Origin of the sequence: Dyella mobilis, from assembly GCF_016904945.1 — a bacterium.
GTDB classification, from domain to species: Bacteria; Pseudomonadota; Gammaproteobacteria; order Xanthomonadales; family Rhodanobacteraceae; genus Dyella_B; species Dyella_B mobilis.
Genome location: NZ_JADIKF010000040.1, coordinates 619,511 through 677,181, shown reverse-complemented (window position 1 = coordinate 677,181; position 57,671 = coordinate 619,511). Strand labels below are relative to the sequence as shown.

43 protein-coding genes, 1 tRNA gene and 2 riboswitches (2 of these 46 running past the window's edge) are annotated in these 57,671 nt (G+C 62.7%); of the genes, 18 read left to right on the top strand and 26 right to left on the bottom strand.

The window, feature by feature from the left end; translation table 11 throughout:
• Nucleotides 1-285 carry the 3' end of a hypothetical protein gene (locus ISS99_RS19320; RefSeq protein ID WP_204633239.1) on the top strand. It extends 453 nt beyond the left edge of the window, so 285 of the gene's 738 nt are visible here — the last part of the coding sequence; its start codon lies off the left edge, out of view; the stop codon is at nucleotides 283-285.
• A gap of 131 nt (nucleotides 286-416) precedes the next feature.
• A complete protein-coding gene (locus ISS99_RS19315) occupies nucleotides 417-3,065 on the top strand; it encodes a M1 family metallopeptidase (RefSeq protein ID WP_204633238.1) in 2,649 nt (882 codons plus the stop codon).
• Nucleotides 3,066-3,225: 160 nt separating this feature from the next.
• Here the strand turns inward: ISS99_RS19315 and gcvP are convergent, their stop codons facing one another.
• The gene (gene gcvP / locus ISS99_RS19310; RefSeq protein ID WP_204633237.1) at nucleotides 3,226-6,096 is read right to left on the bottom strand and encodes an aminomethyl-transferring glycine dehydrogenase; all 2,871 of its coding nucleotides are present in this window, start codon (nucleotides 6,094-6,096) and stop codon (nucleotides 3,226-3,228) included.
• Between the two features lie 38 nt (nucleotides 6,097-6,134).
• A riboswitch (glycine riboswitch) is annotated at nucleotides 6,135-6,235 on the bottom strand.
• A gap of 206 nt (nucleotides 6,236-6,441) precedes the next feature.
• On the opposite strand from gcvP, the gene ISS99_RS19305 reads away from it, so the two are divergent.
• Both ISS99_RS19305 and ISS99_RS19300 read left to right on the top strand, forming a co-directional pair.
• Nucleotides 6,442-6,861, top strand: coding sequence for a VOC family protein (locus tag ISS99_RS19305; RefSeq protein WP_204633236.1), 420 nt, complete (start codon nucleotides 6,442-6,444; stop codon nucleotides 6,859-6,861).
• Between the two features lie 549 nt (nucleotides 6,862-7,410).
• Complete coding sequence (locus ISS99_RS19300; RefSeq protein WP_204633235.1) at nucleotides 7,411-8,397, top strand: hypothetical protein; 987 nt, start codon at nucleotides 7,411-7,413, stop codon at nucleotides 8,395-8,397.
• Between the two features lie 38 nt (nucleotides 8,398-8,435).
• Here ISS99_RS19300 and ISS99_RS19295 read toward each other — a convergent pair whose 3' ends face one another.
• Nucleotides 8,436-11,549 (bottom strand): WD40/YVTN/BNR-like repeat-containing protein, encoded by a 3,114-nt coding sequence (locus ISS99_RS19295; RefSeq protein WP_284343684.1) that lies wholly within the window; start codon nucleotides 11,547-11,549, stop codon nucleotides 8,436-8,438.
• A 285-nt stretch (nucleotides 11,550-11,834) separates the two neighbouring features.
• On the opposite strand from ISS99_RS19295, the gene ISS99_RS19290 reads away from it, so the two are divergent.
• The 8 genes from ISS99_RS19290 (at nucleotide 11,835) to ISS99_RS19255 (ending at nucleotide 25,311) form a co-directional block, all read left to right on the top strand.
• Nucleotides 11,835-14,021, top strand: a complete 2,187-nt coding sequence (locus tag ISS99_RS19290) for a TonB-dependent receptor family protein (protein ID WP_204633233.1) — start codon at nucleotides 11,835-11,837, stop codon at nucleotides 14,019-14,021.
• Nucleotides 14,022-14,180: 159 nt separating this feature from the next.
• The gene (locus ISS99_RS19285) at nucleotides 14,181-17,327 is read left to right on the top strand and encodes a hypothetical protein (protein WP_204633232.1); all 3,147 of its coding nucleotides are present in this window, start codon (nucleotides 14,181-14,183) and stop codon (nucleotides 17,325-17,327) included.
• 231 nt (nucleotides 17,328-17,558) lie between these two features.
• Nucleotides 17,559-19,202, top strand: a complete 1,644-nt coding sequence (locus ISS99_RS19280; RefSeq protein WP_204633231.1) for an OFA family MFS transporter — start codon at nucleotides 17,559-17,561, stop codon at nucleotides 19,200-19,202.
• Between the two features lie 14 nt (nucleotides 19,203-19,216).
• Complete coding sequence (locus ISS99_RS19275; protein WP_204633230.1) at nucleotides 19,217-19,717, top strand: formate dehydrogenase subunit gamma; 501 nt, start codon at nucleotides 19,217-19,219, stop codon at nucleotides 19,715-19,717.
• On the top strand, nucleotides 19,714-21,273 hold the full coding sequence (locus tag ISS99_RS19270; RefSeq protein WP_204633229.1) for a formate dehydrogenase beta subunit: 1,560 nt from the start codon (nucleotides 19,714-19,716) through the stop codon (nucleotides 21,271-21,273). Before ISS99_RS19275 ends, ISS99_RS19270 begins: the two co-directional genes overlap by 4 nt.
• A 93-nt stretch (nucleotides 21,274-21,366) precedes the next feature.
• Nucleotides 21,367-24,246, top strand: a complete 2,880-nt coding sequence (gene fdhF, locus ISS99_RS19265) for a formate dehydrogenase subunit alpha (RefSeq protein WP_204633228.1) — start codon at nucleotides 21,367-21,369, stop codon at nucleotides 24,244-24,246.
• A 28-nt stretch (nucleotides 24,247-24,274) separates the two neighbouring features.
• Complete coding sequence (gene fdhD, locus ISS99_RS19260; protein WP_239538197.1) at nucleotides 24,275-25,078, top strand: formate dehydrogenase accessory sulfurtransferase FdhD; 804 nt, start codon at nucleotides 24,275-24,277, stop codon at nucleotides 25,076-25,078.
• The gene (locus ISS99_RS19255) at nucleotides 25,075-25,311 is read left to right on the top strand and encodes a formate dehydrogenase subunit delta (protein ID WP_204633226.1); all 237 of its coding nucleotides are present in this window, start codon (nucleotides 25,075-25,077) and stop codon (nucleotides 25,309-25,311) included. Before fdhD ends, ISS99_RS19255 begins: the two co-directional genes overlap by 4 nt.
• Before the next feature lie 3 nt (nucleotides 25,312-25,314).
• On the opposite strand, the gene ISS99_RS19250 is transcribed toward ISS99_RS19255, so the two are convergent.
• The 11 genes from ISS99_RS19250 to yccS all read right to left on the bottom strand — a co-directional run bounded on the left by ISS99_RS19250 (nucleotide 25,315) and on the right by yccS (nucleotide 35,426).
• Nucleotides 25,315-26,298: an ABC transporter ATP-binding protein gene (locus tag ISS99_RS19250; protein WP_204633225.1), complete on the bottom strand. Its 984-nt coding sequence runs from the start codon at nucleotides 26,296-26,298 to the stop codon at nucleotides 25,315-25,317.
• Nucleotides 26,298-27,071, bottom strand: coding sequence for an ABC transporter permease subunit (locus ISS99_RS19245; protein ID WP_204633224.1), 774 nt, complete (start codon nucleotides 27,069-27,071; stop codon nucleotides 26,298-26,300). The genes ISS99_RS19250 and ISS99_RS19245 overlap by 1 nt, the downstream gene beginning before the upstream one ends.
• A gap of 97 nt (nucleotides 27,072-27,168) precedes the next feature.
• Nucleotides 27,169-28,074 (bottom strand): extracellular solute-binding protein, encoded by a 906-nt coding sequence (locus ISS99_RS19240; protein WP_204633223.1) that lies wholly within the window; start codon nucleotides 28,072-28,074, stop codon nucleotides 27,169-27,171.
• Nucleotides 28,071-28,424 carry a hypothetical protein gene (locus ISS99_RS19235; protein WP_204633222.1) on the bottom strand — a complete coding sequence of 118 codons (354 nt, stop codon included), beginning with the start codon at nucleotides 28,422-28,424 and terminating at the stop codon, nucleotides 28,071-28,073. The genes ISS99_RS19240 and ISS99_RS19235 overlap by 4 nt, the downstream gene beginning before the upstream one ends.
• Nucleotides 28,421-28,969, bottom strand: coding sequence for a molybdenum cofactor guanylyltransferase (mobA, locus tag ISS99_RS19230; RefSeq protein WP_204633221.1), 549 nt, complete (start codon nucleotides 28,967-28,969; stop codon nucleotides 28,421-28,423). Before mobA ends, ISS99_RS19235 begins: the two co-directional genes overlap by 4 nt.
• A 4-nt stretch (nucleotides 28,970-28,973) precedes the next feature.
• Nucleotides 28,974-29,483: a molybdenum cofactor biosynthesis protein MoaE gene (locus ISS99_RS19225; RefSeq protein ID WP_204633220.1), complete on the bottom strand. Its 510-nt coding sequence runs from the start codon at nucleotides 29,481-29,483 to the stop codon at nucleotides 28,974-28,976.
• Between the two features lie 2 nt (nucleotides 29,484-29,485).
• Nucleotides 29,486-29,746 (bottom strand): MoaD/ThiS family protein, encoded by a 261-nt coding sequence (locus ISS99_RS19220; protein ID WP_204633219.1) that lies wholly within the window; start codon nucleotides 29,744-29,746, stop codon nucleotides 29,486-29,488.
• Nucleotides 29,743-30,990, bottom strand: coding sequence for a molybdopterin molybdotransferase MoeA (locus ISS99_RS19215; protein WP_204633218.1), 1,248 nt, complete (start codon nucleotides 30,988-30,990; stop codon nucleotides 29,743-29,745). Before ISS99_RS19215 ends, ISS99_RS19220 begins: the two co-directional genes overlap by 4 nt.
• Nucleotides 30,987-31,979 (bottom strand): bifunctional molybdenum cofactor biosynthesis protein MoaC/MoaB, encoded by a 993-nt coding sequence (gene moaCB, locus ISS99_RS19210; RefSeq protein ID WP_204633217.1) that lies wholly within the window; start codon nucleotides 31,977-31,979, stop codon nucleotides 30,987-30,989. Before moaCB ends, ISS99_RS19215 begins: the two co-directional genes overlap by 4 nt.
• Nucleotides 31,980-31,982: 3 nt before the next feature.
• Nucleotides 31,983-32,966 carry a GTP 3',8-cyclase MoaA gene (gene moaA / locus ISS99_RS19205; RefSeq protein WP_204633216.1) on the bottom strand — a complete coding sequence of 328 codons (984 nt, stop codon included), beginning with the start codon at nucleotides 32,964-32,966 and terminating at the stop codon, nucleotides 31,983-31,985.
• Nucleotides 32,959-33,099: riboswitch (molybdenum cofactor riboswitch) on the bottom strand. It overlaps the preceding gene by 8 nt.
• 164 nt (nucleotides 33,100-33,263) lie before the next feature.
• Nucleotides 33,264-35,426, bottom strand: a complete 2,163-nt coding sequence (gene yccS, locus ISS99_RS19200; protein WP_204633215.1) for a YccS family putative transporter — start codon at nucleotides 35,424-35,426, stop codon at nucleotides 33,264-33,266.
• Between the two features lie 119 nt (nucleotides 35,427-35,545).
• Here yccS and ISS99_RS19195 point away from each other — a divergent pair, with 119 nt between their 5' ends.
• On the top strand, nucleotides 35,546-36,310 hold the full coding sequence (locus ISS99_RS19195) for an ATP-binding cassette domain-containing protein (protein WP_239538188.1): 765 nt from the start codon (nucleotides 35,546-35,548) through the stop codon (nucleotides 36,308-36,310).
• On the top strand, nucleotides 36,307-37,788 hold the full coding sequence (locus ISS99_RS19190) for an ABC transporter permease/substrate-binding protein (RefSeq protein WP_204633213.1): 1,482 nt from the start codon (nucleotides 36,307-36,309) through the stop codon (nucleotides 37,786-37,788). The genes ISS99_RS19195 and ISS99_RS19190 overlap by 4 nt, the downstream gene beginning before the upstream one ends.
• 29 nt (nucleotides 37,789-37,817) lie before the next feature.
• Here ISS99_RS19190 and ISS99_RS19185 read toward each other — a convergent pair whose 3' ends face one another.
• The 3 genes from ISS99_RS19185 to ISS99_RS19175 form a co-directional block, all read right to left on the bottom strand.
• A complete protein-coding gene (locus tag ISS99_RS19185) occupies nucleotides 37,818-38,018 on the bottom strand; it encodes a hypothetical protein (protein ID WP_204633212.1) in 201 nt (66 codons plus the stop codon).
• A 278-nt stretch (nucleotides 38,019-38,296) separates the two neighbouring features.
• Nucleotides 38,297-38,707 carry a response regulator gene (locus ISS99_RS19180; protein ID WP_204633211.1) on the bottom strand — a complete coding sequence of 137 codons (411 nt, stop codon included), beginning with the start codon at nucleotides 38,705-38,707 and terminating at the stop codon, nucleotides 38,297-38,299.
• Between the two features lie 506 nt (nucleotides 38,708-39,213).
• Nucleotides 39,214-39,396, bottom strand: a complete 183-nt coding sequence (locus ISS99_RS19175; RefSeq protein ID WP_204633210.1) for a hypothetical protein — start codon at nucleotides 39,394-39,396, stop codon at nucleotides 39,214-39,216.
• 173 nt (nucleotides 39,397-39,569) lie between these two features.
• Between ISS99_RS19175 and ISS99_RS19170 the strand changes: the two genes are divergently transcribed.
• Nucleotides 39,570-39,935: a response regulator gene (locus tag ISS99_RS19170; protein ID WP_204633209.1), complete on the top strand. Its 366-nt coding sequence runs from the start codon at nucleotides 39,570-39,572 to the stop codon at nucleotides 39,933-39,935.
• A 45-nt stretch (nucleotides 39,936-39,980) separates the two neighbouring features.
• On the opposite strand, the gene ISS99_RS19165 is transcribed toward ISS99_RS19170, so the two are convergent.
• Together ISS99_RS19165 and ISS99_RS19160 are read right to left on the bottom strand one after the other, a co-directional pair.
• Entirely contained in the window at nucleotides 39,981-40,526 is a 546-nt protein-coding gene (locus ISS99_RS19165) for a hypothetical protein (RefSeq protein WP_204633208.1), read from the bottom strand.
• A gap of 144 nt (nucleotides 40,527-40,670) precedes the next feature.
• Nucleotides 40,671-40,745 (bottom strand) — tRNA-Val (locus tag ISS99_RS19160).
• A gap of 241 nt (nucleotides 40,746-40,986) precedes the next feature.
• Between ISS99_RS19160 and ISS99_RS19155 the strand changes: the two genes are divergently transcribed.
• Nucleotides 40,987-41,325 carry a lipid-A-disaccharide synthase N-terminal domain-containing protein gene (locus tag ISS99_RS19155; RefSeq protein ID WP_204633207.1) on the top strand — a complete coding sequence of 113 codons (339 nt, stop codon included), beginning with the start codon at nucleotides 40,987-40,989 and terminating at the stop codon, nucleotides 41,323-41,325.
• 74 nt (nucleotides 41,326-41,399) lie between these two features.
• Here ISS99_RS19155 and ISS99_RS23575 read toward each other — a convergent pair whose 3' ends face one another.
• From ISS99_RS23575 to ISS99_RS19125, 6 genes are all read right to left on the bottom strand, one after another.
• Complete coding sequence (locus ISS99_RS23575; protein ID WP_204633206.1) at nucleotides 41,400-43,028, bottom strand: methyl-accepting chemotaxis protein; 1,629 nt, start codon at nucleotides 43,026-43,028, stop codon at nucleotides 41,400-41,402.
• Between the two features lie 75 nt (nucleotides 43,029-43,103).
• A complete protein-coding gene (locus ISS99_RS19145; protein WP_204633205.1) occupies nucleotides 43,104-43,532 on the bottom strand; it encodes a phosphate ABC transporter substrate-binding protein in 429 nt (142 codons plus the stop codon).
• Nucleotides 43,533-43,543: 11 nt separating this feature from the next.
• Nucleotides 43,544-44,755, bottom strand: a complete 1,212-nt coding sequence (locus tag ISS99_RS19140) for a hypothetical protein (RefSeq protein ID WP_204633204.1) — start codon at nucleotides 44,753-44,755, stop codon at nucleotides 43,544-43,546.
• A gap of 186 nt (nucleotides 44,756-44,941) precedes the next feature.
• On the bottom strand, nucleotides 44,942-47,632 hold the full coding sequence (gene metH, locus ISS99_RS19135; protein ID WP_204633203.1) for a methionine synthase: 2,691 nt from the start codon (nucleotides 47,630-47,632) through the stop codon (nucleotides 44,942-44,944).
• A gap of 93 nt (nucleotides 47,633-47,725) precedes the next feature.
• Nucleotides 47,726-48,805, bottom strand: a complete 1,080-nt coding sequence (locus tag ISS99_RS19130) for a homocysteine S-methyltransferase family protein (RefSeq protein WP_204633202.1) — start codon at nucleotides 48,803-48,805, stop codon at nucleotides 47,726-47,728.
• Nucleotides 48,806-48,817: 12 nt separating this feature from the next.
• Nucleotides 48,818-49,744, bottom strand: a complete 927-nt coding sequence (locus tag ISS99_RS19125; protein WP_204633201.1) for an ArsR/SmtB family transcription factor — start codon at nucleotides 49,742-49,744, stop codon at nucleotides 48,818-48,820.
• Nucleotides 49,745-50,025: 281 nt separating this feature from the next.
• Here ISS99_RS19125 and ISS99_RS19120 point away from each other — a divergent pair, with 281 nt between their 5' ends.
• Nucleotides 50,026-51,186, top strand: a complete 1,161-nt coding sequence (locus ISS99_RS19120; protein ID WP_204633200.1) for an acyl-CoA dehydrogenase family protein — start codon at nucleotides 50,026-50,028, stop codon at nucleotides 51,184-51,186.
• Between the two features lie 113 nt (nucleotides 51,187-51,299).
• Here the strand turns inward: ISS99_RS19120 and ISS99_RS19115 are convergent, their stop codons facing one another.
• Together ISS99_RS19115 and ISS99_RS19110 are read right to left on the bottom strand one after the other, a co-directional pair.
• Complete coding sequence (locus tag ISS99_RS19115; RefSeq protein WP_204633199.1) at nucleotides 51,300-54,479, bottom strand: multidrug efflux RND transporter permease subunit; 3,180 nt, start codon at nucleotides 54,477-54,479, stop codon at nucleotides 51,300-51,302.
• 11 nt (nucleotides 54,480-54,490) lie between these two features.
• Nucleotides 54,491-55,681 (bottom strand): efflux RND transporter periplasmic adaptor subunit, encoded by a 1,191-nt coding sequence (locus ISS99_RS19110; RefSeq protein ID WP_204633198.1) that lies wholly within the window; start codon nucleotides 55,679-55,681, stop codon nucleotides 54,491-54,493.
• 511 nt (nucleotides 55,682-56,192) lie between these two features.
• On the opposite strand from ISS99_RS19110, the gene ISS99_RS19105 reads away from it, so the two are divergent.
• Nucleotides 56,193-57,671, top strand: partial view of an NAD-glutamate dehydrogenase gene (locus ISS99_RS19105; protein WP_204633197.1) — the 5' portion only. Its footprint extends 3,444 nt past the window's final position; only the first 1,479 of its 4,923 coding nucleotides appear in the window; it begins with the start codon at nucleotides 56,193-56,195; its stop codon lies off the right edge, out of view.

Below are 57,671 nucleotides of genomic sequence, written 5' to 3'. Positions count from 1 at the left end.
GAGCTGCTGGCGAAAATGCGTCCTGTCTATGCCGACGCCACTGCGGCCGTGCGCGCCCAGCAGCGTTATACGGACGGCATGAAATTCCTGGCGGCGATGAAAAAAGGCAGCAATCGCTATTGCATGGAAGGGATGTCCACCATCGATCATCCCAACACGGATCCGTCGACGTGCCAGTCGGTGCAGCAAGTGGCGACCGTGGTTGATAAAAAAGCGGCAGAGGTGTTCGAAGGTTGGGGTGGGCACGTATCGGTGGGGCCGCTGCAGCAAGTGCCGTCGCCGTGACAGCAAATCCCAGCCCGCGGCGGCGGGCGCTACCATTCGATTGCCCTGCCGCGCCAGCATGACTTCTGGCGCTGTCTAAAGCTTCTCGTGAGGCAGCAGTATCCAAGGCTTGTCTTGGATAGGGGAGCGCCATGCGCCGTCTTTTGTTTTCCGCCATCGCCGTAGCCTTGGCTGGAGTCGCTTTCACCCAGCCGGTGCTGGCCCAGTCGGCGATGCCGGCCGAAGTCATCGGCACTACGCAGTTGCCGCGCAGCGTGCGGCCCTCGCACTACGATGTTTCGGTCACTCCCCACGTCGACAAGCTCAGCTTCGACGGCAAGGTCAAGGTGACACTGGATGTATTGAAGCCCACGGCCAGCATCACGCTCAACGCGATCGATCTGACGTTCTCGTCGGTCAGCCTGAGTCCGCTTTCGGGCAAGGCAAGCTTCGGTACGCCGAAGGTGTCGGTGGATGCGAATGCACAAACGGCCACGTTTACCTTTGCCAAGCCGCTGCCGGTCGGCAGTTATGAGCTGAGCATGGACTACACCGGCAAGATCGACACGCAAGCCAACGGCTTGTTCGTGATCGACTACGACACCAAGGCCGGCAAGAAGCATGCGCTCTATACGCAGTTCGAGAACTCCGATGCGCGCCGTTTCATCCCGTCCTGGGACGAGCCGGCCTACAAAGCCACCTTCACGTTGACCGTCACGGTGCCTACCGGCCAGATGGCAGTGAACAATATGCCAGTGGCGCAGAAGACCGATCTGGGCAACGGCCTGACCCGCGTGCAGTTCCAGCAGTCGCCGAAGATGTCCACCTATCTGCTGTTCTTCGGCGCCGGCGATTTCGATCGCGTCACCACCAGCTCCGACGGCACCGAAATCGGCGTGATCACGCAGAAGGGCCTGACTTCGCAGGCGGGCTTTGCGCTGGATTCGGCCAAAGCGGTCCTGCACGAATACAACGATTATTTCGGCACGCCGTATCCGCTGCCCAAACTGGACAACATTGCTTCGCCGGGCAGCAGCCAGTTCTTCAGCGCGATGGAAAACTGGGGCGCCATCTTCACGTTCGAGTACGCCATGCTGCTCGATCCCTCGATCTCCACCCAGGCCGACAAGGAACAGGTGTTCGGCGACGAAGCACACGAGATGGCGCACCAGTGGTTCGGCGACCTGGTGACCATGCGCTGGTGGGACGACTTGTGGCTCAACGAAGGCTTTGCTTCGTGGATGGCCACGCGCACCACCGAAAAGCTGCATCCGGAATGGCATGCCGAGCTCGACACAGTGGATATCCGCGAATCGGCCATGGGTCTGGACGCCGTTTCCACGTCGCACCCGATCATCCAGCACGTGGAAACAGTGGAGCAGGCCAGCCAGGCGTTCGATGCCATCACCTATTCGAAGGGCGAGTCGGTCATCCGCATGCTGGAGCAATACGTGGGTCCCGATACGTGGCGCGATGGCGTGCGCCGCTACATCAAGGATCACGCCTACGGCAACACGGTTTCCGACGATTTGTGGAAGGCGATGGAAACCGTCACCAACAAGCCGGTCACCACGGTCGCGCACGATTTCACGCTGCAACCCGGTGTGCCGCTGATTCGCGTGGCATCGGAGACCTGCAAGGACGGCAACACCACACTCCAGCTTACCCAGGGTCAATTCAGCAAAGGCGCGTCCAACCGCATGATGCGTCACTGGCACGTGCCGGTGATCGCACAGACGGTGGGTGGCAAGGCGGTCAGCACGCTGGTGAACGGCGAAGCGTCGTTGGTCGTGCCCGGTTGCGGACCGGTCGTGGTCAATGCGGGACAGAGCGGCTACTACCGCACGCAATACAGTCCGCAGGCTTTTGCCGCACTCAGCAGCGATTACGCCAAGCTTGCACCGATCGACCAGCTCGGCTTGTTGGATGACACCTCGGCCCTCGGGCTGGCCGGCCTGGAACCGGCGTCGTCCATGCTGGACCTGGTCAAGGCCGCTCCCAACGATGCCAGTCCGGTGTTGTGGGAAAACATCGCCGGCGTGTTGGCCAGTCTCGATAGTTACTATCGAGATGGCGAACCGGGCCAGGCTGCGTTCCGTGCGTTTGCCATTGCCAAACTGGAGCCCGTGTTCAAGCAAGTGGGTTGGGAGACCAAGCCGGGCGAGCAGGCACCGGTGGCGATTCTCCGCAATGAGCTGATTGGAACACTCGCCGGTCTCGGCGACCAGAGCGTGATCGATGAAGCGCGTCGTCGCTACGCAGCCCAAGCCACCGATCCGTCGGCCGTGCCGGGGCCGCTGCGCAAGGTCATCACCGAAGTGGTGGCCTATCAAGCCGATGCGGCCACCTGGGACAAGCTGCATGCGCAAGCCCAGGCGGAAAAAACGCCGCTGGTGAAGGACGCGCTTTACGCGATGCTGGCCAGCACGAAGGACGAGGCACTGGCCAAGCGTGCACTGGACCTGGCCTTGACTTCGGAGCCGGGTGCCACCAACAGCGCCGACATGATTGGCGTGGTGGCGCACAAACATGCCGAACTGGCATTCGATTTTGCCGTGGCGCATCGCGCGCAGGTGGACAAGCTGCTCGATCCCGGTTCGCTGAGCAGGTTCTATCCGCGCCTGGCCTACCGCTCGCTGGATCCGGCCATGATCGGTAAGTTGCAGGCGTTCGCGCAGGCCCACATCGCAGCTACGTCGCGGCACGATGCCGATACCGTCATTGCGAACCTGCAGTACCGCATCGGCGTGCACAAAGACCGCATGCCGCAGATTGATGCATGGGTGAAGAAGAACGGGTGATGGCGTGAAGAAAAGCCTCGCCCATGCGGGGCTTTTCTTTATCGCGTCATTCGCCAGAAAGGCGAAGCGGTTCATGCCGGTCAAGCGGCCCAATGACAGTTTGGTGCACAAAAAAAGACCCCGCTTCGAGCGGGGTCTTTTTTTGCAATGGCGCTACCGCTTACACCTCTTCTTCTTCCTTGTACGCATCCACCGGAATGCACGCGCACATCACGTTCTTGTCGCCGTAGACGTTGTCCACGCGAGCTACCGGCGACCAGTATTTCTGCAGCTTCAGGCTGGGCAGCGGGAAAGCCGCCAGTTCGCGCGGATAAGCATGCGTCCACTCGGTGCCGGTCACCATGGTGGCGGTGTGCGGTGCGTTCTTGAGCGGGTTGTCTTCGCGATCCAGGCGGCCGTCTTCGATGGCGCGGATTTCGTCGCGGATCTGGATCATCGCGTCGATGAAGCGATCCAGTTCGTGCATCGATTCGCTTTCGGTCGGCTCGACCATCAAGGTACCGGGCACCGGGAAGCTCAGCGTGGGGGCGTGGAAGCCGAAGTCGATCAGGCGCTTGGCCACGTCTTCGGCGCTGATGCCGGTGCTGTCCTTGAGCGGACGCAGGTCGAGGATGCATTCGTGCGCGACCAGGCCGTTACGGCCGGTGTACAGCGTTTCGTAGTGCGGAGCGAGGCGCTTGGCGATGTAGTTGGCGTTGAGCAATGCCACCTGGGTGGCCTTGCGCAGGCCTTCCTGGCCCATCAGCGTGATGTACATCCAGCTGATCGGCAGGATGCTGGCGCTGCCGAAGCTGGCCGCGCTGACCATGCCGACCTTGCCTTCACCGCCCAGCGTGCGGGGGAGGAAGGGAGCGAGATGCGACTTCACCGCGCAAGGGCCCACGCCCGGACCGCCGCCGCCGTGCGGAATGCAGAAGGTCTTGTGCAGGTTGAGGTGAGAGACGTCCGAGCCCCACTTGCCCGGCTTGGCCACACCGACCAGCGCATTCATGTTGGCGCCGTCGGTGTACACCTGGCCGCCGTGCTGGTGCACGATCTCGCAGATGCGCACCACGTCTTCCTCGAACACGCCGTGGGTGGAGGGGTAGGTGATCATCAGCGCGGCGAGGCGATCGGAATACTTCTCGGCCTTGGCGCGGATGTCTTCGACGTCGACGTTGCCGTTGCTGTCGCACTTGGTCACGACTACGGTCATGCCGCACATCTGCGCGGAGGCCGGGTTGGTGCCGTGGGCGGATTCGGGAATCAGGCAGATGTCGCGTTGATCGTCGCCACGCGAACGGTGATATGCGCGGATGGCGAGCAGGCCGGCGTATTCACCCTGCGCACCGGAGTTCGGCTGCAGGCTGACCGCGTCGTAGCCGGTGCATTCCACCAGCATGGCTTCCAGCTCGTCGATCAGCTGCTTGTAGCCCTGGGTCTGATCGGCCGGCGCCAGCGGATGGATCTGGCCGAACTCCGGCCACGTCACCGGGATCATCTCGGCGGTGGCGTTGAGCTTCATGGTGCAGCTGCCCAGCGGGATCATGGTGCGATCCATCGCCAGGTCCTTGTCGGCCAGCGAGCGCATGTAGCGCAGCAGTTCGTGTTCGCTGTGGTGCGTGTTGAACACTGGATGCTGCAGGAACGGCGCGTTGCGCTGCAGAGCGGTGGGCAGGGCGTCCGCCGTGCTGGCGTCGACTTCGTCGATGTCGCCCAGCTCCGCGCCGAACAGCTCGGCCAGCACGGCGAGGTCGGCGCGCGTGGTGGTTTCGTCGAGGCTGATGCCGACGGCCTGGCCGTGGATCTGGCGCAGGTTGATGCCCTTGCTCACGGCCTTGGCATGGATGGCGTCGGCATCGACGTTGGTGATGTGCAGCGTGTCGAAGAAGCCGCCGCCGACCGTCAGGCCTGCGTTACGCAGCGCGGCAGCCAGGATGGCGGTGAGGCGATGCGTGCGGCGGGCGATGCGCTGCAGTCCTTCCGGACCGTGATACACGGCGTACATGCTGGCCATCACCGCCAGCAGCACCTGCGCGGTACAGATGTTCGAAGTGGCTTTTTCGCGGCGGATGTGCTGCTCGCGCGTCTGCAGGGTCAGGCGGTAGGCCGGCTTGCCTTCCGTGTCCACCGACACACCGATCAGGCGGCCCGGCATCGAGCGCTTGTAGGCGTCGCGGCAGGCGAGGTAAGCGGCATGTGGGCCGCCGAAACCGAACGGCACCCCAAAGCGCTGGCTGTTGCCGATGACGATGTCGGCGCCCCACGAACCGGGCGAAGCGATCAACGTCAGCGCAAGCAGGTCGGTTGCCACGGCGACGATGCCGCCGCGCGCGTGCACGGCTTCCGCCACGGCGGCGTAGTCGTGGATCTGGCCATAGGTGTTGGGGTACTGCAGCAGCACGCCGAAGCTGTCGACGCTGGAAACTTCCGAAGCGTCGCCAATGTGCAATTCGATGCCCACGCCGTCGGCGCGGGTGTGCAGCACTTCGAGCGTCTGCGGATGCACGTCGTTGGCGACGAAGAACACATTCGACTTCGACTTGGCCGAACGCTTGGCCAGGGTCATCGCTTCGCCGGCGGCAGTGGCTTCATCCAGCAGCGAGGCGTTGGAGATATCCATGCCGGTGAGGTCGGCCACCATGGTCTGGAAGTTGATCAGCGCTTCCATGCGGCCCTGCGAGATTTCCGCCTGGTACGGCGTGTATGCGGTGTACCAGGCCGGGTTCTCGAGGATATTGCGCAGGATGACGTTCGGCGTGAGCGTGCCGGAATAACCCTGGCCGATGAAATTGCGGAACACCTTGTTCTTGCGCGCGATAGTGCGGATCTTCGCCAGCGCTTCTTCTTCCGTCATGCTGCGCGGCAGCGCCAGCGGCTGCTGCGATTTGATCTGGCCCGGCACAATGGCATCGGTCATCGCTTCCAGCGAGCCGTGACCGATCACTTGCAGCATCTGCGCGATTTCGGCGTCGTTGGGGCCGATGTGGCGTTCGATGAAGGCGTGATGGTGCTCGAGTTCGCGCAGCGAGGGAGTGTGGTTCTGGCTCATGGCAAGGGCGTCCGAAAAACGCGTGCAGGCCGCACGCGGGGCGCCCCTCTGTCCTTTTGCCTGAGAGTTTGGAAGCGGGGAAGATCCGCTTCGTGCCCCTTCGGCGCCGGATTCAACCGGTCTCTCCAGAGTCTTGGGTAAATGGCGGTATGGGGCCTGAGCGATTACGGGCGTTGCGCCTTCGGCAGCGGTTCTTGACCGCTTCTCCCACCATGTACGTCAAGCTGCCAATTATACCCTGTACGGGCCTTTGCGCACTGCCGATTGCGATGTGCGAGGAGTAGCCTCTGAGCCCCCAAAGCCGGCCCGCCACCTTGGCGGCAAAAGGCTCGAGAGTCCCCGCCCATGAACAAACCGCCTTTTCGCATCGAGCAGCTCGACCACATCGTGCTGCGTGTCTATGACCTGCCCACCATGCAGGCGTTCTATTGCGACGTACTGGGCTGCACCCTGGAGCGTCGGCAGGATGAGATCGGCCTGGTGCAGTTGCGCGCCGGCCAGTCCCTGATCGACCTGGTCAGCATCGACGGCAAATTGGGCCGCCACGGCGGCGCCGGCCCCGGCACGGAGGGGCATAACGTAGACCATCTGTGCCTCAGCCTGGATGGCTACGACGAGGGCACTATCGTGACGTACCTCAAGGCGCATGGGGTGCACGTTGGCGACATCGGCAGCCGCTACGGTGCCAAAGGCGAGGGGCCTTCGATTTATCTATTTGATCCACAAGGAAACATGGTGGAGCTCAAAGGGCCGCCGGCGCCTTGATGTCGTGCCTTAGGCCCGCTTTCGGGGCAAACGCTTCAAACCGCTGTTCGAAAAAAGCATGTGTCATAGGTCATGAATTTAACTTTTGTGACTGGCGGCTCGCTATAATGGGCGTTCCCCAGGGCACCTGAGTGCGGATCGCCGGGTAGGCGAACTAGACACTCAGGTGTGCGCAGCTCCACGAACGATTCCCCCTCGGCATTCGTGTTCGGTTGCGCTACGGTTTTTGCTTTCACGCGCGGAAGTCCCCGCACACCGTCCGGTGTGTGCCAGGCAGGTCCGGCCGTTCTGGTGCTGGTAGGAGTTTCGCGGATATACCGGTTTCCCCAACCGGCGTGTCCGATCACGGCGAAGGTATTCGCAACGTTGCCCACGGTGTGTCGGCGTTTCGCGCTGGCGCGCGTGGTTGCGTGCGGCCAAGACGACCGGGAAAGGTAGTTCCGCGCTGCCGAGCGCGCTCTCTGTGCCATGGAATTGAAGGCGATTCTTCAACGCATTGCGATCGGCAATGGATATTGCTGCGCAGGCTTGTAGTTTGAGGGTGTCGGTGTGAGTGAATCACAAGCTTCCGCACAGCCGTTCGATGGCGAACAGGCAACGGATTCCACTGCAGTATCGGATCGCGAAGTCGGCGCGTTGCTGAGCGACCTGCCGTCGGCGCATGGTGCATCGCCAACGCAGCCAGGCGTGGAGCCGGCCAGCCTAGGGTATCGCTTGCGCGCCTGGCGCCGGCGCCTGAACGATCCGGCCAAGCGCGCGCGGCGTGCAGCGCGCATTACCCGCCACATTCGCTTTGTCTATTTCGCCCACGTCGACGACGACAGTCTGTTTGGCGAATACCACCACGAACTGGTCACCGCCGAAGTGCTGCTGGACCGCGTGCTTGCCGCGCACGCCTCGGGCATGAAAGCCGTGCATCCGTTCCTGTCCGGCGATGCGGAAGAGCGCTTGTTTACGCGCCCTCAGCGCGGCAGCTTCCACCACGTGACGCCGGAATACATTCGCTGGTATGGCCGTGACGGCATGCGGCGCTCGTTGCCGATGGTACGGGAAGAACTCGCCATCGAACTGATGTACGAATACGCGTATTGCTATGCCGACGCACTCGACGTCGCGACGCGCAATTCCGGCGCACTTGCCCGCACCGACCAGGCTTGGCTGCTGGCGCGCGCCAAAGCTCCCATTACGTGTCGGCCCTTGCATGCCACGGAATTGCAGCAACTGGTCAAAGCGATCGAGGCGGCTCACGACGTGCCACACGGCGATGCGACCGTGAGCAAGGCCAATCGGGAAATCGCACGTCGTGCCGCGGCCATGCTTGGCGCCGTGCTGGACGAGTACGTGGAAACGCCCTTTGCGACACCAGAGCTGGCCCAGGCGTTTGCCGATTTCCACAGTGCGCATTTGCGCCGAGTGGCCACGGCCACCCGCCTCAACGGTTTGCTGCCGATGCCGGTGACTGGCGTACTGGGCTGGTTTTCCGCCAAGCGTGCACGTATCTATGCCGAGGTGCAGGCGCGCCTTGCCGCACGTTGAGCGGCCCCGCATCGCGATGATGCGGGGCCACTGCTGAGCTACAGCGTTATGGGCTTCTCGCCGCTCGACTTGAGCTTGTCGTTGAGCGCAGCCAGATCGTGCTGCTTCAATGCCGTCCACTCGCTGACTGTGGCACTGAGCGTTTGCGATAGCGTTGCGTAGGAAGCTTTTGCATCCTGGCTGGGATCGGCATCCGCACCATCCACCGCACCCATCAGCTTTTCCAGGTTTTCCGACAAGCCGCGCAGGCTGTCGGTGCGGCGCGGTTGCGCGCCGATCATGCCCGCCGATCCTGCGTGCTCGGGCATGCCGGAGAGATCGGAGGTCTTTGTCATCAGCGCCGCGATCTGGTCATGCAGGGCGCCGCTGGCACGTGCCTGGCGCTCGCCCAGCGCCTGCATCAGCTGCTTGGCTTCCGCGGCGGCCTTGGATACGTCGATCGACGCCGCTTCCACCTTGCGAGCCAGCTCGAATTCGCGCTGCATGGCGGCGACGGACACGGTGACGCGCGGATCGGGTTTGATGGTCAGCGGCTGCCGATAGCTGTGCCCATCCGCACTCAGTTCCACCATGTAGTTGCCGGGTGGTGCCCAGATGCCGCCTTCGAAGGGATTGCCGATACCTTCCGGCTTGGCGTAACGCAGGTCCCACACGAAGCGGTGCATGCCCGACGTCGTACGCAGTGCGCTGGGGATGGGGACCCACTCCGGTGCGAATTCAAGCTTGGTCGGATCCAGCATCGGCGCTTTGTCGGTGCTGCTGAAGCTGCGCACTTTGTTGTGCTGGGCATCGAACACAGTCAGCGTAACCGGCCCTTTCACGTGCTCAGGCAGGTTGTAGTCGATGATCGCGCCATCGGGCGGGTTGTCCGCCAGCGGCTCGTCCTTCGGCATGGGCGTGCCGGTGAACAGTGGCATGCGTACACGGATTGCTTCGGCGGGTTTGAACAGGACGGCGGATTGCGCGTTGGCGTTCTCCATCTGGCGCAAGGCGGTGACGTTATCCATGATCCAGAAGCCGCGACCGTGCGTGGCGATCACCAGGTCGTCCTGATGCACGTCGATATCGCGTATCGAGGTGGAAGGCAGGTTCTGCTGCAACGACTGCCAATGCCCACCGTTGTCGAACGACACGAACATGCCTTTTTCCGTGCCGGCATAGAGCAAGCCCTGGTGCGAGGGATCTTCGCGCACCACATTGACGAAGCTGTCCGCAGGAATGCCGTTGTCGATGCGGGTCCAGCTCTTGCCGCCATCGGCCGTGCGGTAGATGTAGGGCGCATCGTCGTCGAGGCGATGACGGTCGATGGCGAGATAAGCGACATCGGGGCTGAAATGCGATAGCTCGATACCGGTCACTTTCGACCAGGGCGTCAATGCCGCGGGCGTAACGTTGCTCCAGTGCGCGCCTTCGTCGCTGGTGCGCCAGACCAGGCCATCGTCGGTGCCGACCCACAACACTTTTGCATCCAGCGGAGACGGCGCGATGGTGTAAATCACGCCGCGTCGCTTGTCCGCGTGATTGTCGTCGGCGGCGGTGGGGGCGTCGAGATTGGCCGGCACGCCCGCATCTTCGCGGGTGAGGTCCGGGCTGATCGGCGCCCAGTGATCGCCGCCGTCCGCGGTACGGAACAGGCGCTGGTTGGCGAAATACAGCACTTTGGTGTTGCGCTTGGAAAACGCCAGCGGCAGCGTCCACGCCGCGCGATAGTGGGCAGCGGGATAGGCCAGGGTCGGGTCGATGTTGCGCACCTGCTCGTTGCGCATGTCGAGCTTGTCGACGCGACCGCCGTAGACGATGTCGTGATCGTCCGGATCGGGCGCGATCATGTCGCTTTCACCACCGGGCGTAAGTTCGTGGAACTGCGTCATAGTGATGCCGTCGCGGCTGCCGCCGCGGCTGGGCAGCGACACGGCGCCGGAATCCTGCTGTGCACCGTAGACCCAGTAGGGGAAGCGGTTGTCGGTGCTGACGTGATAGATCTGCGCAGTGGGCTGGTTGTACCAGCTGCTCCAGGTGGCGCCTCCGTTGAGGGTGATCAGCGTGCCCTGGTCCACGCCGAGAATCTGGCGGTTGGGGTTGGTCGGGTCGATCCACATTTCGTGGAAGTCGTCACCGGTAGGGTCGCCCTTCAGGGCGATGAACTGCTTGCCGCCATCGTCGGAGCGCAGCACGATGGTATTCATCACATACACGCGATCGGCATTCTTCGGATCGACGGTCAGGCGGTTGAAATACCACCCGCGTTGCCAGATGCGCTGATCGCCGGTGACGTGCTTCCAATGCTCGCCGTTGTCGTCGGAACGGTAGAGGCCGCCTTCGCCTTGCGATCCATCGACCAGTGCATAGAGGCGGTCGGGCTGGCTGGGTGCCGCTGCGAGGCCGATGCGGCCCGGGTGAGCCGGAAAGCCATTGCCCTGGATCTGCGTCCAATGCGTGCCGCCGTCATGAGAGACGTATAAGCCGCTGCCCGGTCCGTTGGAGGGCGGATACACGCTCCACGGTGGACGGCGCGTCTGCCACAGCGAGGCATAGATGGTGTTCGGATCGCCCGGCTTGAAAGTCATGTCGATGGCGCCGGTATCGTCGTTCTTGAACAACACCTTGTCCCAATGCTGGCCGCCGTCGGTGGAGCGAAACACGCCGCGTTCGGCGTTCGGGCCGTAGGCGTGGCCGAGCGCGGCCGCGAACACCACTTGCGGATTGCGCGGATCGACCAGGATGCGGCCGATCTGCCGGCTGTCCTCCAGGCCAATGTGGCTCCAGTGCGCGCCGCCGTCGGTGGATTTGTACATGCCATTGCCATGCGCGATATCCGAGCGCATGTCGGCTTCGCCGGAACCTACGTAGACGGTATCCGGCTGCGACGGTGCCAATGCCAGCGCGCCGATCGAGCCGACGTGCTCGCTGTCGAAAATGGGCTGCCAGGTACGCCCCGCATCGTTGGTCTTCCACACGCCGCCGTCGACGGCGCCGAAATAGAAATGCCGGTCATCGCCGGGAATGCCGCTGACCGCCAGTACGCGGCCGCCGCGGAACGGGCCGATCAGGCGCCAGTGCAGGGATTGGAACAGCGAAGGGTCGACAGTGGCATGCGCGGCAAAGGCGCTGCTGAGGCCCAGGGCGAACAAGACGAAACGGGACAGGCGCACGGGACGTAGCTCTTGGTAATGAGGGGCGTTCGTCTTCCTCCCATGCCGAGTGCGGGAGTCCGGGCAAAACCCATCCCCATTCGCCTCCGTAGTTGGCACGAGAGAGGCGCATTCCTTTGATGTCCCGCGCGTTGGGGGGAGGAAGTCGTCCGCGCAATGTAACGCAATCGGCTGGCCCGCTCGCGCCTGGCGTGCCGCATTGGCCGGGTAAACCGATGGCATATGGTCAAGCGAGTCTCGCTTGCGCGATAACATCCGATTAACTTGTCTCTGCCCGGAACCCGCATGTTGTCTTTTCGCCGTGCTTCCTTGCCGTTTGCTTTGCTGATGGCGCTGGTTTCCTGGTCCACCCATGCGCAGTCGGCCCAGGACACGCAGCCGGCCGGCGATCAGAACGCCGTCAAAGCCACCAAGCTGCCTGAGATCAACGTGCACGCCGATGACTGGCGAAAGTATCTCAAGGCCAAGTTGCAGTATCAGATGCCCGAGGTGGATGGCCCCAAGATCACCGTGACCAAGAAGACCACGGTGACTCATCTGGAAAACCAGCCCACCGTGATCGGCAACAACCTCAATCAGGCGCTGGCGCGTACGCCGGGCGTGCTGGTTTCCGAACAGCCAACGCCCACGCAGTTCAATTTCAGCTATCGCGGCATCGGCAACCCGCAGGAATCGGAATTCGTGCTGGTGATGCAAGACGGCATTCCGATGGAAGGCGACTGGATCGGCTTTCCCACGCTATATGCCTTTCCGATGACGCAGAGCCTGTCGGAAGTGCAACTGATCCGCGGCGGCTCGAGTCTGTTGTACGGCCCCGAACCCGCACCGGTGATCAACTTGGTGTCCAAGCGCCCCGCACCCGGCACGCCGCTGACGGTAAGCACCGAAAACGTGGTGGGAGAACACGGCCTGTTTTCCAGCTACAACGTGATCGAGCGCAACCAGGGCGCATGGGCGTTCCGTGCTGATGCGGGTTATGTGCACAGCGACGGCACGCGTGCCAACGACGGTTCGCAGAACCGCCAGGCCGATCTGTATCTGGCGTACAAGCCGGACGAGCATCAGCAATGGTGGATGGATTTCCACGCGATCAGCGCCGTCTCCGGCGATCCGGGCCGCCTGAGCTACACGCAATGGCAGCAGGATCCGCGTACCGTCACCACGCCGTACAATCGCGACTGGGTCAATCGCGATCAGCTGGTGCTCGGCCACACGCGCGAGTTCGGCGATCGCTGGTCGCTGGAAGCCAAGCTGTGGTTTACCTATCAGGATCTGGTCAGCCGGGCGGCGAAAGCATCGTTGCCAGGACAGCCGCTGCCATCGAGCACCACGCTGCAGGATGAAGCCTTCCGCACCTACGGTGCCGACGTGCGCCTGCGCAAGAACTGGGGGCAGGGCAATGCGTTGACCGTGGGCACCGTGTTGTTCCGCGGCAACGATCCGTTCCGTCAATGGAGCAGCCCCGACCTGATGGTGGCGCGCGACGATCACGACGGCACGCCGGTACTGAACCAGCGTCGCAGCTCGCAATACGAATCGCTGTTTGCGGAGAACGTGTTCCGCCTGCCGTATCGCATTCACATCGTGCCGTCGGTGCGCCTGGAGCACGAGCGCATTGCGGTGGACGAAACGGTGCGCCCGCCGTTCCTGACGCGGCCCTACATCCACGAAGCCGATGGTCGCCATTTGCCGCTATTCGGCTTGGGACTTGGCAACGATTTCGGCCATGGCAACGAAACCTATTTCAATGTGTCGCAGGGTTGGCGCCCGTTGCGTTATTTCGATATCGCTTCGCCTTTCAGCAACCTGGTGCCCGGACACGCGGCGCAGCTTTCCAAATCGTTGTCGTGGGAAGCCGGTGTGCATGGCGCGCCGGTCACCGGGCTGTATTACGACGTGAGCCTGTACTGGATCGATTTCAGGAACCGCCTGGAAACGCAATACATCAACGCCATCGATACGATCGAAGTCAATACGGGCGACACCCGCAGCCGCGGCCTGGAAGGCCAGCTCGACTACGATTTCTTCGCGCGCACGTCGCTGGCGAGCGAAGGCCAGCATCTGGAAAGCTTCGTCAATGTCAGCCTGCTCAACGCCACCTTCACGGGCAGCGCCATTCCGGGGCAGGTCGGCAAGACGCCGGCGTTCTCGCCTTCTTACCTGGTCAAGACCGGCGTGACCTGGCGCGACGAGCACGTGAAATTGAGTCTTACCGCGGTATCTTCGGCGGCGCAGTATTGGCAGGATTCCGATCAGGCCTACGGCAGCGGCCAGACTTACATGCCGGCGCGCATTCCCGCCTATACCGTGGTGGATGTCGCGTCGGACTGGCAGTTGAATCGCTCGCTGCGCCTGCTGGCGGGCATCAGCAATATCGGCAACCGGCATTATTTTGACCGCGTCTGGCAGAACGGCCTGGAGCCGGCGTTCGGCAGGACCTGGTACACGGGGTTCGCACTGAGCTACGACTGATTCGCGGCAATGTGTGGGGTGGAAGGCAGGGAAGCTCTCGCGTTACATCGTTTCCTTTGATTGTGGGGGTTTCACGTGTCGACACACTCTTACCTTCGGTCCCTCTCAGCGCTCGCCATTGCATGCCTGCTAAGCAGTGCGCTGCCTTCGTACGCGGCGATGCCTGCCGCGACAAACGGCGCAACGAGCAGCGCGCTCGAATGGCGCCTGGTCGGCCCCTTCCGTGGCGGCTGGGCCACCATGGCTGCTGGCGATCCCACGCGGCCGGATACGTTCTACATCGGTACCGCCGGTGGTGGCGTATGGAAAACCGACGATGCCGGGCGCACCTGGCAACCCGCTTTTGATAACGTGCCGGCGGCGCCGATCGGCGCCATCGCGGTGGCACCATCGGACCCGAACGTGATTTATGCCGGCTCGGGCCAGGTGGCGGCACGTTACGACGTGGCCGCAGGCAATGGCATGTATCGCTCTGGCGATGGCGGCAAAAGCTGGCAGCACATCGGCTTGACACAGAGCAAGCACATCGGTGCGGTGCTGGTAAACCCGCACGATGCCAACACGCTGTTGGTGGGTGTGCTGGGCCATTATTTCGGGCCGAACAAAGAGCGTGGCGTCTATCGTTCCACCGATGGCGGCAAGACCTGGACGCAAACCTTGTCGATCGATGCCGATACCGGCGTGGTGGATCTGAAAGCCGATCCGGCCGATCCCAATATCGTGTATGCGGCCGCCTGGCAGGTGCGCAATTATCCGTGGCTGTCGTATTTCCAGCCGAATGCCGGACCCGGCAGCGGCTTGTACAAATCCACCGACGGCGGCCTTACCTGGAAGCGGATCAGCGGCAACGGCTGGCCGACCGGCACGCTGGCGCGCATCGGCATTGCCACCGCAAGCGGCCATCGCATTTATGCGGTGGTGAATTCGGCCAAGCCACGTGGTGACAGCGGCTTGTACCGCTCCGACGATGGCGGTGCGAGCTGGCAGGCGGTAAGTCGCGAATCCTGGCTGCCCAACGACTATTTCAGCCGGATCACGGTCGATCCGCAGAATCGCGATCGCATCTATTCGGCGGGGCAATCGATCCGTCGCTCCGACGATGGCGGCAAGCATTGGGAAATCTTCAAGGGCGCGCCCGGCGGCGACGACTATCATTTCCTGTGGATCGACCCGCGCAACTCGCAGCGCATGATTGCGGCAAGCGACCAGGGCGCAGTCGTCACCGTCAACGGCGGCAACAGCTGGAGCAGTTGGTACAACCAGCCTACCGGGCAGTTCTACCACCTCGCCACTGACGATCGATTCCCCTACTGGATTTATTCCGGTCAGCAAGATTCCGGCACGGTAGGCATCGCCAGCCGCAGCGACTACGGCGCGATTTCCTATCGCGACTGGCGCCCGGTGGGTGGCGATGAGCGCGATTACGATGTGCCGTATCCAGGCAACGCCGATATCGTGTTCGGCTCCGGTCTCGGCGGGCGCGTGTCGCGCTGGGATCGCCTGACCGGCGTGGTGCAGAACGTGACGCCGTGGCCGGTCAACAGCTATGGCCAGCGTCCCACCGATTTCAAATACCACTACACCTGGATCACGCCGATTGCCTTTTCGGCCAAGGCCCCGTATGCCTTGTATCTGGGGGCGCAGGTGCTTTTCCGCACCACCGATCAGGGCCAGCACTGGGAAGTGATCAGCCCCGATCTCAGCGCGAAAAAGCCGGGAGCCACCGGTTGTGACGGCAACCCCGATGCACAGCAGGCGCGCGATTGCGGCTATGGCGTGATCTACAGCATTGCGCCGTCGCCTTTCAGCAATGACGAAATCTGGATTGGTACCGACGATGGTTCCGTCCAGCTCACCCGCGATGGCGGCAAGAACTGGCAGAACGTCACACCGAAGGATCTGCCCAAGTGGGGCATCGTCAGTTCGCTGGATCTTTCCGCGCTGCAGGCGGGGACAGCGTATGCCGCGGTAGACAATCATCGCCAGGACGATTTCCACCCGCACGTGTGGCGGACGCACGACTACGGAAAGACCTGGACGGATATTTCCGCGGGACTGCCGCAGGACGATTTCGTGAGCGTTGTGCGCGCCGATACGCAGCGCGAAGGCCTGCTGTTTGCCGGCACCGATCGCGGTGTGTTCGTGTCGCTCGACGACGGCGCGCACTGGCAATCGCTGCAGCGCAATCTGCCCACGGCATGGGTGCGCGACCTGCTGATCCACGGCGACGACCTGGTGGCCGGCACGCAGGGCAGGGCGATCTGGATCCTCGACGACATCACTCCGCTGCGCCAAGCCGGCGCTTATGCAGCCCGCAAGACCGCGTTGTATACCCCGGCCGACGCCATTCGCGTGCGCGCCAATGAAAATCGCGACACGCCACTGCCTCACGACGAACCGCTGGGCGAGAATCCTCCAGCCGGCGCCATCATCGACTATCAGCTGGCCAGCGCAGCCAAAGAACCGGTAACGCTGGATATCCTGGATGGCGACGGCAAGACCGTGCGTCATTTCTCCAGTGCAGACAAACAGGAACAACTGCCCGCCGAGCGCTATTTCCAGAAGGGTTGGCTCGGTTCGCCGCAGACGCTGGGTACGGCTGCAGGCATGCATCGCTTCGTGTGGAATCTGCGTTATCCACGCCCTGAAGCACTGCTCTACGGCTATAGCATCGCGGCCACCTGGGATTCGGATACGCCGCTTACGCCGGAAGGCCCGCTGGTATTGCCTGGCAAATACCAGGTGGTGTTGACCGTCGATGGCAAGTCGTATCGGGCGCCGCTGAACGTGGTGATGGATCCGCGTGTCACGGCCGATCAGCACGCGCTTGCCGATGGCTTGGCGTTCTCGCGCGAGGTAGGCGATGCGCTGCAGCGGATGTGGCAGGCGCATGGCGAAGTGGAAGGGGTGCGCGATCAGCTCGATGAAGCTGACAAGAAGCTCGGCAACGATGCATCGCGTGCGGCCCTGCGCGCCGACCTGGATGCCTTCCGCAAGAAGACCGATCCGCTGGTTTCCGGCGACGGCGAAGCGTCCACCAACCTGGAAGCGATGAACGATGCGCTCACCGCCATCGCCACCGACGTGGAAGGCGCCGACCGTGCACCTACCGATGGCCAGCGTCAGGCTTTTGCCGAATACCAGGCCAACCTCGACAAGGCGACGGCTTCCTGGCAGTCCTTGCGCGACAAGGATCTGCCGGCACTCAATCAGCGCCTGCGCGGTGCAGGCATGAAAGCGATCGCGGTACCGGCGGCCAACCAGATTCACGCCGATGCGCCGGTCGATTCCGACGATGTTCCCTGAGGTATCCATATTGCGCTGCACGACCTCGAAGGCGGTCGTGCACGCGCAACGAAAACGCTAACGAACACCGGCGCTGGCGTGTTTGTGACAAAGCACGGTCAGCGCCGTCATGTTGCGCAGCAGTAATCATCAGGAAAAGATCGCCCTCGGCGTTCCTGGATTTTGGGCTACAGTCGCGGCGTTGCCAACGCGATGGATTTTGTTGTCCCGATTTCACCGTGGGAGACGATCATGACTGTCGTGCCTGAGGCTGTAGCGGCGTCCGGGGGAAAGACGTCGGGATGGTTGGCGAGGGATCGCATCATCGCCGGACCGCGCTTCAATCGCTGGCTGGTGCCGCCGGCTGCGTTGGCCATCCATCTGTGCATCGGCATGGCTTACGGTTTTTCCGTGTTCTGGCTACCGATGAGCAAACTCGTACCCGGTGCGCCCAGTTGCGCAGGCATGGGCTTTTTCGGGCAGCTGTTTGCAACGTCGTGCAATTGGACGGTGCCTGCGGTCACGCACATCTTTGAAACCTTTATCGCCATGTTGGGTATTTCGGCGGCGATCTGGGGTGCCTGGCTGGAGCATGCCGGACCGCGCAAAGCGGGCTTTATCGCGGCGCTATGTTGGGGCGGCGGCCTGGTGATCGGCGGTATCGGCGTGTCGATGCACCAGTTGTGGCTGGCCTTTCTCGGTTGCGGCGTGCTTGGCGGGGTCGGGCAGGGGCTGGGCTACATCACGCCGGTGTCCACCCTGATCAAATGGTTTCCGGATCGCCGCGGCCTGGCAACCGGCTTCGCCATCATGGGTTACGGCGGCGGCGCGATGATCGGCGCGCCGATCGCGGTGGCGCTGATGGCGCGCTTTGCGAACGGCGAAGTAGCCGGTGTAGCCAGCACGCTGATGGTGATGGGCGTGTTGTATTTCGTGGCCATGTCGGCTGGTGCGTTCGGCTTCCGCGTACCGCCCAATGGCTGGACTCCGCTTGGCTGGACCGCGCCTGCCGCTGCCAGCAAGCTGATTACCGGCCGTCACGTGCACTTGAACCGCGCCTGGAAAACGCCGCAGTTCTGGATGATCTGGATCGTGCTGTGCATGAACGTCACCGCCGGTATCGGCGTGATCTCGATGGCCAGCCCGATGTTCCAGGAGGTGTTCGGCGGCCGTTTGCTCGGCCTGGATGCGGCGACGACTCTCACTACGGCGCAAAAGGCGGCAATAGCGGCTTCCGCGGCGGGACTGGTCGGCCTGATCAGCCTGTTCAACAGCCTGGGGCGGATTTTCTGGGCCTCCACTTCGGATTTTCTCGGCCGTAAACGAACGTACATCGTGTTCTTCGTGCTGGGCATCCTGCTCTATTGCAGCTTGCCGACGCTTGGGCACGCCGGGCTGGCCGGCATGTTTGTGATTGCCGTGTGCGTCATCATTTCCATGTATGGCGGCGGCTTCTCCACCGTACCGGCTTACCTGGCCGACATCTTCGGTACACAAATGGTCGGCGCCATTCACGGGCGCTTGCTTACGGCATGGTCGGTGGCGGGTATTGCGGGGCCGTTCCTGATCGCCGCGGTGCGCCAGGCGCAGCTCGACGCCGGCGTGGCCAAGAACCTGGTGTATGACCGCACGCTGTATATCCTTGCCATCTTGCTGATTGTCGGCCTGATCGCCAACTTGCTGGTCAAGCCGGTCAAGGAAGCGCACCATATGACCGATGAGGAGCTCGAGCACGAGCGCTCGCTGCAGCATGAGGCGCCTCACGTCTCGGCCAACGCCAGCCAGGCGGCACGCGGTGGTTTCGGCCTGGTAGGCATCGTCGCTTGGGCGCTGGTGGGCATTCCCTTCCTGATCGGAGTGTGGATAGCCCTGAGCAAGGCCGCAGCACTGTTCTAAGGTTGATATCGATCATGAAGCCTGCCAAGAACATCGCCCAGTTGCCGCCGATCGACGACGCACTCCGCGATGCGGTTCTGCACGTCACAGCCCGGTTGAAAGATCAGCCGGGCGCGTTGCTGCCGGTGCTGCACGGTATCCAGGAGGCGGTCGGCTACGTGCCCGAGGTGGCCGTGCCGCTGATCGCGCGCGAGATGAATCTTTCGCGTGCCGACGTACACGGCGTGGTGTCTTTCTATCATTTCTTTCGCACGCGTCCCGCCGGGCGGCGGGTTCTTTACCTGTGCCGCGCCGAATCCTGCCAGGCGATGGGCGCAGCCAAGCTCGAGCAACACGTCAAGCAGCGGCTCGGTGTGGATTTTCATCAAACCACCGCCGACGGCGCTTACACGCTGGAGCCGGTGTACTGCCTAGGCAACTGCGCGTGCTCGCCTGCGTTGATGATCGATGACGAATTGAAAGGCCGCGTGACGCCGGAGAGTTTTGACGCCTGGCTGGCGACGGAGAAGACATGACGACCACGGTCTATGTGCCTCGCGACGCCAGCGCCTCGTCCCTGGGAGCGGATGCGGTTGCCAAGGCGATCGAAACCGAAGCCGCTGCACGCAAGCTGGATGTGCAACTGGTGCGCAACGGTTCGCGCGGCTTGTACTGGCTGGAACCGATGGTGGAAGTGGATATCGGCGGGCGGCGCGTGGCTTACGGTCCCGTGCAGGCAGGCGACGTGTCGGCACTGTTCGACGCCGATTTTCTTCGCGGTGGCGAAGACGTGCTGGCGCTCGGCCCCACGGAAGACATTCCCTGGTTGAAGAGCCAGCAGCGCCTCACGTTTGCGCGCGTCGGCATCGTGGATCCGCGCAGCCTGGACGACTATCGCGCACGTGGCGGCTATCTCGGGCTGCAGGCGGCCCTCAAGATGACTTCGGCCCAGATCGTGCAGGCCGTTACCGATTCGGGTTTGCGCGGTCGTGGCGGTGCGGCGTTTCCGGCGGGCATCAAGTGGAAGACCTGCCTCGAGGCCGTGGCAGAGCAGAAATACATCGTGTGCAATGCCGACGAAGGCGATTCGGGTACGTTCGCCGACCGGATGGTGATGGAAGGCGATCCGTTCGTGCTGATCGAAGGCATGACCATCGCAGGGTTGGCCGTTGGCGCCAGCCGGGGCTATATCTATTTGCGCATCGAATACCCGCTTGCGCAGCGCGCTTTGCAGGCAGCGATCGAAGCGGCTACCGCCGCGGGCTATCTGGGTGACGACGTTTGCGGCAGCGGCAAGGCTTTTCACCTGGAAGTGCGGATGGCTGCCGGCGCCTATATCTGCGGCGAAGAAACCTCGTTGCTGGAAAGCCTGGAGGGCAAGCGCGGGCAGGTCCGTTTCAAGCCGCCGCTACCGGCGATCCAAGGGTTGTTCGGCAAACCTACGGTGATCAACAACGTCGTTACCTTGGCGACGGTGCCAATTATTCTCGAGCGCGGTGCGACGTTCTACCGCGACTACGGCAGTGGCCGTTCGCGCGGCACCATTCCGTTGCAATTGGCGGGCAACGTGAAGCGCCCGGGGTTGGTCGAGCGGGCTTTCGGTCTGACGTTGCGCGAACTGGTCGAAGACTGCGGAGGCGGCACGGCAAGCGGGCGCCCGGTGCGCGCGGTGCAGGTTGGTGGACCGTTGGGTGCTTACATCCCGGCCTCGCAACTGGATACGCCGATCGACTACGAAGCCTTCGCGGCCATCGGCGGCATGGTCGGGCATGGCGGCGTGGTGGTCTTCGACGATAGCGTCGACATGGCTGCACAAGCGCGTTTTGCGATGGAGTTCTGCGCGATCGAATCGTGCGGCAAATGCACCCCGTGCCGGATCGGCTCCACCCGCGGGGTGGAAGTGATCGATCGCATGCTGGCTGGCGATGCGGACCAGCGCGAGCGCGACGAGGTGCTGCTGCGCGACCTGTGTCAGACGATGGTGGCCGGATCGCTGTGTGCTCTGGGTGGCATGGCGCCGTTTCCCGTATTGAGCGCGCTGGATCATTTTCACGAAGATTTTGAGGGCGAAGCGCGGCGGATTGCGCAGTGACGGTGCAATCGTGACGTTTTTGCCATCATCCCCGCAAAAATCGAATCGCGCTTTTCACGTTAACGACGCGATGGATTGAGGAGGTAGTGGATCATGCTGTCCATCGTCGACATCGACCGCGGCACACCCGAGATCAAATCCGAAACGCTGGTGACGTTGGACATCGATGGCCGCAGCATCAGGGTGCCTGAAGGCACGTCGGTCATGCGCGCCGCTGCCCAGGCCGGCATCGCCATTCCCAAGCTGTGCGCCACCGACATGCTGGAAGCCTTCGGTTCCTGCCGCCTGTGCCTGGTCGAGATCGAAGGGCGCAAAGGGTATCCGGCGTCGTGCACCACGCCGGTGGCCGAGGGCATGAAGGTGAGCACGCAAAGCGTCAAGTTGGCCGAAATCCGTCGTGGCGTGATGGAGCTGTACATCTCCGATCATCCGCTCGACTGCCTGACTTGTCCGGCCAATGGGCATTGCGAATTGCAGGACATGGCCGGGGTAGTGGGTTTGCGCGAAGTGCGCTATGGCTATGACGGAAAGAACCACGTTTACGCCAAGTCCGCTCAAGGCGAAGCCAATCCGCTCTTCGCGGCGAAGGACGAATCCAATCCCTATTTTGCTTTTGATCCTTCCAAATGCATCGTCTGCTCGCGCTGCGTGCGCGCTTGCGACGAAGTACAGGGTACGTTTGCGTTGACCATCCAGGGGCGCGGCTTCGAGTCGAAGGTGGCGGCCAGCCAAGACAACCGTTTTCTCGATTCCGAATGCGTGTCCTGCGGTGCTTGCGTGCAGGCCTGTCCCACGGCCACGTTGTCGGAAAAATCGCTGATCGACCGCGGCCAGGCCGAACACAGTGTCGTGACGACGTGTGCCTATTGCGGCGTAGGCTGCAGCTTCCGTGCCGAGATGAAAGGCGAGGAAATCGTGCGCATGGTGCCTAACAAGGATGGTCATGCCAATCACGGCCATTCCTGCGTCAAGGGGCGTTTTGCGATCGGCTACGCCTCTCATCCGGAGCGCATCACCACGCCCATGATCCGGCGCAAGATCAGCGACCCTTGGCGCATTGCGAGCTGGGAAGAAGCCATTGCGCACGCGGCCAGCGAGTTCAAGCGCCTGCAGGCCCAATACGGCAAATTCGCGATCGGCGGCATCACCTCTTCGCGCTGCACCAATGAAGAGACCTACCTGGTGCAGAAGCTGGTGCGCGCCGCTTTCGGCAACAATAACGTCGATACCTGCGCACGCGTCTGTCATTCGCCGACCGGTTACGGCCTCAAGTCGACCATGGGCGAATCGGCTGGCACGCAGGACTTTGATTCGGTCGAGCATACCGACGTGGTGCTGGTGATCGGCGCCAATCCCACCGATGCACACCCGGTCTTCGGTTCGCAGATGAAACAGCGGCTGCGTGCCGGCGCCAAATTGATCGTGGCCGATCCGCGCCGCATCGATCTGGTGCGTACGCCGCACATTCAGGCCGATTTCCACCTCAAGCTCAAGCCGGGCACCAATGTCGCACTGCTCAATGCGCTGGCCCACGTGATCGTGACGGAAGGCCTGGTCGATGAGGCTTTCGTCGCCGAACGCTGTGAGCCCGCGGCGTTCGAGAAGTGGCGGACCTTCGTCGCCCAGGACAAAAACAGTCCTGAAGCGATGGCGGCCGAAATCGGCGTATCCGCCGAATTGTTGCGCGGCGCGGCGCGGCTATATGCCACCGGCGGCAATGCTGCGATTTACTACGGGCTTGGCGTCACCGAGCATTCGCAAGGCTCCACCGCGGTGATGGCGATCGCCAATCTGGCGATGGCGACGGGCAACATCGGCCGCGCCGGCGTGGGCGTGAATCCGATGCGCGGCCAGAACAACGTGCAGGGTTCTTGCGACATGGGGTCGTTCCCACATGAATTTCCCGGCTATCGGCACGTTGGCGACGCCAAGGTGCGCGGCTCGTTCGAGGCCGATTGGGGCGTGCCCTTGCACGATGAACCCGGCCTGCGCATTCCCAACATGTTCGAGGCGGCCCTGGATGGCAGCTTCAAGGGGCTGTATCTGGAAGGTGAGGACATCGCGCAGTCGGATCCGAACACCCAGCACGTCACGGCTGCACTGGAAGCCATGGAATGCGTGGTGGTGCAGGATCTGTTTCTCAACGAGACGGCCAAATACGCACACGTATTCCTGCCTGGCAGCTCGTTCCTGGAAAAGGACGGCACCTTCATCAATGCGGAGCGGCGCATTTCCCGGGTACGCAAGGTGATGGCGCCGAAGGGGCGTTATGCGGATTGGGAAGTGACCCAGTTGCTGTCCAATGCCATGGGCTACCCGATGCACTACGCGCATCCCTCGCAAATCATGGACGAGATCGCACGGTTGACGCCGACCTTCCAGAGCGTGAGCTTCGACAAGATCGACCAGCTTGGCTCGATCCAGTGGCCTTGCAACGAGCAGCACCCGGAAGGAACGCCGATCATGCACGTGGGCGAGTTCGTGCGCGGCAAGGGGCGCTTCATGCTGACCGAGTACGTGCCGACCACGGAGAAGGTCAATGCCGAGCACCCGCTGATCCTTACCACCGGCCGGATTCTCAGCCAGTACAATGTCGGTGCGCAGACACGTCGCACCGCGAACGTGATGTGGCACGACGAGGACCGGCTGGAAATTCATCCGCACGATGCAGAAGAGCGCGGCATCAAGGAAGACGATTGGGTCGGCATCGAAAGCCGTGCCGGACAGACTGTGTTGCGCGCGCGGATTTCCGAGCGCATGCAGCCGGGCGTTGTCTACACCACCTTCCATTTTCCCGGCTCCGGCGCCAACGTCATTACTACCGAAAATTCCGATTGGGCCACCAACTGCCCCGAATACAAGGTCACCGCCGTGCAAGTGACGCGCGTCGACCAGCCTTCGACGTGGCAGCAGCGGTACCGGGCCTTCTCCCACGAACAGCAGGCGCTCCTGGATGCTGCCGAAATGCCCTGAACCCTCGGCCGAGGGCCGAGGTTACGTCATGCGCCGCGTCGATCGTTATCGTCACGGCGAGCTGGAACATTTGAGCGACGAAATCGCCGAAGAAGTGCCCGTTGCCATGATCTACGACGACGTGCCGTTTGCGGTGATGATGGTGACACCGCTGGATCTGGAAGACTTCGCGCTCGGTTTTTCGCTTAGCGAAGGCTTGATCAGTACGTCGGCCGAACTGACGTCGGTTGAAGTGCATCCGCGGCTGGAAGGCGTCGAACTGGCCATGCGCGTGGCATCGGACAAGCTTGCGCAGCGCATCGGCAGCAGCGGCGAGCGATTGCTGCCGGGGCGCAGCGGCTGCGGTCTGTGCGGTGCGCGCCTGCTGGAAGATGCCGTGCGTCACCCGGCGCCGGTGGGCCCCGGTCCCCGTATTGCGCCGGCCGCGTTGGCGCGGGCGCTGGAAGCGCTGGGCGCCGCGCAACCGGTCAACAGCGAAACCGGATCGGTGCATGCGGCCGCGTGGGTGCGCGTCGATGGCAGCATCGCGCTGGTTCGCGAAGATGTCGGCCGGCACAATGCCTTGGACAAGCTGATCGGTGCGATGGTCAAGGCGCAGATCGATCCCGAACGAGGCTTTCTGTTGGTGACCAGCCGCGCGAGCTACGAAATGGTGACCAAGGCGGCGAGTGCCGGTATTACCCTGATGGCGGCCATCTCGGCGCCGACGGCGCTGGCGATACACCTGGCCGAAAGCACCCGCCTGACGTTGATCGGTTTTGCCCGTGCCGGCAGCTATGTCGTGTACACGCATCCGCAGCGGTTGCTGCAGGTGACAGGAGTCAATCCGTGAACGTCGAACGTCTGGTGGCGATGGTCAACGATATCAGTCGCTACTTCAGTGCCGAATCCGATCAGGCGGCAGGTGTGGCCGGTGTCGCCGATCACCTGAAGCGCTTCTGGGAGCCCGGCATGCGCAAGCAGATCGTGGCGCATCTGGCCGGCGGCGGCGAAGGCCTGGAGCCTTTGGCGAAGATGGGGGTCGAGCGCCTGGCGGAGATTGATCGCAAGACGATCGCCGGGTAATGCTCATCGTGGCCAATAGCGAATCGCGGTGCTCGGCAACTGGATGGCGAGTGTTTCCGGCAGGTGCTGATCGGGCGGTGCCGTAACCCATAGCCGCGCCCGACCGCAGCGCAATCCGAGCTGGGTGATGCGGTCGTCGCGGTGGCGCACTTCCACCGATGCGATGATGGCATCCGGTGGCGCTTTATTCGTATCGGCGATGCGAATCGCGGAAGGGTCGATCATCCAGTCGACCTCGATGGCGCTGGGTTTCTCGGTCTCCAGCGGAAACGAAATGCCGCCTTCGGGCCAGACGAGCCGCGCTGCGTCGCCGGCCTGATCGATGCGCCCGCGATGCACGTTGCGGTATCCGAGCAGACGCGCCGCTGCGCCGCTCACCGGCGATGCATAGACGGTGTCCGGCGTGCCGATCTGGATGATGCCGCGTCCGTGCATCAGAACCAGCCGATCGGCGACCGCCGCCAAATGCGGATCGTGGCTGACTGCCAGTGTAGGAATGCCGAATTCGTGCACTTCGGCGATCAACTCCGCGATCACGTCGTCTCGCGTCACCGGATCGAGCGCAGAGGTGGGTTCGTCCAGCAGCAGCAACTGCGGCCGTCGAGCCATGGCCCGGGCCAATGCAACGCGCTGCTGCTGCCCGCCCGACAACGTGGCCGGATAACGCTCGGCGCATTCCGCTACGTGTACGCGTTCAAGCCATTGCATGGCCTGCTGGCGCCGCTGCGGACCGCGCAGCGAGAAGGCCACGTTTTGCCAGGCATTCAGGTGAGGGAACAACGCGTAGCCTTGCGGCAGATAGCCCACGGCGCGGTGCTGAGCGGCCATTCCGTCGAAGGGCTCGCCTCGTGCCGGCGCCAATCCAGCGATGGCTCGCAGCAACAGCGATTTGCCTTCGCCGCTGGCGCCAAGCAGTACGGTGAAGCCTTCGACGTCAAAGGCGGCATCGAGGGCAATCGGTTCCTGGATGTGATAGTCGATGCGCATCAGATCAGCTGCCTGCGCCGCGCGGCGAGCCCGAGCACCAGCGGTAGCGGCATTGCGACCAGGAAGAACACCCATAGCAGCGGGTAGACCGCGCTCAGGCCAATGTCCTGCAGATTCACCCACAGCTTCACCGGAATACCCTGCGGGTAATAAGCCACGATCAATACCGCGCCGAACTCGCCCAGGGCACGCACCCAGGCCAGCGCAATGCCGGCGGCAAGTCCGAGTCGCGCCAGCGGCAGGCTGACGTGCAGGAAGCTGCGCCACGGCGAATGACCCAGGGTGAGGGCGATCTGCTCCAGCTCGCGCGGCACACCCTCGAAAGCGGCGCGGGCGGCAATCACGTAATAAGGCAGCGCACTGTAGAACTGCGCCATCACGAAAGCGGATGCGGAGTTGGTCAGCACCAGTCCTGCGCGTTCAAGCAGGCTGCCGGCCGGGCCGTACGGTCCGTACATCGTCGCCAGCAGGAGACCCAGTGCGAGGGGAGGGGTCAGCAAGGCAAGCAGCAGCAGCGCGTCGATCAGCCATTTGCCGCGCATTGGGTAACGCGCCAGCCACCAGGCCAGCGGCGTGCCCAGGATGATGATCAGGATCAGCGCGGTCAGGCTGTAGACGAGCGAAATGGCCACTGCGCTGCCATCGCCATCGGCAAAGCCGAAACTGCGCCAATGCGTCGCGAGCACGAGGCCGAAAAACGGTGCCGCCAGCAGCAGCAAAGTCACGACACTCATCAGCGCGGGCGCGCGGAGTTTGCGCGATGACGTATTCACCCGATGAACATCCAGGGTTGCCGCGTGCCTTGCCCGCTCTCCCTGTGCACATGAGGCAAGGCCTGTCCATCGCAAGGTTTGAAAAGCCCGCGTCGAATCACAGCGCGTTTCCGCGCGGCGGGCTGTAACCATGATCGCGGAACAAAGCCTGTCCCTGTGCGCTTTGCAGGAGCGCTACAAAGTCGCGCGCCAGTTGCGGTTGCCGGGCATCGCCAAGCACGGCGGCGTAGAACACCAGCGGCTGCACCTTGAGGGTTTTGCCGTTGTCCAGCTTGATGGCGGCGCGGTCGTACCATGGACCCTGCATGGCAGGGTCGCCGAGATTGATCTCGTCGGGCAGGCTGATGGTCGGCAGATGATGCGATTGCGCTGCGCTGAGGTAGCTGATGGCGGCATCGATCTGGCCGGCTTCAAGTCGCGACATCAGGGACGCTTCGGTGAAAATCTGCGCGGGATTCTGCGGCGCGCCGGCGATCTTCTGCAGCAAATCGGGGCGATGGTAATAGTCGGCGGCCAGTTGCAAGGTCAGCAGTACGTTGGCGCCTTGAGGATCGACCGCCGGATCGGTGCGGCCCAGGCGCAATCCGGGCTCGCTCAGCACGTCGTACCAGTTTTTTCTGCCTTGGGCGGCCGCGCTGAAGTCGGCCGCGAAGCGGCTGTGCGGGCTGTAGCTGATCACCATCTGTGTACTGGCTACGGGTACGGCCTGGGTCACCATGCCGGCCTGTTTCAACAGCTGCATGGGCCCGGGCGTGATGGCCACGAATACGTCCGCCTGCAACTGATGGGACGCCAGCAAGCGCGCCAAGGCGTAGGAGCCCTGGCCGATGCCCTGATAGGCGGCGTGATGAGCCTGCGCAAACGACGGGCCGGCAGAGCCGTCCATGACCACCCCCATCGAGCCGGCGTAGGCCACGCGCAATACCGGGCTGTCGGCAGCCAGGGAACTGGTAAAGACAAAGGCGGCGGCCAGCAAGGTGACCAGGCGCTTGGCGATGCTCACGATGCTTCTCCCTCGGAAGATTTGTGCAAGCGCTTGCGCGCGCTGTCGCGGACGTCCACATCGAACAGCAATTGCAGCTCGTCGCCATCCGGTAACGGCAGACTGAATTGCAGGCCATCGCGTGACGGCAGGCGTACGCTCAATGCGCGTACTTCATCATCCGGCAATTGGATGTGCCAGTGATCGCCTTCGCATTGCCAGCCGAGCATGCCAAGGCGGACTTGCTGTATTTCGGTGCGACCGTCCGGCAGGCGAGTGCGGTTTTCGGCAGCGCCGCCTGCCAGCAATTGCGCCAGCTCCGCCTCATCGATGCGCAGCCGCAGTGTCTGGCCTTCCAGTTGCACTCTCATTCGCATGCCTCTTGCCAGGTTTGTTCGGTGTTGCAATCGATCAGCTGTGTTTCTTCTTCCTCGTCCAACGCGATGACCGTGGCGCCAACGCGTGCTTGCAAGGCGCGCAAAGACCGGTCGCGTGGATGATCGATGGCCTGCAGTTTGGCCAGCACGTCGCGGCACGCGGCATCCAGGCGTAGTGTCATTGGCAACACGTGGTCGATGAAATACGCGCTTCTGGCGGATGCCCCAGCGGCAAGCAGGCGCTGCAACAATGCCGGTTGCAAGCGAGGCATGTCGACCGGAATGATCAGCAATTGAGCGTTGCCGCACGCCGCCGCGATGCCTGCAATGCCGCCGACGGGACCGAGCTGGGCTATGGGGTCGGCGATGCCGTGGTAGTCGGGGCGTGCTCCGCTGACTTGCACGCTATCCACGCCCGCGGCTTGCAGTACGGCGATCTGATGTTCGATCAATGGCCGGCCGCGCCAGGGCAACAAGGCTTTGTCGCGCCCCATGCGCGAGGAAAGGCCGCCGGCCAGCACGACGCCGATACGTGGCATAGGCCTAGTGCTGGTGTCCACGTGTTTCCCCGTCGCGCTTGACGGCGGCCAGTTCGGCCTCGCGATGTTCTTCGCACAGCGAGCATCCTTCGCTCCAGGCGCTGTGGCCATCGACATAATGTTCTTGCTTCCAGATCGGTGCTTCGTGCTTGATCGCTTCAATGGCCAGCCGGCAGGCGCGAAACGCTTCGTCGCGATGCGGCGTAGCGGCGGCGATCACCACGGCCAGATCGCCGATGCGCAGGTCGCCCTTGGCATGTGCGATATACAGCTTCATCGGGCCTCCCACCTCTCGGCGGGCGCGCTCGCCGATGCTCTGGAAGATGCGTAGCGCCAGCGGTTCGAACAGGTCGTAGCTGATGCCGGTGACCGTGCGTCCTAGATTGTGCTGGCGCACGCGGCCGATAAACGTGGCGATGCCGCCGAAGCGCGGATCGGAGACGAAATCGAGCGCCGCGGGGGGATTCAGCGGCGCGTGCACGACGTCGACAACGGCGGTGTAGATGTCGGTCATTTTCAGCCTCCGCTGACCGGCGGCAGGATCGCCAGTTCGCCGTTTTCAGGTACGTGACGATGGTTGTGCAGAATTTCGTCTTCGCTGGCGAAGGCCGAGCGCTGGATCAGGCTGGGGCTGATCGCCGGCGCGTGGCGATGCACGTGGTGCTGCAGCGCTTCGCGCACCTGCGCCACCGTGCTGTGTTCGGGGACATCGAGTTCGATGAAGCCGCGCGGGTCGGCATCGCGCAAGGCTCCGAAAAGGGTAAGGCGCAATTTCATGCCTGGATCTCGCGGGGAAGAGGAAATTCGAGGTGTCCGGCGCCATAGACCTCGACGAGGCTGCCGGCTGGCAGGCTGTCGATCTCGGCGGGAACGATGGCCCAGGCGTCGGCATCGGCGAGCGGGCGGATTCGGTATGACTCCTGGCCGCCCAAGACTTCGATCGCGAGCTGACCGCGCGCATCGATGCACAGGCGGCTTTTCAGGTGGAATCGCAGGCGCGGTTTCTTTGCGTAGGCATTGAGCAGCGGTATGCGGCGCGGCGTTTCATTCGGCAGGCCGAGCATCATGCGCAAAGACGGTTCCACGAAGAAGCGCAGCCCAACCGCAACGGCGATCGGATTGCCGGGCAAGCCGAACAGAAGGGCGCCGCCAGGCAGCTTTGCAAACAGCAGCGGCTTGCCGGGGCGGATTGCCACTTTGTGGAACAGGGTTTCAGCACCGAGTTGTTGCAGCGCCTGTGGAACGAAATCGTAGCGGCCCATCGATACCGCGCCGCTGGAAATGATCACCTCGGCGCCGGCGCCAAGCGCCCGTTGCACCGCCGATGCAAAAGCCGAAGCATCGTCTCCGACGGTTTCCTGGTAAACGATTTCCGCGCCCGCCAGCGGTATGCGCGCGGCCAGGAATGGGCCGTTGGAATTGCGGATTTGACCAGGCGCGAGCGGTTGCGCCGGGTCATCGACCAATTCGCGGCCGGTGCACAGCACGGCGACTCGCGGGCGCGCAGCAACCGATATCTGTGCGATGCCGAGCGAGGCCAGCAACATCAAATGCTGTGGCGCCAATACGGTGCCTGCAGCCAACACGTTTTCGCCGCGATGTACGTCCGACCCGGCATGGCGAACGTTCTGTCCCGCGCTCACTTCGGCAAGCAGGCGAATGCGCGTGGAGCCGAGGCGTTCGGTCTGCTCCACCGGAATCACGCGATCCAGGCCGTCAGGCACGCGCGCGCCGGTCATGATCTCCCACGCACCACGGTGCGCGCGCGCCACGCCGTCGCCCGCGGCTTGCTCGCCTTCGATTTCCAGTTCGGTGTCGGCTGCAAGGTGAGCGTCGCCGCGCAACGCAAAGCCGTCCATCGCGGAATTGTCGAAAGGTGGCAGGTCCACGGTGCTGATGATCGGGGTGGCCAGTACGCGGCCGAGGCAGCGCGCGATGGGGCAGTGTTCGGCGGGCAAGGGCGTGCTTTGAGCCAGCACGATTCGCAGCGCATCGTCGTACGCAAGTGTGTCCTGGCTCATGCGTGTCCGCCGCCTGCAGCCACATTCAGTGCGTGCGCGAGGATTGGGGCGAGAATATCCATGCCTTGCGCCACGGCCTTGGCGCTGCCAGGCAAGGCGATGACCAGGGTCGTGCCGATCAGTGCAGCGTCGGCGCGGCTTAGCCAGGCCATCGACGTGTGTTGGCTGCTCTCGTAGCGAAACAGTTCGCCCAGTCCGTCCACCCGGCGGTCGGCCACCATGGCCAGCGCTTCCGGTGTACGGTCCCGCGGACCGAGACCGGTGCCGCCCGTGCATAGAATCAAGGGCACGCCCTCGGATGCTTTTTGCCGCAAATGGGCGGCCAAGGGCTCGGGCTCGTCGGCAAGTATCTCGGCGTCGCCGACATCGGCGCCAAGATCGCGCAGGCGCTTTACCAGCAGCGGTCCTGCGGTGTCGGCATAGTCGCCGCGGCTGGCGCGGTCGCTGAGCGTGATCACCGCGGCCTTGACTGCGTCGAGTCGCGCGACGGTGCGCGGTTTGTAGTGCGCGTGCTCAGCCTCGCTCATGCCTTCAGGATGCAGCCACAGCCCCTTCTTGCCGCCTTCCTTGAACAGCAGGCGCACGCCTCCAAAGGACAGCGCCGGTTCGACCGGCTTGGTGAGGTCGTACAAGGTCAGCAATGCGGCGCTGGCGCCAGCCAGTGCTTCCATCTCCACGCCGGTGCGCGCGAAGGTGGCGACTTCGCAATAGACGCGAATGGCGTGGCGCTCTGCCACGGGTTCGCAGCGCACATCGATGTATTCAAGCGGCAACGGATGGCACAGCGGCATCAGTTGCGATGCATTCTTGGCACCTTGCAGGCCGGCGATCTCGGCCATGGTCATGGCATCGCCCTTGGGCAAGCGGCGCTCGACGATCAGTGCAAATGCCGAAGCGCCTGCGCTCAATTCACCGACCGCAACGGCACGCCGCGCCGTAACGCGTTTGTGGCGCACGTCGGCCATGTGAAAGTGGACACGATCATCCATGAATCAACCTCCGGTGGATGCGAGATGAGGGGTGATGCCGGTGCGGCCATCGTGCAGGAAGTGTCCTTGTTCCTTGCGACCGATCTGGCCGCCGATGGCGCGCACCAGCTCTTCGAGCTGTTCGTCGGCTTGCAGCAGCGGTCGCAGCGGGATGCCGAATTCGCCAAACAGGCACAGGCGCAGGTCGCCTGTGGCGGTGACACGCAGGCGGTTGCAGCCGGCGCAGAAATCTTTGGAGTAGGGCGCAATGATTCCGATGCGGCCGGCGTAATCGGGATGGCGGTACTCTCTTGCCGGCCCGGCGTCCGCCGCACGCGGCAGTAGCTGCCAACCGCCTTGCGAGAGTTGTGTTTCCAGCGTTTCGGCGCGTACGTGATGGTCGCGGAAGAACGGCAGATTGTCGCCGGTCTGCATCAGTTCGATAAAGCGCAAGCCCACGCGGCGTTCGCGCAGATAGTCGAGCCAGGACGGCAGTTGTTCATCGTTGACGCCGCGCAGCAGCACGGCATTGAGCTTCACCGATGGCAAGTCCGCGGCGAGTGCCTGGTCGATGCCGCCCAGGATGTCTTCCAGCCGATCGTGGCCGGTGATGCGTGCAAAGACGGCGCGGTCGAGGCTGTCCACGCTGACATTGATGGCGTTGAGGCCGGCATCCATCCATTCGCTCAACCGGCGGGAAAGCAGGGTGCCGTTGGTGGTCATCGCCAGCTTGGTCACGCCAGGCACGGCAGCGGCCGTGCGCATAATGTCGGTAAGGTCCTGGCGTACGCTCGGTTCGCCGCCAGTGATGCGCAGCTTGTGCATGCCAAGCTCGGTGAAGCCGCGCAGCAGACGCGTGATTTCAGCCAGCGACAGCGGCTGGCTGGCATTCGGGTCGGCGTGGTAACCGTGCGGCAGGCAATAGGTGCAACGAAAATTGCACGCGGGAATCACCGACAGTCGCAAATACGGGAACCGGCGGCCGTAGCGATCAGCCAGCGGGGACATGGTCTGTGCTCCTTTCCAAGCCGGGAGGCGAGGGCGTTTCCGCCGTCACCCTGGTGATCCTTCGGATCACGGGCGCCGAGCCGTATTCCTTTCAGGGAACCGCAGGCCGGGCGTCTCGGAGTTGTGGGTTTGTCTATAGGTGTAACTATCCGAGCATCCGGGCATCGCGTCTAGGGGCGCCGGTGCGTTCGTTTCGCGTTCGTGCGGGCTAACCGATGCGTTTGTGACGACCGGCTTGCCGGGAAGCCGGTAAGGATGAGGCGAGAACCCCGCTCTGGGGATGCCGAGACTGCTCCGTCATTCGGTACGAATATCGCGGACCACGCTTGCCAGCCGATCCCGCTGCGCCAGGATCAAGGACAACTGGCCCAATACCAGCCGTGCGGTGTCGTCGCTCACCCCATCGCTGCGCGGCGTCGCGCTTTGCACCGCTTCGTCTTCTTGGCGAAGGGCAGGCACATTCGAGGCCAGCGCATCGGCCAACTGTTGGAGTTGGGTGACGGTGAGGTTGCCGGCCAGGGTGACGGCGTCGCGCGCTTGCGCACAGGCAATGGCCTGCCGGTGAGCGCCCAGTGCCGAAATGTGCCCCAGCATGGTGTGCGCAATGGTCAGGAACCGCAGTAGATCTTCATTGCCGCGCCGTTGCCGTCCCGGTTCGCGCAGCATGTTGGCGAGCACGCCGCTGAGCGCCGCGTCGGCATTGTGTGCTTCGCGCCGCGCAATGCGGTAAGGGAGATCGTCACGCTTGCCGCTGGCATATTGCGCGATGACCTGCTGCAGATAGCGCGCATCGTTGCGCAGGGTATTGGACAGCACTTGATCGAGCTGGCGTCCGTGCCAGTCGGGCAGGATCAGGTAGATCGCCAACGCGGCGATGGCGGCGCCGATCAACGTATCCAGCAGTCGCGGCCACATGACGTCGTAGCCGCTGCCGGCCTGGTTGAAGCACAGCACCACGAACACGGTGATGGAGGCTGTCGCGAGCGTATAGCGTCGCAATCGTTCGGCAAAGAAAAGTACGCCCGACAGGATGATCAGCAGCAGTTGCCAGGGCGCTTCCGGCAGCAGGCGCAACGTGGCCCAGCCCAGGATCACTCCGGCGATCGTGCCCGACACGCGTTGCAGCATGCGCACGAGCGTTGCTCCGTAACTGGGCTGGCAAACCAGCAATGTGGTCAGCAGGATCCAATAGCCGTGGAGTGGGTGAATCAAATGCAGCACGATATAACCGGCCATCAAGGCCAGGGCCAGGCGGACGGCATGCCGGAAGCGGGAGGAGCGGGCGGCGAACTGGCTGCCGATGCGTTCCCATGCTTCTCCAATGGATTGCGGTCCGGGGTTTTGCAGTGCGCTGTCCTGGCCCTCGGCAAGCGTCATGGGCGGCGTTTCGTTTTCCAGTTGCGCCTGGATCGCCGAGATATTGCGCAGCAGTGCATCGATGGAACGTAGCAGTGGTTCGGGCGGCGCTGGCCGCTCCTTGCGCAGGGCATCGATGGATGAGCGTAGATCCGATTGCGCCGCGCGCGCGTCGGTGAGCGGGGAAATGCCGACATGCAGGCGAAGCGCACCGGCATGCTGGCGGCAGCGCCTGGCTTGTAGCCGCAGCACGTGCTCGCAACGGAAAAGCACGTCGCTGTGATAAAACGCCTCGGCCAGTTCTGCATAGGGATAGTGCGAGGAGCTGATGCGCTCGTGGATGTCCTGCGCTTTGAAATAAAGTTGCAGGCGAGCCGCCGTTGCTCCGCGCGGGCGGCGCATGCCGATGCGGTCGATCAGTACCACGCGGGTATCGTTGAGCGCTTCCACGACCTGCTCGTTCTGCATGGCCAGCGTCAAGGACAAGGCTTCCCGGTCCAGGCCGTGCACCGGAGTGAAGAGTGCCGCCTTGGTCTCCACGTAATCGGCGAGCGCGTCGAACACGCGTGCGAGCGCATGCCTCACCGCGAGTTGCGGCGAAAGAGCGGCCCACGCCAGCGAAAGCACGCCGTACCAGGCTGCACCGGCGAGCATCTGCCCAGGTTGGCTTAGCCAGTGAGCCGACGGTGTCGGCGAATCGGTGCCGATCATGGTGTAAACCGCCAGGATCAGGGTGCCGCCGGCGACGGTCGCATAGCGTGTGCTGATGGCACCCAGCATCACCAGCGCGAAGGTCATCAGCGGCAGCGCCACGGCGAAGACGAGGGGATAGGGGAGCAGCCATTCCACTGCAAACGCCACCCCGGCGAAGCAGCCCAGGGTTATCAGCAGGCTCAAGAGGCGACTGCGCCAGTGGTCTTCGGTCTCGGCCAGTGCGCAGGCAATCACGCCGAGCATGAGCGACACCATGGCATCGTCTTGCCCACTCATCAGGCAATACGCAATGGCTCCGCCGAGTGCGAGCAGCACGCGCAGGCATTCGGCGAATCGGTCCGAGCCGCGCAGGCGATGCCAGCGATGGATGATGGCGGAGTGGGAAAGCATCGGTTGGTTTGATATGGTGCGTCGCACCATCATGCCACGTTCCATGCCTCTCCGCCGTGTCAAAGTGGCGGGATGCGGTAGATTCGAAATTTCCCCCAAGCCCCGACGACTGGATGGCCATGACCGGCAACGCCGCGCCCGAAGCGTTCGAACTCGACGGTGTCTGCAAGCGCTACGGCAACCTGTTGGCTCTGGACCAGGTGAATCTGGGATTTCCGGCAGGAACCACGACCGCGCTGATCGGCAGCAGCGGCTCGGGCAAATCGAGCCTGTTGCGCCTGTTGTTGGGCCTGGAGTGGCCGGACCAGGGCCGGGTGAAAGTGGATGGCCGGGTGTTGCAACCGGGCGAAGTGCTGGAGCTGCGTCGTCGCGTCGGCTATGTCATCCAGGAAGGGGGGCTGTTTCCGCATCTCACCGCGCTGGGCAACCTGGCGTTGCTCCCTCACCATCTTGGTTGGAACAAGGGCCGCATCCGGGAACGCGCCGAAGAGCTGGCGACGTTGGCCCACTTGCCGGCCAATGCATTGGAACGCTACCCGGCCGAATTGTCAGGCGGGCAGCGCCAACGCGTGGCTTTGATGCGCGGACTGATGATGAACCCCGATGCTTTGTTGCTGGATGAGCCGCTGGGTGCTCTCGATCCCATCGTCCGTCACGAGCTGCAGGATGTGTTGAAGCAGATTTTCCTGCAGTTCGGCAAGACAGTGATCGTGGTGACGCACGACATCGCCGAGGCGGCGTGGCTTGCCGATCGCATCGTGCTGATGCGCCACGGCAAGGTGGTGCAGGATGGCTGCCTGGAGGATTTGCGCCAACGGCCGGCAGATCCTTTCGTTACGCGTTTCGTCGAAGCGCAGCGGACTTTGCGGGAGCCGCAGGCATGAGGCGCTGGATGATCGCCGCGTGGATGCTGGTGCTCATCGTGCCCTCGCTGCGTGCCACGCCCATCCGCATCGGTTCCAAGCAATTCACCGAGTCGGTGATTCTGGGCGAAGTGGCTCGGCTGTCGGCGCGCGAGGCCGGTATCGACGCCGAACATCAACGCGAACTGGGCGGTACCAGCATCCTGTGGAGTGCGCTGGAGCACGGCGACATCGATGCCTATCCCGAATACACCGGTACGCTGACCCACGAATTGTTGAAGAACGTAGCGCCCGATGCGGATATCGCAAGCTTGCGCGCGGCGCTCAAGCCGCTGGGTATCGGCATTACCGACTCCCTGGGTTTCAGCGATACCTATGCCGTCGGCATGCGCGAAGACCAGGCCACGCAGCTTGGCATATCGCGTATTTCCGATCTGGTCGCGCATCCGCAATTGCGCCTAGGGTTTTCCAACGAATTCATGGATCGCACGGACGGCTGGCCGGGTTTGCGGCAACGCTACGGATTGCCGCAAACGCAGGTGCGCGGTCTCGATCACGCGCTGTCTTACCGGGCCCTGTCGAGCGGGGCGGTAGACGCCATCGATCTCTACAGCACGGACGCTGAAATTCCTTTTTATCACTTGCGAGTGCTGGACGACGACCGGCACTACTTTCCGCATTACGACGCCGTTTTTTTGTATCGCCTGCCTTTGGAGAAAACTGCGCCGGCCTTTGTGAACGTCTTGCGCAAACTCAGTGGGCGGATCAGCGAAGACGCCATGCGTCGGATGAACGCGCAAGTGAAGCTTCGTGGCGAAAAGGAAACCGCGGTGGCAGCGAGCCTGCTCGGCGTTCAATCGGACGGCGACGGCACGGGCCTGTGGTCGCGCTTGCTCCATCGCACGCTGGAGCATCTGCGGCTGGTACTGATGTCGCTGAGCGCGGCCGTATTGCTGGCTATTCCACTGGGCGTATTTTCCGCACGCACGAAGCGACTTGGGCAAGTGATCATGGCGGCCAGCGGCGTCTTGCAGACGATTCCCTCGCTGGCGATGTTCGTGTTCATGATTCCGCTATTCGGTATTGGCACTTGGCCGGCAGCGGCTGCGCTGTTCCTGTACAGCCTGTTGCCGATCGTTCGCAACACCTATGCCGGGTTGACCGGGATTCCACCCGACCTGCGCGAGTCTGCAGCGGCGCTCGGCTTGCCGCGTAGCGTGCGGCTTCGTCGCGTCGAACTGCCGATGGCGATGCGTTCCATCCTTGCCGGCATAAAAACGGCTGCCGTGATCAACGTAGGTACCGCCACGCTGGGTGCGTTGATTGGTGCAGGCGGCTATGGCCAGCCCATCGTGACGGGTATTCGGCTCGACGATATCGGCCTGATTCTCGAAGGCGCCATACCCGCTGCCTTGATGGCGCTGGCAGTACAGGGCCTGTTCGAGGGTGTGGAGCATTGGCTTACGCCGCGCGGTATGCGCATCGAAGCGCGGCAGTAAGCGCGAATGATCGGCCGTGTCGTAGAAGCCTAGACGTGATGCGTCATGGATACGGTCCCGCCTGCATCGCTGATGTGTTGATCATTCTTGATCAAATCGGCCCAGCGCACTTCAATTCCATTGCGATGGGCTTTCCTGGTTATCTTGACGCCGGTGGCGTCCAGGGTGAGCGTGAAAACTTGTCCTTCGACGTCGATTTGGCGCTTGAGGGGTTTGTCCAACGGTGTCATGAAGCTCTCCTGATGAACGTGATCGACGCAAGTCGATTGCGAACGTCACATCCTGTCGTTGAGTGAACATTTGTAGTTGCGAGACGAGCATTCGCGAAGATTACGCGCGGCATGCGCGGCATCGCTTCATGCGGCCTCGGGCGCAACCATGCAATGACGTTTGTCAAGAACTAGGCAAGGAGTTGTGATTATTGTGCGTATGAGTGCGCCATCGGCACTGCCCGTTCACGTTGAGCGCTGTCGCTAAATTACGGCTTTTTGCGTACGAAACGGCACGTTCACACCAGAAGAAGTTCTGCATCGCGATGTTTTCTTCGTGTTCGCGAAGCGGATTGATGGCGTGCGGCGCCGTGATGCACGGCACGCAGGAGATCTTCTTTGCCGTAAGGCTTGAGAAGGATGCTTACGTCGTCAGGTTGGTGCGAATGGAGTACATTCCAGTCGCCACAGGTGATGATGTAGTGGCCGTTGATGAGGCGTTGGCGCATTCTCAAGGCCATCTGCATGCCGGTAACCTGATGGTCTAGTCGCATGTCGCTGATCACTATGCCGATGTCCGGATGTTGGCTCGAAAGGCGAAGTGCGTCAGCGACATTTCGGGCTTTGCAGACTTCGTAGCCAGCTTCGTTCAATGCGTAGTGAACGAGATCCTGGGTATCCACATCGGTGTCGACAACCATTACGTGCATGACTGCATTCCATCACTGCACGGTACCCTGAAACCCCGTCGCGGATTTTTCGCCATGGTTGTGACACGGGTGTGAATCGATGATGCTTGATGCACACGCTGTTCAGTCTCTGAAAATAAACGTTGAACTAAAACATTCCTCGCCGAGCGCGTGAATGTGAACGGGTGGATCAGTCCCAAGCAAAAGCGGTGCCTCGACGAGGCTTTACCCGGCTTTGCAAGGGCTTGTTTACGTTTGCTACACGAAACGTTGCATACAACTAGGCAACAGTGAAAGTGTCATCATGATGTCAACGCGTCAGGGATGCCGGTTCAAGTGCAGGGAGATGGTGGTGGTTGCAGTTTGCGTGGCACGACGCAAGAAATACGTCGTTACTTCAGGAGAAAGCTCATGAATCGCATGGTAGTTGGCTTAGCAGTCGCTTGTATGGGATTGGCCATCGGCGGGTGCCAGAACCCGAGCAGTAACAACGGTGCGGCTCCTGCCGCGGGTGGAGAAGGAGCATCTCAACCTTCCACGCCGGCTCCAGCGCCTGCGGCTACTGCCCCGGCCACCAATGCGCCAGCCGCTTCACATAGCGCCATGACGCCTCCGGCCAGCAGCGGCACGGCAAAGGCGCCAGCCGCTTCGTCTACGGCGGGACATTGATCCCGCCGGCGTGCGCCGCTGGCGGTATGCCGGCGGCGCAAGTGGCAGTGGCCGTTTTTTACGGCCGCTGAAGTTTGTTTTGATCCCGCTTTTACATTTTGCGGCAGGATGGATCATCGCCCTTCGAATTTGGCGAGTATTCATTAACCGTTGTGTCATCCCCCCATAACGTTCAGAGCAGCGCCGGGATCGGCCTGTTTCGGGTGAGGATGGCATGAAGACTGTTCTGCTCGTCGAGGATAATCGAGATGTCCTCGTCTCCACTGCGTACATGTTGCAGGACGCGGGCTATGAGGTGGTTGCGGCCACCAACTCCGACCAGGCCAAGCAAGTGGCCGCGGTGCGCACGGACATAGGCCTGATTGTCACCGACCTGAATCTGAACGAAAGCGTTAACGGCATCGAGCTGGGTATCGCGATGCGCGAGGACGGTCTGAAATGCCGGCTGATCGTGATGTCCGGCGATGCGGAACCGCCGGAGCACAGCATGACGTCGTGGATGACCTATCTACCCAAGCCTTTCGATCGAAAGACGTTGCTTGCTGCGATCACCGGAAACCTGCAGCCGGTCGTTTCCTGACCAAGAACTCGCCGAACACCCGCTTGCGGGTTTCGGAAAAAAAGCTCAGTGGTTTTCACAGCGTGCTCCATACACCTGCATGGGTAGCTGTGCGCATTCGTGAAAAGCGCTGTCGGTAAGTTGCCAACCGCCGCGACCGCCGTCAGCGTCGAGATTCCAAAGATACGTCCACGACAAGTAAGTGTTCTTGGTCTGCGAAATGATGCTGAGGTGTTCACCCGGCTCGCCGGCGACGGGCAGGAATGCAGGCTTGTTGTCGTCCGGCAAGACGTGCGTGTGGCTGGATGAGGATGCGTTTGCGCCCGCCGTGTAAAACGCCCGCCGCAGGGTGATGATGTCCACGTCGGGCCGGATGGCTTTCGCCACGAACTGGCCATTGCGGTAGTCGTGGTAATTGGCGGTGTCTCGCGTGATCTCGTCGCGAATCCAATTGGCCCACGTCACGTAGCTTGGCGTATTGGGTGCAAGCTGCACCGTTTCCACTTTGTCGATGGCCTGTCCATCGCTGGCATTCGGCGGCGACGCAAACGCCGGCGTGGACAACGCCAGCGTGCAAAAGATCGCTATGGATAATCCTTGAACCTTTCTCATCATCACGCCCCTGTGGCTGAGTAAGGATGTTGCTCCGTTGGTGTCGTGGTGCCTGAAACGGCCGGCTATATCGAGCCCCACGGGTGCTATTGAACCACAACGAAATAGGCCACCTGCAAGGGTGGCCTAAGTCATTGAACAGGTTGGTGGGCGGTACAAGGATCGAACTTGTGACACCTGCCGTGTGAAGGCAGTGCTCTACCGCTGAGCTAACCGCCCGCCGGGAACGCGCAACTATACGGATTACGAATGGAGAGGTCAACCTCCAGGTGGTCTGCGGCGTTCGGAAGAGCTGTCCAACCTCGACGGAAACCCTGGCAATTCGCCTTTTTGGGGCTCCTTTGCGGGCCGCCTGGCTGCTGCATGCAAGGCAGGCAAGCCCGGTCCGGCGACGGGTCGCTGCAGTCTGTCGGGTTGGGCAGCTAAAATCTCCCATTACCCTGGCCAAGCAGCTCCCAACATGCACGTCGATCTCTCGCACATCCTGCATTCGCTACAGGCGTTTCATTTGACGCCGTGGAAGGTGGTCGGCTACCTGGGCACGCTGATGTTTACCGGCCGCTGGTTCGTGCAGCTGTACTACACGCGCAAATACAAGCGCGTGGTGATGCCGCTCTCGTTCTGGTGGATGTCGGTGACGGGCAGTGCCTTGCTGCTGGCCTACTTCGTGTTCGGCAAAAACGACTCGGTAGGCATCCTTTCCAATTTTTTCCCGGTGTTCGTGTCGGTCTACAACCTGGTGGTGCATTTGCGTCACCACAAAAACAACGTCACCGGCGATGAGATGAGTTCGTCCTGAGCAGGCAGGCTGTTTTCAACAGCCTGCCGCAGGATGGAGCTTGCGCCGTTCGCGACGTTGCGTGCCCAGCAGGCTCAGAACTCCTGCCAGGCGCCGCTCTCGCCAGCCATCGCGATGGCATGGGTGGCCCTCGGCGGAGCAAATTCGCGCGACGGCCGGGGTGCGGGTGCGGGCGATGCGACGTCGTCAAGAACTTCATCCAGGCGGAAGTAGGTCACCTGCTGCGCCAATTGCTGGGCTTGTTCGAGCATCGCGCGGCTGGCCGCCGCAGCTTCTTCCACCAGTGCAGCGTTCTGCTGGGTGGCGTTGTCCATCTGCACGACGGCGCGGTTGACCTGGTCGATGCCGCTGGATTGTTCCTGGCTGGCCGCGGCGATTTCGGCCACGATGTCCGTAACGCGTTTCACGCTGGCGACAATGTCCGACAAGGTGCGGCCTGAGCGGTTTACCAACTCGGTGCCGACATTTACTTTTTCGGCACTGTCGGCGATCAGCGTCTTGATTTCCTTGGCCGCCGCCGCCGAGCGCTGGGCGAGGTTGCGTACTTCCGTTGCGACCACGGCAAAGCCTCGGCCCTGCTCGCCCGCGCGTGCAGCTTCTACCGCGGCATTGAGCGCAAGCAGGTTGGTTTGAAAGGCGATCTCGTCGATCACGCCGATGATGTCCTCGATCTTGTGGCTGGCATCGCTGATGCCGTTCATTGCGGTGATGGCCTCGGCCACGACTTCGCCGCCTTTCTGCGCTTGCGTGCGTGCGCTTTGGGCCAGCTGATCGGCACGGTTGGCATTGTCGGCGTTGTGTTTGACGGTGGCGGTCATCTGCTCCATCGACGAGGCGGTTTCTTCCAGGCTGGATGCCTGTTCCTGCGTTCGCTGGTTGAGATCGTCGTTACCCTGCGAGAGCTGCTTGGCCGACGTGCCCACGGCTGCCGATGCATTGCGGATTTCCACCACGATGCCGGTCAGCTTGCCATTCATGCGCGCCAGCGTGGCCGATACGGAATGATCGTCGTCGCGCGGGGTGCTTGCGACGGAGAGGTCGCCTTCGGCAATGCGGGCCACGGACGCACGCAGCTGTTCGGGTTCTGCGCCGAGCTCCCGCGTTACTGCGCGAAGAATGAGGAAGACGCCTACGACCAGCGAGCCGAGAACAGCCAGGCCGAATGCGGTATTGATGCCGAGGCTGCTGCGAACGCCGGCGCGCGAATCCTGCAGACTTGCTTCCACGCTTTCATGCGCGGACTTCAGCTCGTGGGCCACCAGGGCATCGAGTGCCTGCTGCGAGGATTGCATTTGTGCGACGCTGGCCGCGACGTCGCCTTGTTGCTTGAGCATCGCTTTCGCCGCCGCGACGGCAGCTTGCTGGTAACGCCGATAGGTCGTGTCGAGCTGCTTTGCTGCTGCGGCTTTGTCTCGCAGCGCGGCGAGGGGCTTCAAGGTGTTTTCGGCCGCGTCGGCGACGGCATTCACGTCGTCGAGCTTCGAGGCGTCGCCTTCGGCGACCGCGCTTTGCACGGTCTGGGTGGTCTGGGTGACCTGATCCTGGAACTTGGTGAGGCCTTCCAGATACGGATAGTCCACCGTTTCCAGCGAAGTGATCAGCGAAGAGGTGGCTGCGCCTTTGTAGAAGCTGGCTGACCACCCGGCGGCAAACAGCACCAGGGTGATCGTGGGCAGCATGAGAATGCGAGTCTTGAACTTCATCGGTAAGCATCCGGGAGAGGGATACCATGAAGCGTGCGACGTCCCTGTTCGCACGCTTGAGGTAGGTGGATCGGCTCAGGGAAGGGTGAGCACGACCTTGACGCTGGAATCGACCGCGGAACTGTCGATGTATCCGATCGAGGTGCCGCCGGAGGCTACGGCCTTTTTCACTTCGGCATCGCTGCCCAGCTCTTTGGGGGGCAGGGCCTTGCCGCTGAAAATCAGTCGCGACCACACGGCCTTGACCTGGCTGGCGGATTTGCCGGAGAGCTTCTGATAGAACTGCTCGCGCACCGGATTGGATTCGGGCAGGTCGTAAAGCTTGGCCGAGCCGCCGCCGGGAAAGGCACTGCTTTTGCCCAGATACAGCTCGCTTACCTGGTCCTTGCTCATGCTCGGCGCGCTGCTGCCGGCGGCAACGACTACCGCTATGCCCGCAAAGGCCGGCATGGCGCCCGCAGCCAAAGCCAAAGCGCAAGCCCACTTGATCATCTTACTTGTCATGGCGGGCCTCCTCAGAACACGAAGTCCACGACAGCCGAATACACATTCACCGAATGGCCGTCGTAGGTGGGCGACACGTCGGCGAAATCACCGCCGTTGGCGGAAGGCGTGACGTGGTCGAGCTGCGCCTTGATGTCGATGTTCTTGTAGACGTCCCAGCGCACGCCCAGAGAGGTGGTGTGCTGATAGGTATGGCTGACCAGTGCATCGACGCCTTGCGACAGCGGCAACAGCGGCCCGAAGGCGGGAACGCCATAGCTGTTTACTTCGCTGGGCTTGTTGGTGCCGCCGTAGGTGACATACGGCGTCCAGCTGCCGAAGTGGTAACCCAGGGTGCCGTACCAGCCGTTGTTGCGGGCCAGGAAGCTGGACGAATGCAGCGCGCCGTATTCCGCCGTGGCGAGAATATTGTGCGCATCGTAGGTGCCGCCAAGGCTCACGAACGTGGCGCGCTTGTTATTGGCTTCGAGCGAATCGGCGATGGAGCCGAAACCGGCTTGCTGCAATCCGGCGAACAGCGGCGCCGTGCTGCCGGAGGTGTAGTCGATGTGCGCCGTGCTGGCGCCGCCGCGCAAATGGAAATCGCCGATGTCGTAGGTGACATAGCCGCCGTACAATTGGTGCACGCCCAGCTTGGCCGTTTGCTGCGAGGTATCGGGCAGATCCGTATCGGCACTGCCAGCCAGCACTTGCACCGACACGGTGCCAGGGCCCAGTGCATGGGTCCACGTCACGTCGCCGCCGTCGAAATAATCGAGTACGGCCAGGTCATAGACTTCCAGTGGCGCGCGCAGCCACGGGTTGGCGTAACCCACGTAGCGGTAGTCGGAAACCAGGTAGGCGGGCCAGCCCAGGCGGCCCACGCGCACGCTCACGCTGTCCAGCGGCTTGTAGCGCAGGAACGCCCATTCCAGCGTCGGCTCGAACTGGCCTTTTGCATCCTGCTGGGCCAATCCCTGCACGGTGGCGCTGAGCTGGTCGTTGAAGTTGACGTCGACCTGCGCGCCCAGGCGTGAATCCACCAACAGGGAACCCGACTTGGTGGCGCCCTTTTCCTGTCCGGGGTTCAGGAAGGTCAGGTCGTTGGTATTGGTCTGGACGTAGCCCAGGGTGCCAAAGCCGGAGAAACGGTAAGAGAAGCCGTCATCGGCAAGAGCTGCCTGGGAAACGGCTAAGGCGAGTAGGGCGGAGACCAGGGCGGTCCGCCGGCCGAGCGAATGCATACGTAGAATCCTGCGATAGGTGCGACAAATGGCGGAAGTGTTCCGCGAGGATTTAATCGGCCGTCGTCAGGAAATCTTAAGTCTGCGTGAAAATAATGTGTCCATAATTTGACAATCGCGCACCCCGGAGCGCCCCGCAGTCCGTATCCGGGGCGCTACCTGGGGCGATGCACCCGGTCGCCCGGGCTATTCGGGGTCGTAGTCCAGGTGAGAGGCCAGCCAGCGCTCCGCCTCTTCGCGTGTCCAGCCTTTGCGCTTGGCGTAGTCGTCGATCTGTTCGCGAGTCATGCGACCCACGACGAAATACTGGCTGTCGGGGTGCGAGAAATACCATCCTGATACGGCGGCAGCCGGATACATCGCAAAACCTTCGGTAAGCTCGATGCCGGTATTGGCGGTGGCATCGAGCAATTCGAACAGCGCCGTTTTCTCGGTGTGGTCCGGACAGGCGGGATAGCCTGGGGCAGGGCGGATGCCGCGGTATTGCTCGTCGATCAACGCATCGTTATCGAGCGTTTCATTGGGCTGGTAGCCCCAGAACTCGCGGCGTACGCGTTCGTGCAGGCGCTCGGCAAACGCTTCGGCCAGGCGATCGGCCAGCGCCTTGAGCAGAATCGCCGAATAATCGTCGTGATCCGCTTCGAAGCGCTTGACGTGTTCTTCGATGCCGATGCCGGCGGTAACGGCAAAGCCGCCGAGCCAGTCCTGCTTGCCGGCATCCTTGGGTGCAATGAAGTCGGCGAGGCAGAAGTCGGGGCGCTCTGCCGGCTTCTCCGCCTGCTGGCGAAGATGGTGCAAGATGCGGATCTTGCCATCGTCGCCGGCAGTCAATGCGATGTCGTCGCCTACGCCACGTGCCGGCCAGAAGCCGATGACCGCGCGCGCAGTCAACCAGCGTTCGGCGATGATTTTGTCGAGCATGGCCTGCGCATCGGCGAACAATTCGCTGGCTTGTTTGCCGACGATCTCGTCTTTGAGAATGGCCGGATAGCGGCCGGCCAGCTCCCACGCCTGGAAGAACGGTGTCCAGTCGATGTATTGGCGCAATTCGGCGAGGTCGTAATCGTTGAAAACGGTGAGGCCGGGCTTGCGCGGTTGCGGCGGCACGTAGGCAGACCAATCGCCGCGGAAGCGCTGGTTGCGCGCATGTTCCAGCGGCACCAGGGTCTTGCCCTTGCCGCGGTTCTTGTGGCGCTCGCGAATGTCCGCGTACTCGGCACGGATATTCGCCATGAAATTGTCGACCAAATCCTTGCTCACCAACGACTGTGCCACGCCGACGGCGCGAGAGGCATCTTTCACCCACACGGTCGGCGACTTGTAGTGCGGCTCGATCTTCAGCGCCGTGTGCGCACGCGACGTGGTGGCGCCGCCGATAAGCAATGGAATCTCGAATTCCTGGCGCTGCATTTCGCGTGCGACCTGGCTCATTTCTTCCAGCGACGGCGTGATCAGGCCGGACAGGCCGATCATGTCTGCCTTGTGCTCCCGCGCGCTGTCCAGGATCTTTTGTGCGGGCACCATCACGCCAAGATCGATCACCTCGAAGTTATTGCAGCGAAGCACCACTCCGACGATGTTCTTGCCGATGTCGTGCACGTCGCCCTTGACTGTGGCCATGACGATCGTGCCGTTGTTCTTGCCCACGTCGCCGGTGCGCAATTTCTCGGCCTCGATGTAGGGCAGCAGATAGGCCACTGCCTTTTTCATCACCCGCGCGGATTTGACCACTTGCGGCAGGAACATCTTGCCGGCGCCGAACAGGTCGCCCACGATATTCATGCCGTCCATCAGCGGGCCTTCGATCACGTCCAGCGGGCGGCTGGACTGCTGGCGCGCTTCTTCGGTGTCCTCGTCGACGAACTGGTCGATGCCGTGCACCAGGGCGTGGGCCAGGCGTTCACGCACCGGCTTTTCGCGCCACGCCAGGTTTTCGACCGGCGCTTCGCCTTTCTTGGCCTTGTATTGATCGGCGACTTCCAGCAAGCGCTCGGTAGCATCCGGGCGGCGATTGAGCACGACGTCTTCGACGCGTTCGCGCAACTCCTCGGGCACGTCGTCGTAGATCATCAACGCACCCGCGTTGACGATGCCCATGTCCATGCCAGCCTTGATCGCGTGGTACAGGAATACCGAATGGATGGCTTCGCGCACCGTATTGTTGCCGCGGAACGAGAACGATACGTTGGATACGCCGCCGGACACGTGGCTGAGCGGGAAACGCTTCTTCAGTTCGCGCGTGGCTTCGATGAAGTCGACCGCGTAATTGTTGTGTTCTTCAATGCCGGTGGCGATGGCGAAGATATTGGGGTCGAAAATGATGTCTTCGGGCGGGAAGTCCAGCTCTTCGGTCAGCAGTTTGTAGGCGCGTGAGGAGATTTCCACCTTGCGCTCGCAGGTATCGGCCTGGCCCTGTTCGTCGAAGGCCATCACCACCACGGCGGCGCCGTATTCAAGCACCTTGCGAGCGTGCTCCAGGAACAGCTCTTCGCCTTCTTTCATCGAGATCGAGTTGACCACGCCCTTGCCTTGCAGGCAGCGCAGGCCGGCCTCGATCACGCTCCACTTGGACGAATCGACCATCACTGGCACGCGGGCAATGTCCGGTTCGGCCGCGATCAGATTCAGAAAGCGTGTCATCGCCGCTTCCGAATCGATCAAGCCTTCGTCCATGTTGACGTCGATGATCTGCGCGCCATTGGCAACTTGCTGACGCGCGACTTCCACTGCTTCTTCGTAGCGGTCTTCTTTGATCAGCTTCTTGAACTGCGCCGAGCCGGTGACATTGGTGCGCTCGCCTACGTTGACGAACAGCAGGTCCGGTGTGATCACCAGGGGTTCGAGGCCGGAGAGGCGGGTGTGGCGGATGGTGTTCATGCTTGGCAGTTTTTCTCCTCCCCCTGCTCGTCCCACAGGGACTGCCTTGGGGTCGCAGGGAGGGATGGGAGCAGGTGGTGGCGGCGCCGGGGCTTATGCCGCTTGTGTAATTTCCGAAGGCAATGCACGCGGCTCGTATTGGCGCACCGCTTCGGCGATCGCCTTGATGTGCGCCGGTGTCGTGCCGCAGCAGCCGCCGACCAGATTGAGCAGCCCCTCGCGCGCGAAGCCGCCGATAACCGCCGCCATCTGCGCCGGTGTCTCGTCGTATTCGCCAAAGGCATTGGGCAACCCGGCGTTGGGGTGGGTGCTGACGTAAGACTCGCAGGCGTTCGCGAGGGTCTGTATGTGCGGGCGCAGGTCGGCTGCGCCGAGCGCGCAGTTGAGGCCCACTGCCAACGGTCGGATGTGCTTCACCGAGTAGTAGAACGCTTCGGCCGTCTGCCCCGACAGGGTGCGGCCGGAGCGATCGGTGATGGTGCCGGAGATCATCACCGGCACCCGATGGCCGCGCGCCCGGAACAGTTCGCTGAGCGCGAACAGGGCCGCCTTGGCGTTGAGCGTATCGAAAATCGTCTCGACCATGACGATGTCGGCGCCACCGTCGATCAGGCCGTTGGCCGATTCGGTGTAATTGACGACCAGCTCTTCGAAAGTGACGTTGCGAAAGCCCGGATCATTGACGTCCGGCGACAGCGATGCGGTGCGGCTGGTCGGGCCCAGCACGCCGATGACGAAGCGCGGCTTGGCCGGATTCTTTGCGGTATAGGCATCGCAGGCCGCGCGGGCCAGCCTGGCACCTTCGCGATTCAGTTCGTAAGCGAGGTGTTCCAGGTGATAGTCGGCCTGGCTGATCCGCGTGGAATTGAAGGTGTTGGTTTCGATCAGATCTGCGCCGGCTTCCAGATAGGCTTCGTGCACGCCGCGAATGATGTCCGGCTTGGTCAGCGTCAGCAGGTCGTTGTTGCCTTTGAGATCGCAGCCACCCGGATGATCGTGCTCGTGGTGGTTGTCGTGGCCGTGCTCGAAGCGCTCGCCGCGAAAGCCGGCTTCGTCCAGCTGATGGCCTTGCAGCATGGTGCCCATGCCGCCGTCGAGAATCAGGATGCGTTGGCGCAAAGCCGCTTCCAGCGAAGCGACTCGTTCGGGATGAAGCCAGGGAAGCATGCTCATGGGAACGCTCCGTTACGACTTGCGTGCCAACAGGCTGATTACTTCGAAGTGCGGTGCCTTGCGTTCGCGGCTGAGCCGGTTGCAGCTGAGCACTTCGAGCTTGGCCTGTGCGGCGAGTCTGGTCAGGTCTTGCTGGTTGAAACCAAGATTGCGATGGTCGAACGGTTCCACCACCGCGCGGTGATCGTGTTTGCCCAGCGTCACGGCGAGCAGGCGCCCGCCCGGACGCAGCACTCGCGCGGCTTCGGCGATGGCCTCGGAGGGGTGTTCCGAATAGGTGAGCGCGTGCAGCATCAGGATCAGATCGAAGCGGTCGGCTTCCATCGACAACGCGTGCATGTCGCCATGACGGACCTCGACGTTGTCGAAGCCGGCCAGTCGCTTCGCTGCCGCTTCCACGACACGTTCGCTGGCATCGATACAGACGATGGATCGTGCATGGGGGGCGAGCAATTCGGCGGTAACGCCATCGCCCGAGGCGATATCCAATACGTCGCCGGTTTCCAGCAATTGCAGCAGCGAACGGGTTAGCGTCTCCCAGGTGCGGCCGGGCGAGTAATGCCGTTCCATGTCGCCGGCCACGGTGTCGGCCCAGCCTTCCTCGTGAGCGCGCTGGGCAAGCACGCCGGGAAGGCGGGCAGCGTCCTCGCGCAGCAGGGCATCGTCGATGCTTTCGCGCAAAGAACGGATCAATGCATGCTGATGTTCATCGCTTTCGCTGTTGGCGCGGTAATAGGCCGATACGCCCGCGCGGCGGTCGCGCACCAGCTCGGCTTCCTTGAGCTTGGCCAGATGGGTCGATACGCGCGGCTGCGCCAGATGCAGCACCGCCGCCAATTCGGCAACGGTCAGTTCCTCGCGCTCGAGCAGGGCCAGCAGTCGCACGCGGGTGGGATCGGCCAGCAGGCGCAACACGCTGGAGGCGGTGGCCAGATCCATTAAGCATCCTTATATCGCGATAAAGAGATGTTAAGGGTAGGCGGGGTTGCCCGGGGCGTCAAGGGTCGAAGCGGGGAACAGGGAACGGGGAACGTTTAGGTTGCGGGAGACGGAGGCTATTCGCTTCGTGGGAAGCTCGTATTGAAAAAGCTTGATGACGGGGGACGGTGCGATGCTCTTCCCCCGTTTCCCATTCTTGCTGCACCCGCACAAGGCCCCGCAGCCTAGCCCGGCTAAAATGGTGGGCTTCCCTCTCACACGTTCGCCCCCCGGAGCCCCTCATGGATTTCCGTTTCACCGAAGACCAGCTCTCCATTCAGGCTATTGCCCGCGACTTTGCGCAGAAGCGGATCGTGCCGGTAGCCGCCGAGCTCGACGCCAAGGGCGAGTTCCCGCTGGACAACATCCGCGAGATGGGCCAGTTGGGCCTGATGGGCATTGAAGTGCCGCACGAGTACGGCGGTGCCGGCATGGATCCGGTCGGCTATGTGCTGGCAATGATCGAGATCGCTGCGGCCGATGCGGCCACCTCCACCATCATGTCGGTGAACAATTCGCTGTTCTGCAACGGCATCCTCAAGCACGGCACTGAAGAGCAGAAACAGAAGTATGTGCGCGCCATCGCCCAGGGCGATGCGATCGGTGCCTACGCACTGACTGAACCGCAATCCGGTTCGGATGCGTCGGCCATGCACACCCGCGCGTCGAAGAATGCCGACGGCGACTGGGTGATCAACGGCAAGAAGAGCTGGATCACTTCCGGTCCGGTGGCGCGCTACATCGTGCTGTTCGCCATCACTACACCCGGTATCGGTGCCAAGGGCGTGTCGGCCTTCATCATCGATACGCAGAAGCCCGGTTTTCATGCAGGCAAGACCGAGCCCAAGCTGGGCATTCGTGCTTCGGCCACCTGCGAAATCGAGTTCAACGAGTACGTCTGTTCGAAAGACGATCTGCTGGGCGAGGAAGGGAAGGGCTTCTCCATCGCCATGGGCGTGCTGGATGCGGGCCGCATCGGCATCGCTTCGCAGGCCGTCGGCATTGCTCGCGCCGCCTACGAGGCCACGCTGCAGTGGTCGCGCGACCGCAAGGCCTTCGGCCAGCCGATCGGCACCTTCCAGATGACGCAGGCCAAGATCGCCGACATGAAGTGCAAGCTCGACGCTGCCACCTTGCTTACCTTGCGCGCCGCGTGGACCAAGGGTGAGGCGGAGAAGAAAGGCGGCCGCTTCGGCACCGAGGCATCGGTGGCGAAACTGGTGGCTTCCGAAGCCGCGATGTGGATTGCCCACCAGGCGGTGCAGATCCACGGCGGCATGGGCTATTCCAAGGAGATGCCGCTGGAGCGCTATTTCCGCGATGCCAAGATCACCGAGATCTACGAAGGCACCAGTGAAATCCAGCGCATGGTCATTGCGCGTGCTGAAACCGGCTTGCGCTGATCGCCCAGAGCGGGTTTCGCGAATGAGTCGCGAAACCCGCCGTTGTGCGGCAGGGAGATAAAAAAAGCCCCGGCGGATCGCCGGGGCTTTTTTGTTTGCGGCAAAGCCGTTCGTCAGTGATCGTGACGTGCCAGCTTGTGCGTCTCTTCGTCCAGCTTGTCGCCCAGCATGCGCCGTACGCTCACGTAGAACACCGGAATGAGCAGCAGGCCCAGGATGGTGGCGAACAGCATGCCGCCGATCACCGCCGTACCGATTTCGTGGCGGGAGTTGGCGCCTGCGCCGGTGGACATCACCAGCGGCAGCACGCCGAGGATGAAGGCCAGCGAGGTCATCAGGATCGGGCGCAGTCGCTGGCGGGCAGCGGTGAGTACCGCTTCGAATAGCGTCTTGCCCTCGGCTTGCTGCTCGACCGCGAATTCCACGATCAGGATGGCGTTTTTCGCGGCCAGGCCGATCACCGTCACCATGCCGATCTTGAAGTACATGTCGTTCGGGAAGCCGCGCAACATCATCAGCACGGTCATGCCCAATACGCCAAGCGGTACTACCAGCAACACGGCGACCGGAATCGACCAGCTTTCATACAGCGCCGACAAGCACAGGAACACGATCACGATCGACAGAATCATCAAGAGTGTGGCCGAGTTGCCGGCCAGCATTTCCTGGTACGACTGGCCGGTCCAATCTGCGCCGAAGCCCTTGGGAAGCTCGTTGTCGACGATGTTCTGCAGCGTCCCCATCGCCTGGCCGGTGGAATAGCCCTTGTTGGCATCGCCGACGATTTCGATGGCCGGGTAGCCGTTGTAGCGCGTCAGCGAAGGCGCGGCCATGCTCCAGCTGGTGTGCACCACACTGGACAGCGGAATCATGCTGTAGGGGCCATTGACCGAGGCAGGGGTGCTCGAGGATGTCGTCGAGGTGGTGGCAAGCGAACTGGGCGAATAAACGTGGCTCAGCGAGCCCGTATCCATGCGGTATGGGGCGTCTGCTTGCACCATCACGCGCTTCACGCGGTCTTCGTAGATGAAGTTGTTGATGTACACCGGTGCCAGCATCAGCTGGATGGCGCTGTAGACGTCGCTTACCGACATGCCCAGGGTCGAGGCCTGGATGCGATCAACCTTGAGGTTGTACTGCGGTGCATCCGGCAGGATGTTGGGACGGGTGCCAAACAGCGTGGGGCTTTGTGCGGCCTTGCCCAGCAGCATGCCCATGGCTTGCCCCAATTCGGCCCGCGACTGGCCGTTGCGGGCCTGCAGGTACATGTCCAGGCCGCCGAACTGGCTCAGGCCGCGGATGGTCGGCAGGTTCACCACGAAGATCTGCGCGTCGCGGATGCCGTGCAGGACACCGTTGGCCGTGCGGATGAAGTCGTCCGCGGTGATCGAGCGCTGATCCCAATCCTTGAGCTTGATGAACACCATGCCGGCGTTTTCGCTGCGGCCCACGAAGCTGAAGCCGCTGATCTGGTACATGCCTACGTAGGTGCCTTTCAACGGGCTGTTGTCCAGCTTGTCGTTGATCTCCTTCATCACGTGTTCCGAGCGCTCCACCGTGGCGCCCGGCGGCAGGCTGACGATGGCCAGCGCAAAGCCCTGGTCCTCGTTCGGCACGAAGCCGGTGGGCAGCTTGGTGTAGAGGAAGCCGGCCAGCATGGTGATCAGGACGAACACGATCATCCACCGCGGAGCGTGACGCACCGCACTGCCGATGTGGCCGTGGTAGGTGTGCGTGATGCGGTCGAAGGCCTTGTTGAACCAGTTGTAGATGAAATTCTTCTTTTGCTCGTGCGTGGGCTTGAGGATGGTGGCGCACAAGGCCGGCGTGAACGACAGCGCGAGGAACGCCGAGAAGCCCATCGATACGGCAATGGTCAGCGCGAACTGCTTGTAGATCACGCCGGTGGCGCCTGGCTGCAGCGCGGAAGGCACGAACACTGCCGCCAGCACCACGGTGATCGCCACCACGGCGCCAGTGATCTGGCTCATCGCCTTGCGCGTGGCCTCCTTCGGCGGGAGGTTCTCCTCGGACATGATGCGCTCGACGTTCTCGATCACCACGATCGCGTCGTCCACCACGATACCGATGGCCAGCACCATGCCGAACAAGGTGAGCTGGTTGATGGTGAAGCCCATCGGCGACAGGCCGATGAAGGTGCCGAGCAGGGCCACCGGAATCACCATCGTCGGGATGATGGTGGCGCGGAAGTTCTGCAGGAAGATCAGCATCACGAAGAACACGAGGATGATCGCCTCGACCAGCGTGTGCAGCACTTCCTTGATCGACACCTGCACGAACGGCGTGCTGTCGTACGGCGCGAACCAGGTGACTCCCTGTGGGAAGTCCTTGGACAGCTCGTCCATCTTGGCGCGCACGGCTTCGGCCACGTTGAGCGCGTTGGCGCCCGGCAGCAACTGCACGCCGAAGCCGCCGACCGGCTTGCCGCTCCAGGTGGAGGTGAAACCGTAGGTCTGCGGGCCGAACTCGATGCGCGCGATGTCTTTCATGCGCACGACGGTGCCGTCGGCATTGGCGCGCAGGATGATGTTGCCGAACTCCTCGGGCGTTGAGAACAGGCCCTCGGCCGACACGGTGGCGGTGAAGCTCTGCCCGTTGACGGCGGGATCGGCACCCAGCGAACCGGCGGCGAACTGCACGTTCTGGGCGGAGATCGCGCTTTCCACCTGGGTGGCGGAAAGTCCGTAGCCCTGCATCTTGTCCGGGTTCAGCCACACGCGCATGGCGTATTCGGAACCGACCTGGAAGGTGCTGCCAATGCCAGGAATGCGGCCAACCTGATCGATCACCTGCGTGCCGACGATGTCGTTCAGGCGATTACCGTCGATTTCCGGATTGTTGGAGATCAGGCCCACGAACATCAGGAAGTCCGGGTTGGCCTTGGCCACCACCACGCCCTGCTGCGTCACCGCTGCCGGCAACTGCGGCTGTGCCAGCGATACCTTGTTTTGCACCTGTACCTGGGCGATGTCCGGATCGGTACCGGTAGCGAAGCTCAGGGTGATCGTGGACGTACCGTTGGAGTTCGAGGCCGAACTGAAATAAAGCAGGTTGTCCACGCCGGTGAGCTGCTGCTCGATCACCTTGGTGACGGTGTCTTCCATGGTCTGGGCGCTGGCACCGGGGAAGGTGGCCGTCACCGTGACCTGCGGAGGCGCGATGTTGGGGTAGGACTCCACACCCATGTTCAGCACCGAGATGGTGCCGACCAGGGTGATGAGAATGGCGACCACCCACGCGAAGATGGGGCGGTCGATAAAGAAACTCGGCATCAGTGTTCTCCTTACTGATGGCCAGCAGCGGCGGGGGCCGTGCCGGTGGCCGCCTGGTCAGGCGTCCATGGCTGGGCTTTGGCGGGCGCGCCGGGTTTGACGGTCTGGACGCCCGACACGATCACCTGATCGCCGGCATCGAGGCCGCTGGTGACCACCCAATCGTTGCCGCGCATGTTGTCGGCCATCACGCGCTTCTGGGCCACGTTGCCGTCCTTGCCCACCACCAGCGCATAGGCGCCGGCGGGATCGCGCTGGATGCCCGCCTGCGGAATCAGAAACACCTTGTTGAGTTCGCCCATGTTGGCCGTGAGGGTCACGTACATGCCCGGCAGCAGGCGCTTGTCGGGGTTGGGGACCTGCGCGCGCATGTTGATGGCGCCGGTGGTCGGGTTGACGATTACCGAGGAGTAATCCAGCGTGCCGAGCGCGTCGTACTTGCTGCCGCTGGGCAGGGTGAGCTGCACGGTGGTGTTGCTCTGGTCCGCCAGCGACACGCTGCCGGCGTGCTGGGCATGCTGCAGGGTATCCAGGTCGGCGGCGCTGAGCGTGAAGTTCACGTACATCGGATCGACCTGGTCGACCGTGGTCAGCAGGGTCGAGCCGGAACCGGCATCGGAGGTGCCGTTGCCCACGATGGCGCCTTCGGTCACCTGCTGTTCGCCGGCGCGGCCGGCAATGGGCGAGGTGATGTTGGTGTAGCTGAGATTGACCTGGGCCGTCTGCACGTTCGCCTGCGCCTGCTTCACGGCAGCCTGCGAGGAGCGCTCGGTGGCTTCGTCGGTATCCAGCTGGGCTTGCGAGATATAGCCCTTGGGCACCAGCTGGCGGTCGCGGTTGGCCACGACGTGAGCGTTGGTATAGGTGGCCTGGGCGGATGCCAGCGCAGCCTCGGCGGCGGTCAGCGCGGCCTTGTAGGTGGCCGGGTCGATCTGGAACATCAACTGGCCCTGCTTGACGTCCGTACCTTCGGTATACACGCGCTTGAGCAGCAGGCCCGACACGCGGGCGCGCACGTCGGCGCTGCGGAAGGCGGATAGGCGGCCGACCAGGTCTTTGCTGAGCGGTACATTCTGCGGTTGGGCTTCCACCACGCCTACGGTCGGCGGTGGCATCTTGGGCGGCCCTTGCTCCTTGCCGCAGGCGGCAAGCGCCAGCAGGCTCAGGCACAGCACCGGTGTGCGCATTGGCGTCGACTTCATGAGAACTCCATGACTAGCGTAATCGGGGGTAGGGGGTGGCGGCGGCCGATCGAATGGCCGATCAGACTTGCCGGAAAATCTTACGTTTATCTATCGGATGAGGGCCGCTTTTGTCCTGTGTCATTCGTCCCGAGGAAGGGGCGTCAGCAAGACTATACCGATCAGTTTACAATTTATTCGCGGTGCGAATCCAGCCCCGGGCGATCATGACTGACGGCAGGGGCGCTCTTGAGATCATCCCTGACAAACCGCTTGTTATTTGTCCAAGGCAAGGCAGCCGCGAAAAAAGTGCCGGGCAGACAGGTTTTATACACCTTGCAGCTTCGCAATGGGTTGATGACCGAACAAAGACCGCATTACGTGACTGCGCGCTGATCCACGCGTTTGCGAGGGCGCGCGTTGTTGCGCTGCCGATGGATTCAATGCAGCGCGAAGCGTATGCTTTTAAGGCTTTCTGCTCCATTCCCGTCCCTTTTCAGTCTTACCCGTCTCCACTTCTTAAGTAGAAGCCATGAATGCGATCCGTGCGGCCAACGACATCCCCCTCGCGTCTGTCGTGCTCGAAGAGTTGAAGAAATCCGGTTTTCCGACCAAGCGCCTTGATGAGGCGCAATTTTTTATCAGCGCCTTTTTCTCGCGCATTGCCAGTTCCGATATCGACCTGCACACGCCTGCCGAATGGGCCTCGGTGATGGCAGGTCTGCTCGACTTCATGCAGCAGCGTCCGACTGGGCGCGCCGTGGTGCGCATCGCCGACGCCGGCCATGCAGCACGCAGCGCCGTCGAGATCGTTACCGACGACATGCCGTTCCTGGTCGATACGGTCAGCATGGTGTTGACGGCACATTCGCCGATCCAGGCCGTGATCCACCCGGTGGTAAAAGCGACCCGCGATGCGAATGGCCAGCTTCAGCGCCTCGGCGACGAGCAAGGCACCCCTGAGTCGGTCATGCATTTCGAGCTGGACCGCGTCGACGGCGATGCAGCCCAGGCGCAGCTGAAAGGCCAGGTAGAGGCTGCGCTGGAAGATGTGCGCGCCTCCGTGCGCGACTGGGCCGGCATGCGCGACAAGGCGCTGGCCATCGCCACCGACCTGCCCAACCGCAAGCTGCCGCTGGATGCTGCCTCGATCAACGAAGCCAGCGAATTTCTGCGCTGGCTGGCCGACGACAACTTCACCTTCCTCGGCTACCGCGAATACGAAGTCACCCAGGCGGGCGGCGACGAAGTGCTCAGCCCGGTCGAAGGATCGGGACTTGGCATCCTGCACGGTCGCGAGCGCTCCGTGGCGCCGCGCTCGCTGCGCAGCCTGGCGGCGCACGATTTGCCGCAGTCGGGTTCTTACGACGCCATCATCCTGACCAAGACCAATGCACGCTCGCACGTGCATCGCGCCGGCAACATGGATTACGTGGGCGTGTTGAAGTTCGACGCCAACGGCAAGCCGGTGTCGGAGCAGCGCTTCCTCGGGTTGTTCACGTCCAACGCCTATATGACCCGTCCGCAGGACGTGCCCATGGTGCGCCAGCGTGTGGAGGCCGTGTTGGCGCGCTCCGGTCTCAAGCGCGATTCCTACTCGGGCAAGTCGCTCCGTCACATTCTGGAAACCTTGCCGCAGGACGAGTTGTTCCAGTCCGGCGAAGACGAGCTGTTCACCACGGCGACCGGCATTCTCGAGTTGCAGCAGCGCGCCAGCGCCCGCCTGTTCGTGCGCCGCGACCGCTATGGCCGTTTCTTCACCTGCCTGGTGTATGTGCCGCGCGATCGCTTCAGCACCACGGTGCGCGAGCGCATCGAGGCGATGTTGCGCGAAGTCTTCCACGGCGAAAGCGTGGATTCCAACGTGCTGATGGGCGAGTCGGCGTTGGCGCGCCTGCACGTCACCGTGCGTCCGCATCCCGGCGACCAGCCAGCCTACGACGTGCAGAACCTGGAAACCCGCCTGTCGCACATCGTGCGCAACTGGCAGGACAGTCTGCGCGACAGCCTG

Excerpts from the sequence above, each read along its gene's own strand:
- ISS99_RS19315 (WP_204633238.1), top strand. The coding sequence starts at position 417 with ATGCGCCGTCTTTTGTTTTCCGCCATCGCCGTAGCCTTGGCTGGAGTC.
- gcvP (WP_204633237.1), bottom strand. The coding sequence starts at position 6,096 with ATGAGCCAGAACCACACTCCCTCGCTGCGCGAACTCGAGCACCATCAC.
- ISS99_RS19305 (WP_204633236.1), top strand. The coding sequence starts at position 6,442 with ATGAACAAACCGCCTTTTCGCATCGAGCAGCTCGACCACATCGTGCTG.
- ISS99_RS19290 (WP_204633233.1), top strand. The coding sequence starts at position 11,835 with ATGTTGTCTTTTCGCCGTGCTTCCTTGCCGTTTGCTTTGCTGATGGCG.
- ISS99_RS19285 (WP_204633232.1), top strand. The coding sequence starts at position 14,181 with ATGCCTGCCGCGACAAACGGCGCAACGAGCAGCGCGCTCGAATGGCGC.
- ISS99_RS19280 (WP_204633231.1), top strand. The coding sequence starts at position 17,559 with ATGACTGTCGTGCCTGAGGCTGTAGCGGCGTCCGGGGGAAAGACGTCG.
- ISS99_RS19275 (WP_204633230.1), top strand. The coding sequence starts at position 19,217 with ATGAAGCCTGCCAAGAACATCGCCCAGTTGCCGCCGATCGACGACGCA.
- ISS99_RS19270 (WP_204633229.1), top strand. The coding sequence starts at position 19,714 with ATGACGACCACGGTCTATGTGCCTCGCGACGCCAGCGCCTCGTCCCTG.
- fdhF (WP_204633228.1), top strand. The coding sequence starts at position 21,367 with ATGCTGTCCATCGTCGACATCGACCGCGGCACACCCGAGATCAAATCC.
- fdhD (WP_239538197.1), top strand. The coding sequence starts at position 24,275 with ATGCGCCGCGTCGATCGTTATCGTCACGGCGAGCTGGAACATTTGAGC.
- ISS99_RS19250 (WP_204633225.1), bottom strand. The coding sequence starts at position 26,298 with ATGCGCATCGACTATCACATCCAGGAACCGATTGCCCTCGATGCCGCC.
- ISS99_RS19235 (WP_204633222.1), bottom strand. The coding sequence starts at position 28,424 with ATGAGAGTGCAACTGGAAGGCCAGACACTGCGGCTGCGCATCGATGAG.
- mobA (WP_204633221.1), bottom strand. The coding sequence starts at position 28,969 with ATGCCACGTATCGGCGTCGTGCTGGCCGGCGGCCTTTCCTCGCGCATG.
- ISS99_RS19225 (WP_204633220.1), bottom strand. The coding sequence starts at position 29,483 with ATGACCGACATCTACACCGCCGTTGTCGACGTCGTGCACGCGCCGCTG.
- ISS99_RS19220 (WP_204633219.1), bottom strand. The coding sequence starts at position 29,746 with ATGAAATTGCGCCTTACCCTTTTCGGAGCCTTGCGCGATGCCGACCCG.
- ISS99_RS19215 (WP_204633218.1), bottom strand. The coding sequence starts at position 30,990 with ATGAGCCAGGACACACTTGCGTACGACGATGCGCTGCGAATCGTGCTG.
- moaCB (WP_204633217.1), bottom strand. The coding sequence starts at position 31,979 with ATGGATGATCGTGTCCACTTTCACATGGCCGACGTGCGCCACAAACGC.
- moaA (WP_204633216.1), bottom strand. The coding sequence starts at position 32,966 with ATGTCCCCGCTGGCTGATCGCTACGGCCGCCGGTTCCCGTATTTGCGA.
- yccS (WP_204633215.1), bottom strand. The coding sequence starts at position 35,426 with ATGCTTTCCCACTCCGCCATCATCCATCGCTGGCATCGCCTGCGCGGC.
- ISS99_RS19195 (WP_239538188.1), top strand. The coding sequence starts at position 35,546 with ATGACCGGCAACGCCGCGCCCGAAGCGTTCGAACTCGACGGTGTCTGC.
- ISS99_RS19190 (WP_204633213.1), top strand. The coding sequence starts at position 36,307 with ATGAGGCGCTGGATGATCGCCGCGTGGATGCTGGTGCTCATCGTGCCC.
- ISS99_RS19185 (WP_204633212.1), bottom strand. The coding sequence starts at position 38,018 with ATGACACCGTTGGACAAACCCCTCAAGCGCCAAATCGACGTCGAAGGA.
- ISS99_RS19180 (WP_204633211.1), bottom strand. The coding sequence starts at position 38,707 with ATGCACGTAATGGTTGTCGACACCGATGTGGATACCCAGGATCTCGTT.
- ISS99_RS19170 (WP_204633209.1), top strand. The coding sequence starts at position 39,570 with ATGAAGACTGTTCTGCTCGTCGAGGATAATCGAGATGTCCTCGTCTCC.
- ISS99_RS19165 (WP_204633208.1), bottom strand. The coding sequence starts at position 40,526 with ATGAGAAAGGTTCAAGGATTATCCATAGCGATCTTTTGCACGCTGGCG.
- ISS99_RS19155 (WP_204633207.1), top strand. The coding sequence starts at position 40,987 with ATGCACGTCGATCTCTCGCACATCCTGCATTCGCTACAGGCGTTTCAT.
- ISS99_RS23575 (WP_204633206.1), bottom strand. The coding sequence starts at position 43,028 with ATGAAGTTCAAGACTCGCATTCTCATGCTGCCCACGATCACCCTGGTG.
- ISS99_RS19145 (WP_204633205.1), bottom strand. The coding sequence starts at position 43,532 with ATGACAAGTAAGATGATCAAGTGGGCTTGCGCTTTGGCTTTGGCTGCG.
- ISS99_RS19140 (WP_204633204.1), bottom strand. The coding sequence starts at position 44,755 with ATGCATTCGCTCGGCCGGCGGACCGCCCTGGTCTCCGCCCTACTCGCC.
- metH (WP_204633203.1), bottom strand. The coding sequence starts at position 47,632 with ATGAACACCATCCGCCACACCCGCCTCTCCGGCCTCGAACCCCTGGTG.
- ISS99_RS19130 (WP_204633202.1), bottom strand. The coding sequence starts at position 48,805 with ATGAGCATGCTTCCCTGGCTTCATCCCGAACGAGTCGCTTCGCTGGAA.
- ISS99_RS19125 (WP_204633201.1), bottom strand. The coding sequence starts at position 49,744 with ATGGATCTGGCCACCGCCTCCAGCGTGTTGCGCCTGCTGGCCGATCCC.
- ISS99_RS19120 (WP_204633200.1), top strand. The coding sequence starts at position 50,026 with ATGGATTTCCGTTTCACCGAAGACCAGCTCTCCATTCAGGCTATTGCC.
- ISS99_RS19115 (WP_204633199.1), bottom strand. The coding sequence starts at position 54,479 with ATGCCGAGTTTCTTTATCGACCGCCCCATCTTCGCGTGGGTGGTCGCC.
- ISS99_RS19110 (WP_204633198.1), bottom strand. The coding sequence starts at position 55,681 with ATGAAGTCGACGCCAATGCGCACACCGGTGCTGTGCCTGAGCCTGCTG.